This is a genomic window from Photorhabdus asymbiotica (genome assembly GCF_003634575.1).
Classification (GTDB): domain Bacteria; phylum Pseudomonadota; class Gammaproteobacteria; order Enterobacterales; family Enterobacteriaceae; genus Photorhabdus; species Photorhabdus asymbiotica.
The window spans coordinates 1-57,671 of the sequence record NZ_RBLJ01000004.1 but is presented as its reverse complement, the minus strand read 5'-3'; the positions used below and the strand labels follow the sequence as shown (position 1 = coordinate 57,671).

Sequence of the window (57,671 nt, the reverse complement as noted above, 5' to 3'; positions counted from 1 at the left end):
TCAACTGCTCTACCGACTGAGCTAACGACTCATCTAAGGAAATGTGTTTTCGACCGAAGCTTTAAGATGGTGGGTCTGCAGGATGACTCGGCCTGCGGCCTCTCCCTTCGGGCCAGCGCTCATGCGCTGTTGTCTCGCTTCGCTCGGCTCGAACCTGCGACCCATTGATTAAAAGTCAACTGCTCTACCGACTGAGCTAACGACCCATCTAAGGAAATGTGTTTTCGACCGAAGCTTTAAGATGGTGGGTCGTGCAGGATGACTCGGCCTGCGGCCTCTCCCTTCGGGCCAGCGCTCATGCGCTGTTGTCTCGCTTCGCTCGGCTCGAACCTGCGACCCATTGATTAAAAGTCAACTGTTCTACCGACTGAGCTAACGACTATCTTAAGAAAATGTGTTTTCGACCGAAGCTTTAAGATGGTGGGTCGTGCAGGATGACTCGGGCTAGGCCCTCGCCCTTCGGGCCAGCGCTAAAGCGATGTTGTCTCGCTTCGCTCGGCTCGAACCTGCGACCCATTGATTAAAAGTCAACTGTTCTACCGACTGAGCTAACGACTATCTTAAGAAAATGTGTTTTCGACCGAAGCTTTAAGATGGTGGGTCGTGCAGGATTCGAACCTGCGACCAATTGATTAAAAGTCAACTGCTCTACCGACTGAGCTAACGACCCATCTAAGGAAATGTGTTTTTGACCGAAGCTTCAAGATGGTGGGTCGTGCAGGATTCGAACCTGCGACCAATTGATTAAAAGTCAACTGCTCTACCGACTGAGCTAACGACCCATCTTGTGACTTCTCTCGGCAACGGCGGCATATATTACTGATTTCTCAGAACAGCGCAACGATTATTTTTTTAAATTACGTTTAAATGCTTACTAAGCACCCAATTAACCCCGAAAACGTGTTAATACGCCCTTCCGGGGCCAATAATTACAGCGTAGAAAGCTTTTTTTCAGCCAATTTAGCTACGTTCGAACCAGGATATTGTTTCATAACCTGCTGGTAAACAGATCTCGCTTTATCCTTCTGACCCTTGTCCTGCATGATCAAACCAACTTTGTAAAGCGATTCACCACTCTTCTGTGACTTCGGATACTCTTTTACTACCGTAGCAAAGTAGTAAGCAGCTTCGTCTTTCTTACCCTTGTTATAGTGAAGTTGTCCTAACCAGTAGTTGGCATTAGGTATATAACTCGACTTCGGATAATTCTTTACAAAGCTCTGAAAAGAAACAATCGCTTTATCATATTCTTTGCTATTCACTGCTAAGTGAACAGCGGCATCATAATCGCCTTTCTCGCTGCCAGTACCGACAGGTGAAGACACTTGATTACTACTATTACTTGCAGTTGAAGAAGGAGAAACCGCCGTAGGTTTACTGTCTGAGGAACCAGTAGCACCTTCCAGTTGCTGATAAATATCCTTCTGCCGCTCTATAATTTGATTAAGCTGATACTGATTCTCCTGAATCTGACCACGGAGCATGTCAATATCACGTTGAGAATCGGCGAGTTGCTGCTGAAGCTGAGTTAACAGCTGGCTGTGAGCGTTAGAAATACGCTCTAATTGGGTAAGGCGCTCATCGGTAGAACCTGAGCCGACATTACTGATTGGCGCTTGGGCAATAGCGGCCCAAGGAACCGCTACGCCAACCAGTAACGACAGACCCAAAAAATGATGTCTGAAGTTACTGTTCATGAACTACTCTTAGTATGCCAGTACTGCGCGACGGTTTTTAGCATAGGCCGCTTCGTCGTGACCCAGTACAGCAGGTTTCTCTTTACCGTAAGAGACGATAGAGATTTGCTCACCGGAAACACCTTTGCCTTGCAGGTACATTTTCACTGCATTAGCACGGCGTTCACCTAATGCGATGTTGTACTCAGGAGTACCACGTTCGTCAGCATGACCTTCTACAACAACTTTATAAGATGGGTTGCTGCGCAGGAATGCTGCGTGAGCATCTAACAGCTGAGAAAAATCTGAGCTGATGTCGTATTTGTCAAAACCAAAATATACGATGTTGTTGTTTTGTAGCTCTTGCATTTGCTGACGAGCTAATTCCTCTGCTGACAGACCCGCATTAGTTTCGTTAACAGTGCCTACACCAGTCTGATCGTTATCAGCATTCTTGTTAGAACTACACGCTGCTACGGCCATAACTGGTAAAGCTAACATCAGCCCTTTTAGCACTTTGTTCAGTTGCATCTCTTTGATCCTTTTAAAGTTTGCCATACATATTATTATGCATCACAGATACGGCGACCAGGCAGGAAATTTTACCTGTCCATCGGTTGCCGGAAGACGCGCTTTGAAACGCCCGTCAGTCGAAACTAGCTGCAATACAGTTCCCAACCCTTGGGTAGAGCTATAAATCACCATAGTGCCGTTAGGTGCGATACTCGGCGTTTCATCCAGGAACGTATCCGTCAAAGTTTGAACGGCTCCCGTTGCCAGATCTTGTTTAGCAATGTGCTGCTTACCACTCTCTGAGCTGACCATTACCACAAAATTACCATCTGCACTAACATCAGCATCTTGGTTTTGTGTGCCTTCCCAAGTGAGGCGTTGCGGAGCACCGCCATTAATATTGATTTTGTATAACTGTGGACGCCCCCCCTGATCAGAGGTATAAACCAATGTCTGGTTATCCGGCATCCAACTTGGCTCAGTATTGTTACTGCGACCATCCGTAACCTGACGGATCTGAGCTGAACTCAAATCCATCACGTAAAGATTCAAACTACCTGATTTAGACAGAGCAAATGCCAATTTACTGCCATCAGGCGAAAATGCAGGCGCACCATTATGACGCGGGAAAGAGGCAACTTGACGTACCTCACCACTCGCCAAGGTCTGAATCACCAAGGCAGAACGACCACTTTCAAAAGTCACATAAGCCAATTTGGCACCATCAGGAGACCACGCCGGTGACATCAGTGGCTCTGGTGAACGATGAACAGTGAACTGGTTGTAACCATCATAATCCGATACCCGCAGTTCATACGGATATTTGCCACCATTGGTCTTTACGATATAAGCCAGACGGGTACGGAATGCGCCTTTAATACCCGTTAGTTTTTCAAACACTTCATCACTGGCTGTATGCGCAGCATAACGTAACCACTGTTTAGTCACTTTAAACTGATTCTGAGCAAGCACTGTGCCCGGAGCCCCCGCAGTATCAACCAACTGATAAGAGATCAAGAAACTACCATCTGCACTTGGCTGAATCTGTCCGACAACAACAGCATCAATACCCAAGGCTGACCATGCAGCAGGCGTCACCTCAGATGCCGTCGTTGGTTGCTGTGGCATACGACTAGCATCAATAGGATTAAATTTGCCACTGTTGCGAAGATCGGCTCCAACGATAGTTCCTATCTCTTCAGGTGCATTGCTAGCCCCAGTCCATTTAAATGGCACAATGCCAATAGGACGAGCAGAATCAACCCCTTGGGTGATTTCAATACGAACTTCTGCGTGAGCCACAGTGACCCACAACATCAAAATACTTAGCATTACTTTAAAAGCCTGCTTCATCATGTCTCCCTTATCGCGATGGAATCGCCGCAATAATTCGCGGATATTAACAAACGTCAACAAACAAAACTAGATATACCCGTTATCTTTCAAGTTGCCTCTTTGTTGGCTGCACTCACTCACCCCGGTCACATAGTTATCTATGCTCCCGGGGATTCGCTCCCTGGCCGTCGCGATGCATCTTGAAATCCATTGGGTATATACCCGTTATCTTTCAAGTTGCCTCTTTGTTGGCTGCACTCACTCACCCCGGTCACATAGTTATCTATGCTCCCGGGGATTCGCTCCCTTGCCGTCGAGAAGCGTCTTGAAATCCATAGGGTATAGCTTAATAACATTGAATAGTTTTGTTTGTTATTAATAATCTCTAAATAACAACCTTATTGAGGTTTAAAATAAACCGGAGTATTTTTAAACACTTCGTAAACCTCTTTGCTTGGTGGTTTCGGAATTTTCGCTTGTTTAGCAGCCGCTACCGCTGCCTGACACAACGCCTGATCTCCCCCTTCTGGTTTTACATCAATTAATAAGCCATCAGGAGCAAGCTTAATCCGTAATGTACAAGTACGCCCACGATACATGTCCGCATCGTAAAACTTATTCTGTATCGCTATCTGGATCTGCCCCAGATAGTTATTAATGTCGGCATTTGAAGCACCACTTTTCTTGCCACTTCCTTTACCCGCAGCAGAAGCGCCTCCTTGTTGTTTCGGCGCATTGGAAGTTAAACCACCCAGTAAATCATCAACTTCACTTTCTTGTTTGGCAGCTTGTGCAGCGGCTTTTTTCTTGGCATCAGCTTCGGCCTTCGCTTTAGCCTTTGCATCTGCTTCCGCTTTGGCTTTAGCATCCGCTTCAGCTTTAGCCTTGGCTTTTGCTTCAGCCTCCGCTTTAGCTTTTGCTTCTTCTGCGGCTTTTTGTTGAGCCACAGCAGCTTCAGCCTCCTTTTTAGCTTCAGCTTCGGCTTTCTTCTGCATTTCAGCCTGCTCTTTAATCAGCCTTTCTTTTTCAGCTTTAGCTTTGGCCGCCGCTTCTTCTGCCAGTTTTTGCTCTTCACGGGCTTTTTTCGCTGCGTCCTCAGCTTGCTTTTTTTGCTCTTCCGCAACCTGTTGCGCTTTAATTCTCTCTTCTTCTACCGCTTTCAGACGTTCTTGCTCTTCAGCCTGTTTTTCTCTTAATTCAGTTGCCTGCTGCTCCGCTTTCTTTTTACGTAACTCTTCTGCACGCTTAGCGTCAGCCTGCTGCTGCTGTTGCTGATTGTACTGCTGTACTACCGCATTCGGATCGACCATAACAGCATCAATAATAGAACCATCCTGTCCGCCGCCACCCATTTCGGTTTTTTGCGTCAGGGAACCCCAAATAAGCAACCCTATCAAAATGATATGTAACACAACCGAAACGATAACGGCGCGATTTAGCTTATTGTTTTGTCCGCTTGTCTTTCCCACGCTCGATATCCAAGATCTTTAAATGACAGCAATTTTGGCCAAACTCAGATAGGCTGAGTCATTAAGCCAACGGATTTCACACCTGCCCGATGCAACATATTCAATGCCTTAATAATCTCATCGTAAGGCACCTCTTTTGAACCACCAATCAAAAAAACGGTCTTTGGGTTCTCTTTTATCCGCGCCTGAGCTTCAGCAATAATCTGCGGTTCAGGTAATAATTCCAGTCGTTCATGGTTAACCACCATGGTGTACTGACCAACACCAGAAACTTCCACGATTACCGGCGGGTTGTCCGAACTGGAAACCGTTTTGGAATCCACCGCATCGGGTAGATCAACTTCTACGCTTTGAGTGATAATCGGTGCTGTTGCCATAAAAATAAGCAACAGAACCAGCAACACGTCCAGTAAGGGAACGATATTGATTTCGGATTTCAGCTCACGCTTGCGACTACGAGTGCGTGCCATAGCCTCTCCCCTTACTATTTGTTCTCAGCTTTATTTTCAACAGCAAAAGCTTGACGATGCAAAATAGCCAGAAACTCTTCCATAAAGTTATCGTAATTTTGCTCCAGCTTATTAACACGCTGATTCAAGCGATTATATGCCATCACTGCGGGAATCGCCGCAAACAGACCAATCGCCGTTGCAATCAACGCCTCTGCAATACCCGGCGCTACCATCTGAAGAGTGGCCTGTTTTACCGCACCTAACGCGATAAATGCATGCATAATTCCCCAAACCGTACCAAACAAACCGATATATGGGCTTATTGAACCAACCGTACCCAAGAATGGAATATGGCTTTCCAATGTTTCTAATTCACGGTTCATAGAAATACGCATTGCACGTGAAGCCCCTGTAACCACTGCTTCCGGTGCATGATTATTGGCATGATGCAAACGGGCAAATTCTTTGAACCCAGAATAAAAAATTTGTTCCGTTCCACCCAATGAATCTCGACGCGACTGACTTTCCTTATACAAGCGTGATAATTCAATACCCGACCAGAATTTGTCTTCAAATGCTTCCGCTTCACGGGTTGCGGCATTGAGAATTTTGGTCCTTTGAATAATGATTGCCCATGAAGCAATGGAAAAGCAGATCAAAATAAGCATGATCAGCTGCACCAAAAGGCCCGCCTTCAGGAATAAATCAAGAATATTCATGTCAGCCACTACTTAAACTCCGCGACAATAGACTTTGGAAGCGCAATCGGCTTCATTTGAGATGTATTCACGCAGGCGACTAACACTTCTGCGCTGTTAAGAACTTTTCCGTTACCATCAACAATGCGTTGAATAAATGTCAAAGATGCTCTACGAATATCAGTAATTTCGCTCTGTACCTCCAACATATCATCAAGCCGGGCTGGGACATGGTAATCAACCACTATACGCCGAACAACAAATCCAATTTGTTCATCAAGTAAACGCTGTTGATGAATGCCACGGTGACGTAACATCTCTGTACGAGCTCTTTCATAAAAGGCGACATAACGGGCGTTATAAACTACCCCACCAGCATCTGTATCTTCGAAATAAACACGAACGGGCCAACGGAATAATGTATTACTCACTTTCAATCCTAATATAAGGCGAATTAACGCTGCCACTATACTCAAGACAATGCGGCTTTGGAATAATGTGCAAATAAAAAATTTATGGATTAAATAACCCACAATACGCAGAGTTAGCTAACAGAAGAATTGATATAAACCCCAAATCAAAATTAAAAATGCTGGCAAAGGATAGAAAAAGATACGCCAGACGATCCTTCTTGGATGAAACCCTATACCGAAAGTAACACCTGTGCATACAGACCAAATTAGCAAAACACCTTGCCATACGTGCAATGAACTAGTATTGGCCGCAAAACGCGCAGGCTCATAAAATACACAACCAGCAACTATCAATGCCAGAATAAGGATAAGGCCCCTTATAGGGCCTTTATCCATCAGCTGATAGCATTTATCTATCAACATTACTTTTCGCCATTTTCAGCAGCTTTTTCTGCTTCATGATGTTCAAGCGCTAAGGCAGCAATTATTGCAAAACTACAAGCCAAGAGCGTTCCAAGTATCCAGGCAAAATACCACATGCTTTATGCTCCTTAGTACAATGAATGTTTATTATCTTCAATAAAGCTTTTATCCAAACGTCCGAACATCTTGTAGTAACACCAAATGGTGTATCCCAAAATGATGGGAACAAAAATCAATGCAACCACAAACATGACGCGCAATGTCATCAAGCTTGAAGTCGCGTCCCACATTGTCAGGCTGACATTAGGATCAGTAATTGAAGGCATCACAAATGGGAACATCGTCACACCGCAAGTCAAAATAATGCAAGTAACTGTCAGTGAAGAGAACAAGAAAGCCCATCCAGCTTTGTTCATACGGGTCATCAGCATAGTCAGCAAAGGAGCAACAACACCCAATGCTGGTAGAGTCCACAGCCACGAATAATTATTGAAGTTAGTCAACCAGGCACCAGCTTGATGGGAAACTTCTTTATGTAATGGATTAGACTGAGCCATAGTATCCAGACCACCCGTCACAATATAACCATCAATACCATAAATCAGCCATACACCTGCTAGCAAGAAAGCCACCATAGTCACCAGTGCACATATATAAGTTGCCACACGAGAACGTAGACGCAGCTCACCGGTAGTACGCATTTGCAGATAAGTTGCGCCCTGAGTCACAATCATCATCAAGCTGATCACCCCAGCCAATAGGCCATATGGGTTTAGCAATCCAAAAAAGGAGCCGGCATAGGACAAACGTAATTGGGAATCAACGTTAAACGGCACGCCTTGCAAAAGGTTCCCGAACGCAACACCGATAACCAATGGCGGCACAAAACTGCCGACAACTATTGCCCAATCCCACATATTACGCCACTTGCGATTTTCCAATTTTGAACGGTAATCAAAACCAACCGGGCGAAAGAATAATGCGGATAACACCAGAATCATGGCAACATAAAAGCCTGAAAATGCCGCGGCATAAACCATCGGCCAGGCGGCGAACAGTGCGCCACCGGCAGTAATCAGCCAAACCTGATTGCCATCCCAGTGCGGAGCCACTGAGTTAATCATGATGCGGCGCTCAGTATCATTTTTACCAATGATTCGTAACAGGATACCTACCCCCATGTCGAAACCATCAGTTACTGCAAAGCCGATTAGCAATACACCAATCAGCAGCCACCATATAAATCGTAGTACTTCATAATCAAACATAAGTGGGCTCCCGTTTACTGAGCATCATGCGCTGAAGTTGTTTTCTGTTCAAAGTGGTAACGACCCGTATTCAGGCTGCTTGGGCCACGACGTGCGAATTTGAACATCAAAAACATTTCTGCGATCAGGAACAAGGTGTAAAGACCACAAATCAGTGCCATCGAGAATAGGATATCGCTGGCTGCCAGGTTGGAACTCGCTACAGCGGTTGGCAAAACCTCGCCAATTGCCCAAGGCTGACGGCCATATTCAGCAACAAACCAACCTGCCTCTATGGCGATCCATGGTAATGGAATACTGTACAACGCAGCGCGCAGTAACCATTTTTGTTTACCAATACGGCCACGGATAACACTCCAAAATGCCAGACCAATCAACAGTAACATCAGGAAACCGGCTGCAACCATAATACGGAACGCAAAATACAGTGGAGCAACACGAGGAATAGAATCCTTCGCCGCTGCCTTAATTTGCTCCTCGCTGGCATCAGTCACTTTGCTGGTATAGCGTTTCAGCAACATGCCGTAACCAAGGTCTTGTTTGCTTTCATTGAATGCAGTACGAACCGTCGGGTCTGTATTACCTGCCCGCAATTCTTCTAACAATGCATAAGCTTTTATACCATTACGAATACGCAGCTCATGCTGATCCATCAGATCACGCAAACCAATTACCGGGGTATCAACAGAACGGGTCGCAATCAGCCCCATAAGATAAGGGATCTGGATGGCATATTTATTTTCCATTTTGTCCTGATCCGGGATACTTATCAGTGTAAAGGCAGCTGGAGGGGGCTGAGTTTCCCATTCAGCTTCAATTGCCGCTAGCTTAGTTTTTTGTACGTCACCCATTTCGTAACCGGATTCGTCTCCCAGCACGATAACAGACAATACCGCGGCAATACCAAAACTTGAGGCAATCGCAAATGAACGTTTAGCGAATGGAATATCACGGCCTTTCAGCAAGTAGTAAGAGCTGACACCAAGAACGAAGATCGCCCCCGTCACATAACCTGCTGCAACAGTATGAACAAATTTCACCTGAGCAACCGGGTTCAGTACCAGTTCAGCGAAACTCACCATTTCCATACGCATGGTTTCAAAGTTGAAGTCAGAAGCAATCGGGTTTTGCATCCAACCATTAGCAACCAGAATCCACAGTGCAGAGAAGTTAGATCCTAGAGCAACCAACCAGGTTACTGCTAAATGTTGCTTTTTACTGAGACGATCCCAACCGAAGAAGAATAGACCGACGAATGTAGATTCCAGGAAGAACGCCATCAAACCTTCGATCGCCAGAGGGGCACCAAAAATGTCACCAACGTAGTGAGAGAAGTATGACCAGTTAGTTCCGAACTGGAACTCCATGGTCAACCCTGTTGCGACACCCAGAGCAAAGTTAATACCAAATAACTTACCCCAGAATTTTGTCATATCTTTGTAAATTTGTTTACCGGAAAGCACATACACCGTTTCCATAATCGCCAGCAAAAACGCCATACCGAGCGTTAGTGGAACGAACAGGAAGTGATACATTGCAGTTAAGGCAAACTGTAATCGTGACAGTTCGACAATATCAAACATCTTGACTCCTTGCTCCTAGCAGGAAGGCATCGACTTGCAGCAACCTGGCTTTGTCATAAGAACCTGTTTCAAGGCACTAAAACAAAAGCCTTATATACCCTTCATCCTTCAAGTTGCTGCTTTGTTGGCTGCGTTCACGCACCCCAGTCACATAGTTATCTATGCTCCTGGGGATGCATTCACTTGCCGCCGCGCTGCAACTCGAAATCTATTGGGTATAACTACCAGCAATAAATGCCTCTAAAATAACAATTCATTACCAAGTGAATTAAAAACATAATTAGACTAATAGTATAGTACGCTTATATTCCCATACAATAAATAGGTTTTACGTGATTCAGATTAGAATTCCGAATATGGATCAACAATTTCGGTTATTGTTTAATGGAAACGAATTTGATCAAGATCAATCTAAGCAAATTAAAAAAATAATGCTATAGGTAATAACCTGATTTTGGTCACTTATTTCTGGTTAGTGTTAACTACTTTGTCTATTATTTCATTTTGGTTGATATATTGTTAAACATTTGTTTATTTAGATAATCATTGATTTCTATATTGCTGTGAAATGACTTTTAAAATTAACTTTTTATTTCCACTCTTAAGAAAATATTATTATTAACGTTGCATTAGCAGTGAGATCACCCCCGTTTGGCAGTCACTCAGATAGCATAATGACTCTCAGTTCGAGCATTAAACTTCCCTCTTGTGACAACCCTCACCAAACTTAGGATAATGACTTAGTATCTCGATTCCCGCAGACTGACACTTCCAAGTTCGCGCCAATCACCATCATAATATGCTGTTGAAACTGAGATGCAGCCGGAAACGGAAAAAACGTTGTTGCTGGGCTAGAAAAAATATCTGGTATTACTCCATTGCTCTAATGTTTCATTGTCACTAAACATTAACTGACCTAAATGGAATCTTTGAGAAACTTAAGGCTTGGTGTATATACACTCATTAAATGAATAATTATTTTTTCTGGTCATTTATTCCAAAATTAAATTTGCGTAAAATTTCATTTCATCAATCTTTTCACTATAAATTTATTATTAGGTAACACGAATATTATTGAGAGTGAATTAGCATAATACATGGAGAAAGAAAAATTGTTTTAAAATACTGATTTTTTATTTTCACCAATTAACTAAAAATAGTTAATCCTTTAAGTTATAAGAACATTTAATTATTAATCAACTGAACTAGACTGTAATTGATATGAATTATTGAAGTGTTTTTCAATAATTCAATATGTTGATTATAGAATGATGTTATTTTATTTAAGGAGTATTTATGAATCAAAAAAATGATTTTAAATCCTTTTCTTTTGGCAAGAGTGCTAATGTGTTGAGCCAAGGAGATTATGAAATTAATAAAGATTTGCAAGATGGAATTCCAACAGGTGACATCACCCTTTACATTCACTTGTTAAATAAAGTATTGCGTCAATCGTCAGCCATATCATCTGTAGTAGCTGATTTTATTGCAACACAATCTGGTGAGGATGTTCTGGATGATGGAAATAGAGATAAACTCATCATGCAGTTAAATAAAGCGTTAGAAAAAGTCACCACAGCAAAAATTCCCAATGCCTCATTAACCCAAAAGGGAATTGTTCAACTAACAAATGAAATTGGCGATAATGACACGCTGGCAGTGACACAGAAACTTGCTCAGGAAATAATAAATTCATTACGTGAAAATATTAATGAAAAAGTACCCAATACCCGAAAAATAAATGGGAAAGTATTAACCGGGGATATTACTATTAATGCTGAGGATGTGGGAGCGATATCAACTGATAATGTAATACATTCAATGGCACACGGTGATCTGGATAAATTAGAAAATCTGCGTAATGGTTGTTCCGGATTTAACCCTTCCGCGCCGTTCCTGACTCAATATGGGCTGCCCCGCGGCAATGGTGGCGTTCAGTTAAGAATTAGCAATATGAGTGGTGAATCAAGCGAGGGGGAAGACGATGTATGGAGCCACAGGCTGATTTTCACCCATTTTGGCGATACATATCGTACAGATCATATAAATGAATATTATAAACTGACACGTAAATTTTGGGACAATATCAATGCCAAACCAGATTTTAATGGCTACCTAAAAATATCCTCTCCGATAATAGAAATCTATCCTGATGGCACATTTTCAACTAACGAAGAATCAGAGGGTGCAGAAGTAAGGAAAGAAGAAACAGGCATATACCGTATATCAAATATCTCAGGCTATAACACTGATGGCGCCTGGGGTGTGCATGGCGGTATTTCTGTTCCCCAAAACAATAATAATCTTGAATTGATTTTCGTTGACGATCATATCCAACCTGATGGTTCTATTATCATTGAAGTCTGTCACCGCCAACATTCGCATTTACCTGAGAAATTTCAGAACTGGCGGCTCAAATCTGTTGATGATAATGGCAAACAGATGTTCTACCAAGATGGGGAACCCTGTGATATTCCTGAACATTGTCGTTTAGATGTTCGTGTCCAAATGCCAGAAGATTCACTCTGGAATTTGAAACGAAACAAGTTACAGGAAGAAATAGAGAGCACCCGCGTTTCTGACGATAAATTGTAGTAATACGGGGCCATATGGCCCTGTATTTTATTTTTATTCAAATTAAAAATCAGTAGCTAAAACCCAGCATCACGCCACATTCTTTTCATAATAGCGTAATATCCAGCTTATCGCGGTTTTTTGTGGAGAATGAAGTTAAAAAATCCGTAAGAAAAATATTGGGATCTTGTTAACCATTTAACATGATAAACTTGACAATTTTTTACAAATGACTATTAATTATAATACCATCTTTAATGTCCGTTTTTTCCTGTAATACCAGAATGTTACATATATATTCTTACAACCATTTATTTAATTGGAGGAATTATTATGCTACTTTATTATTATCCTGACCCATAACTTTCAAGATGAACTTACGGTATTATCACGCTATCTATTTAATATTCAGTGGATAGTGAAGCTTCAATATTATGTACCCAATAGGTTTCAAATTGCAGCGCGGCGGCAAGTGAGCACAGCCAACAAAGCAGCAGTTTGAAAGATGAAGGGTATATTGATATACCATGGACATCATACAAAACATGTATTATTCATGGCTTACAAAGCCTCTATTATTTCATGGAATAAAATTATGACTCTATATAACAGAATATTGATTTTTTTCATCCTGATGTTTGCCCCGATAATATCCAGCTTTGCGGATACCGAAATTAAGTTATCTGACGAGGAAAGTCAGGCTATATCTCAGCTATTAGAGAAGATTGAACCTAATAAACCGACAGTGATCGATTTAACTAAATCAGAAAATGAGAAAGGATATATTGCATTATTACATTCCCACGGTATTACAAAACAGAAACATCCTGATATCTTTGAAGATATCGAGCTTATGAAAGCAAATCAAAAGACAATGTTTAGACGTGGAGAACTACTTGAAATAAAAAGCTCAAATGCAGAGCCAGAAGATTATTTTGGTCAGCCTACAATATTAATTTCCGATGGCTCCAAATCAATTTCAGCTGAAGTTCTTGGTTCCCTATATTTTCCTGGTTCTAATATTTTAAACAGTAATACAATTAAAACTGACGTTAGCACTATATCATTACAGGGTGGCGTCACAATTTATGGCACAGACCAAAACAGTGGAAAACTTAAAAACTTAGCCAACTCCCCATTCAAACAGGAAAAAAATAAGGAAACAAGAGACTTTTTAGCACAAACCAAAGAATATGATATTGTTAAATTAGAAAAATTTGGTAATATTAAACCTGTTGCTGTTTTTCAAGGAAAAAGAAATGGGATACCTATTACTCCCGGACCAGTAGTCATTCAGTCAAATACACTGACAGACCCTGGAGATATTGCTCAATACTTTCAGCCCCACAAGATGAATAACACAGCACCAACTCACGTAAAGAATCTATCAACGAAACCGGTAATCGTTTGCTTAAATAGAGCAAACCCTGAACCAGGAGCTCCTAGTGAATGCGATTACGGTCCTACGTCGCCAGGTAAGCCAAATGATCAGTCCACAATCAAGCTGGAAATAATAGGTGATGTTACATTCAAGAACCCTATCGCGATTGATGAAAAGGGAAAACCTACAGAATTTCAAGGTATGAAACCACATGCAAATCTGACACTGATCGGTCTTGATACTGGCGGCGCATGTAAATTAGCAAAAAATATAAATGAAGATACATTTTGGAAACATACAGAAGTCAGTAATGATCCTGCCAAAGGTAATAATACAAAGTTATCATGGGATTTTTCTAAAAACACAGGTTACGCTGATTTTGGACCAATATGCTGGAAAAATAACGAAAGATATGTACTAGACCTACAAGTTACTGTTCCAACAATTCAAGGTGATACTCCATTTTCTAGCCAATTTACTTATACCAATAACCCCGGTCATGTGAAGAACGAGTCACAATTCATTTATCCACCCATTCAAATCCAATATGGTTGCATTGCAGAAGGCACATTAATAGATATGGCTGATGGTTCAAAGTGGAAAGTTGAAAATATCCGCCCAGGCGATAAAGTTTTAACAAAACAAGGAGGTATCTTACAAGTAAAAAGCCGTATTGTAGGTCACGATACTGAATTTATTGATTTAATTTACAATAATGGTGAGCAGATTTCACTGACGCCAACTCATCCTGTCTCAACATCACAGGGAATAGTCAAAGCCGAAGACCTTAAGGTCGGCGATACAATACATACACTTGATGGCCAAATTACCCTTACCTCAGTTAAACAGAGAAAATCAGAACCATCAAACGTGTATAATTTTGTCTTAGAAAAGACAGATAGCCAAAGTGAATTATTACCTGAAGATGCAGTGCTTTCTGCCGGCGGCATTTTGGTTGGTGATAATAATCTGCAAAGAAAAGTGTCGATATCAAATTAATCTCTCAGATTAATAACAAAGTGCTGGCTTTTTTAGTCAGCACTAATTTCTAAGTAACGCATTTGTATTATTTTTATGGTTGAGAATAAAATCCAGCCAACGAAAAACAGCCATAAGACTCTGTTCTATCGTCTCCTTTACCGAGCGCACTTCTTTTTGCCCTACAACGTCAACCCGTTTTCTCCAAAATGAAAGCTAGAAGAATATTGCAATAGCACTTAATAAAGTGAAATAAAGAGTCCCACGAGAAAAATAGTGGTATTTGTTAACAATCTGACATGAGAAACTTGACAATCTTTTACAAAGAACTATTAATTATATAAACGATTATAGCGCCACCTTTAGTATCTATTCCTCCTATACTGTAAAAACATAATATATATGGCGGATTCGACTAATAAGTGTAATTTTTCAGAAAGGCGGTCAGTTGATATAGTAGGCATCTTTACTACTCATCTTACTCATAATTTCCAAAATAAATTAAAAAAATTAATAAATTATCAGTTTAAGATAGTAATGCATTAATATTATATTGACTAGGAAATAAAGTATATACCCAATAGATTTCGAGTTGCAGCGCGGCGGCAAGTGAACGAATCCCCAGGAGCATAGATAACTCTGTGACTGGGGTGAGTGAAAGTAGCAACTTGAAGGATGAAGGGTATATGTAATTAATTGCTTACAAAACCTATATTATTTCACAGGATAAGATTATGACTCTATTCAACAAAGCACTTGTTTTTTTCATCATGCTATTTTCCCCTATAATGTCATGCCTTGCTGATACCCAAATTAAGTTATCTGCCGAAGAAAGCCAGGCTATGTCGCAGTTCTTAAATAGTCTTGAATCTAATAAACCCACATTGATCGATTTAACTCAACCGCAAAACGAGAAAGGATATATCGCATTATTAAAATCCCATCATATTACAGAACAGACACATCCTGATATTTTTGAAGATATCGAAACTATGAAAGTACACCAAAATGCATTACTTAAGAATGGACAACGACTTGAAATACAAGATTCGTTTACAAAGCCAAAAAATTATATTAGTCATCCTAGAATAGTGTTTTCCGAACATAATAAATCAATTTCAGCTACTGTTTTTGCTTCCCTATATTTTCCTGGTTCTAATATTTCAAACAGCAATACAATTGAAACTAACTCGGGAAAGGCAAAATTACAGGGCGGCCTCTCAATTATTAGCTCTGATAACCAGAATGTTAAAACACTACATGTATCCGTACAAGAAAATACAAAGAATAATGGGGTTCGGAACTTTGTACTATCCACCCCCGAATATAATTTTGCTACCTCTGGACAACATGGTAATACGTATCAAGCTATTTCCTTTTTCCAAGGGGAAATAAATGGGATACCACTCAATAACGCGCCAATAGTAGAGAAGTCACTGCCGCTGCAAGACCTTGAAGATTCTTTTAGCAACTTTTTCCCTCAAAGTATGGAAAACAATGCGCCAGTTTATGTAAATAATTCACCAGAGAACGAGAAACCGATAATCGTTTGCTTAAATAGAGCAAACCCTGAACCAGGAGCTCCTAGTGAATGTGATTACGGTCCTACGTCGCCAGGTAAGCCAAATGATCAGTCAACCATCAAGCTGGAAATAATAGGTAATGTTACATTCAAGAACCCCATCGCCATTGATAAAAATAGGAAACCTATAGCAGCTCAAGGGATTTCACCAGCGATAGATCTGACACTGGTCGGTCTCGATACTGGCGGCGCATGTAAATTAGCAAGAGATATAAATGAAGATATATTTTGGAAACATAAAAAAGTCAATAATGATCGTATTAAAGGCAATAATACAAATTTATCATGGGAATTTTCTAAAAACACAGGTTACGCTGATTTTGGACCAATATGCTGGAAAAATAACGAAAGATATATACTAGACCTACAGGCTACTATTATAACAGTGCAAGGTGATAACGTATTTCCTGTCCTGTTTTCTTATACCAATAACCCCGGTAGTGAGAAGAGCGCGTCACAACTCATTTATCCACCCCTTCAAATCCAATATGGTTGTATTGCTGAAGGCACATTAATAGATATGGCTGACGGCTCAAAATGGAAAGTTGAAAATATACGCCCAGGCGATAAAGTTTTAACTAAACAAGGAGGTATCTTACAAGTAAAAAGCCGTATTGTAGGTCACGATACTGAATTTATTGATTTAATTTACAATAATGGTGAACAGGTTTCACTGACGCCAACTCATCCCGTCTCAACATTACGAGGAATAGTCAAAGCCGAAGACCTTAAGGACGGGGATACAATACATACACGTGATGGTCAAACTACCCTTACTTCAGTTAAACAGAGAAAATCGAAACCATCAAACGTGTATAATTTTGTCTTAGAAAAGACAGATAGCCAAAGTGAATTATTACCTGAAGATGCTGTGCTTTTTGCCGGTGGCATTTTGGTCGGTGATAATAATCTGCAAAGAAAAGTGTCGATATCAAATTAACCCGCTTTTTTAACGATCTGAGGCCACTTTACAGTGGCCTCATAGATAAGCATTTATTATCAATTATTACTTGCCAGCGAGTAAATCCTTCACTGCATCACCGATGTCTGCCAGACTGCGAACCGTCTTCACGCCAGCCGCTTCCAGAGCAGCAAATTTTTCATCTGCGGTTCCTTTACCACCCGCAATAATAGCACCCGCATGACCCATACGTTTACCTTTTGGTGCAGTCACACCCGCAATATAGGCAACAACCGGTTTAGTGACTTGCTGCTTAATATAAGCTGCCGCTTCTTCTTCCGCAGTACCACCGATTTCACCAATCATTACGATGGCTTCGGTTTGCGGATCTTCCTGGAACAATTTCAGAATATCGATGAAGTTAGAACCTGGAATTGGGTCACCACCAATACCAACACAGGTAGATTGCCCTAAACCTGCATCAGTTGTCTGTTTTACCGCTTCATAAGTCAGTGTACCAGAACGGGAAACGATACCGACTTTACCCGCCTGGTGAATGTGGCCCGGCATAATACCGATCTTACATTCATCCGGCGTGATTACCCCCGGACAGTTAGGGCCGATCATACGCACACCTGCTTCATCCAGCTTCACTTTAACCGCCAACATATCCAGCGTCGGGATACCTTCAGTAATCGTGATGATCAGTTTGATGCCTGCATCAATGGCTTCCAGAATAGAATCTTTACAGAAAGGAGCAGGAACATAGATAACAGAAGCCGTTGCCCCTGTTGCTTCTACTGCTTCACGAACAGTATTGAAAACAGGTAATCCCAGATGCTCAGTACCGCCCTTACCCGGCGTTACGCCACCAACCATTTGCGTGCCATAGGCAATCGCTTGTTCTGAATGGAAAGTACCCTGACTACCCGTAAAACCTTGACAGATAACTTTGGTGTTTTTATCAATTAAAATAGACATTATTTTGCCCCCACTGCTGCTACTGCTTGCTTAGCTGCGTCTGTCAGGCTGGTTGCCGCAATGATATTCAAACCACTGTCAGCCAGTTTTTTCGCTCCCAGCTCAGCATTATTCCCTTCCAAACGAACAACAACCGGTACGTGAACTCCAACTTCTTCCACTGCACCAATAATACCGTCAGCAATCAGGTCACAACGGACAATACCACCAAAGATGTTAACCAATACCGCTTTCACATTTTCATCTGACAGAATGATTTTAAACGCTTCTGTAACACGTTCTTTGGTTGCGCCACCACCTACATCAAGGAAGTTTGCCGGTGCACCACCATGCAACTTAACGATATCCATCGTTCCCATTGCCAGACCAGCGCCGTTAACCATACAGCCAATGTTGCCATCCAGTGCGACATAGTTTAGTTCCCACTGTGCCGCCTGAGCTTCACGCGGATCTTCCTGAGATGGGTCATGCATTTCACGCAGTTCAGCCTGACGGAACAGTGCGTTGCCATCAGCGCCTAGTTTGCCATCCAGACAAATCAGATCACCTTGAGTCGTGATAACCAATGGGTTAATTTCAACCAGAGCCAGATCACGCTCCAGGAATAGGTTTGCCAATCCTAAGAAAATTTTGGTGAACTGACTGATTTGTTTACCGGTTAAACCCAGTTTAAATGCCAGTTCACGCCCTTGATAAGGCATAGGGCCAGCCAGTGGGTCAATAATAGCTTTATGAATCAGTTCCGGAGTTTCTTCCGCAACTTTTTCAATTTCAACGCCACCCTCAGTAGAGGCCATGAACACTACACGACGCGTACCACGGTCAACCACCGCACCAAGATACAGCTCCTTCGCAATATCAGTCGCCCCTTCTACCAGAATCTGGTGAACAGGCTGTCCTTGCGCATCTGTTTGGTAAGTGACCAGACGTTTGCCCAGCCATTGTTCAGCGAAAGCGCGAATTTCTTCTTTACTGTTAACCACTTTCACGCCGCCCGCTTTACCGCGACCGCCAGCGTGAACCTGACACTTAACCACCCAAGGGCCAGCGCCGATTTTAGATGCAGCTTCTTCTGCTTCACGCGGTGTCGTACAGGCATAACCAGCCGGAGCGGGCAAACCATACCGTGCAAAAAGCTGTTTTGCCTGATACTCGTGTAAATTCATGATGTTCTATCCATAGTTAGTCTGAGAAGAGCAAATTAGCAAATTGCTCCCTTATTTTTTTGGTGCTCTGGATATAGCCAATCTCTAAAGACTGGCTGTTCATATACATTTGTTTACTTCAGACCGGGCAGATATTAGCGCGTATCTGCCCTATTATGTTGCTATACGTCCAACAGCAAACGTGCGGGATCTTCCAGCATTTCTTTGATGGTCACCAGGAAGCCTACAGACTCACGTCCATCGATCAGACGGTGGTCATAAGACAGTGCCAGATACATCATAGGAAGGATCACTACCTGACCATCAACCGCCATTGGCCGATCTTTAATGGCATGCATACCAAGAATCGCACTCTGTGGTGGGTTAATGATTGGTGTAGACATTAAGGAGCCGAATACACCGCCATTGGTAATCGTGAAATTACCGCCAGTCAGCTCTTCCACGGTCAATTTACCGTCGCGGCCTTTGATAGCCAGCTCTTTAATACGTTTTTCAAGATCAGCCATGCTCAGCGCATCCGCATCACGCAATACCGGCGTTACCAGACCGCGAGGTGTAGAGACGGCAATACTGATATCGAAGTAATTGTGATAAACCACATCAGTACCATCAATAGAAGCATTCACTTCCGGATAGCGTTTCAGTGCTTCAACCACAGCTTTCACATAGAAAGACATAAAGCCCAGACGTACGCCATGACGTTTTTCAAATGCATCACCGTACTGCTTACGCATCTCCTGAATTGGCTTCATGTTAACTTCGTTGAACGTTGTCAACATCGCAGTGTTATTTTTTGCTTCTAACAGGCGTTCAGCCACGCGCTTACGCAGGCGAGTCATTGGAACCCGTTTTTCGCTACGATGTGGCAACAAAGAATCCTGAGCAGCAAGAGAGAGTGGAATTGCTGATGATTGACTATCTGCTTTTTCGTTATTAGCCATGTATTTTTCCACGTCTTCACGGACGATACGTCCACCAACGCCACTACCTTTAATTGCGTTGGCATCAAGATCGTGTTCTGCAATCAGGCGACGAACCGCCGGGCTAAGCGCATCATTGCGCTCTTCTTCTAAACTCGCCGTCTGACGTTTTGCTGAAGTTGCTTCAGTTTTTTCTTTAACTTCTGCCGGCTTACCTGTGCTATCACCCAAGCGGATACGACCAAGCAGCTGACGAGACAGAACTGTTGCATCTTTAACTTCTAAAATGGCTTCCAAAATTCCTGCTTCACTGGCAGGGACTTCTAGTACAACTTTATCCGTTTCGATTTCAACTAGTACTTCATCACGCTCAACATAGTCACCCTCTTTTTTGTGCCAGACCGCAACCGTGGCATCTGCAACAGATTCAGGCAAATCAGGAACCAGAATATCTACGCTACTCATTTTCTATCCTTTATTTATTCGACGTTCAGTGCGTCATTAACCAGCTCTTGCTGTTGCTGCTGGTGAACTGACGTATATCCAACTGCCGGAGAAGCAGACGCAGGACGACCTGCATAACGTAAAGAAGCCCCGAACGGGATCACTTCACGGAAGTTGTGCTGACTGCAATACCAGGCCCCTTGGTTTAACGGCTCTTCCTGGCACCAGACAAAATCATGCACATGGGCGTACTGTTCCAGTGCTGACTGAACATCCTGATGAGGGAATGGATACAGTTGCTCAACACGTACAATAGCAACATCTGTTTGTTCATTTTTACGGCGTTGTTCCAGTAGGTCGTAGTAAACTTTACCTGAACAAAGCACAACCCGTTTAACATCTTTAGGATCTAACTCATCAGCTTCACCGATCACCGTCTGGAATTTACCGTTAGCCAGTTCATCCAAGCTGGATACGGCCAATGGATGACGCAACAGTGATTTCGGTGACATAACGATCAACGGACGGCGCATACCGCGTAGAGCCTGACGGCGAAGCATGTGGTAGACCTGAGCCGGCGTTGACGGCACACAAACCTGCATGTTCTGCTCCGCACACAGCTGCAAATAACGTTCCAGGCGAGCGGAAGAGTGTTCAGGCCCCTGACCTTCATAACCATGAGGTAGCAGCATAACCAGACCACACATACGGCCCCATTTCTGCTCACCAGAGCTGATGAACTGGTCAATAACAACCTGTGCCCCGTTAGCAAAATCACCAAACTGTGCTTCCCAGATTGTCAGAGCGCGAGGTTCCGTTGTGGCATAGCCATACTCAAACGCCAACACCGCTTCTTCAGACAGAACAGAATCCCAAACATTGAATGCACCCTGGCCGTTATGAACGTTCGCCAGAGGAACATAAACCGAACCGTTAGCTTGATTATGGATAACCGCATGGCGATGGAAGAAAGTACCACGGCCCGCATCTTCACCAGACAACCGCACCGGAATCCCTTCATCAACCAAAGTCGCATAAGCCAACGTTTCTGCCGCGCCCCAGTCAAATAGTTTATCGCCGTTCGCCATCTCTGCGCGGTCATGATAAATTTTCGCGACCCGCGAATGCATTTCCACTTTTTCCGGGACAGAACTGATACGTCTGCCGAGATCTTGCAAACGTTTAATATCGACCTTATGTAGATATGCTTCGTCCCATTCATGATTGAGATAGGGCTCCCATGTAAAGGAGTGCAGCCCCATTGAACGCCACTCTTCAACGACACAGTCACCACGGTCTAAGGCATCACGATACAGATTAACCATCTCAATTACATCATCGACGGCTATTAGGTTCTCAGCGACCAGCTTATCCGCGTAGATTTTACGTGGAGTTGGGTGTTTCTTAATTTTCTGATACATCATTGGCTGAGTTGCGCTTGGCTCATCAGCTTCGTTATGGCCATGACGACGGTAACATACCAGATCGATCATCACGTCACGTTTAAAAGCATTACGAAAATCTAAAGCCAGACGGGTAACAAATGCCACCGCTTCTGGATCGTCTGCATTAACGTGGAAAATGGGTGCCTGTACCATTTTGATGATATCGGTACAGTATTGTGTTGAACGGGCATCTTTCGGGTTAGACGTTGTAAAACCAATCTGGTTGTTGATTACGATACGAATTGTACCGCCAACTTCATAACCTCGAGCCTGAGACATATTCAGGGTTTCCTGCACAACCCCCTGACCAGTAACCGCAGCATCACCGTGGATAGTGATTGGCAGTACCATATTGCTACGGCCTTCATCCAGACGGTCACGGCGGGCGCGCACGGAACCAATAACCACCGGGCTAACAATCTCAAGGTGAGATGGGTTAAATGCCAGTGCCAAATGAACCTTTTCACCTTCGGTTGCAAAGTCAGACGAGAAGCCTTGATGGTATTTCACGTCACCAGTTCCAAGGTGCTCTTTATGTTTACCCGCAAACTCATCAAACAAATCAGCAGGTTTTTTACCTAAGATATTAACCAGAACGTTTAGGCGACCACGATGAGCCATCCCCAGCACAACTTCCCGTGTGTCATGTTTACCCGCATGACGGATAAGATCCTTCAACATTGGGATCAGGGCATCACCACCCTCAAGAGAGAAACGTTTCGCACCCGGAAACTTCGCGCCCAGATAACGTTCCAAACCTTCGGCTGCCGTCAGTTCTGCCAAAAAGCGCTGCTTTTCCTCTGCGCTAAACTGAGAGCTGACAGTAACAGATTCCAAACGTTGCTGAATCCAACGCTTTTCTTCCGTATTGGTGATATGCATGTATTCAGCACCAATAGAACCGCAATAAGTGCGTTTCAGTGCTTCATACAAATCAGCCAATTTCATCGTTTCTTTGCCGATAGCAAAAGAACCTACGTTAAATGTTTCTGCAAAATCAGCCTCCGTCAGATTATGGAAAGCAGGATCTAAATCAGGAACATTATCCTGTTTCCATAATCCTAACGGGTCAAGATTCGCGTTTTGATGGCCGCGGAAGCGGAATGCGTTAATGAGCTGCAAAACTTTAACTTGTTTTGCATCCATTGCCGGATCGCTGACAGAGGAGTGATAACGCGTAGTATCTTTCGCAAGGCGGCGGAAGTAATCACGCGTCTGCGAGTGGAGTTGTTCACCGTGTAGTCCCGCATTCGGCAATTGTTGAAAAATTTCTCTCCAACTTGCATCAACGGAGTTTGGATCGGTTATATAGTCTTCATAGACTTGCTCTATGTAAGACTGGTTTGAACCAGCTAAGAAGCTCGAATCTAGCCAGTCCTTCATTGCGCCGTTCTGCATTGTGATCCCTTAAGCTTTAAAAGCTTTAGTTTTCGCCGTGGTTAACTAACCGCTTAAGTGCGGTATCGATAAAAGGTTCATTTGGACGTGCTTTATGCATGTTCTATTTTGGGTTTCGGAACCCTTCAAGGAACCTTTAAAAACCGTTAAATGGTTTTTAAAGGTTCCTTCCCTCAAAACTTTAGTCATCATTCGCAGTTGGCAACTCACAATTCTTAATTCTTTGTGCCCTCCGCAGATAAAACTTCACGGAGGGCGAACCAATTATGCACTATGTTTTAACAACATAGACTTAATATGGCCGATAGCTTTTGTCGGATTCAGTCCTTTAGGGCACACACTGACACAATTCATGATGCTATGGCAGCGGAAGACACTGAAAGCATCATTCAGATTATCTAATCGTGAATCCGTTTCAGTATCACGGCTGTCGATCAGGAAGCGATACGCTGCCAGCAAGCCCGCAGGTCCAATAAACTTATCCGGATTCCACCAAAATGACGGACAAGACGTTGAACAACATGCACACAGAATACACTCGTACAGACCATCCAGTTTTTCCCTTTGTGCAGGTGACTGTAAATGCTCACGAGCCGGCGGGTTTTTACCATCATTCAGCAAATATGGACGAATCTTCTCATATTGTGCATAAAATTGTCCCATATCTACAACCAGGTCACGGATAACCGGCAAACCGGGCAGAGGACGGATAACAATTTTCTTGCGACCACGCCGCAAAGCCGAAACAGGCGTAATACAGGCCAGGCCATTTTTACCATTCATATTAAGGCCATCAGAACCACAAACACCTTCACGACAAGAACGACGAAAAGAGAGTGTCGGGTCTTGCTCTTTAAGCTGGATTAACGCATCCAGCAGCATCATGTCACGCCCTTCTTCTGCTTCCAGCGTGTAATCCTGCATACGAGGAGCGCTGTCAACATCCGGGTTGTAACGATAAATCGAAAATTCAAGTTTCATAATCTATTCCTCCGCAACTGGATTATTCAGCAACTCATTAGTAAGTACGCGCCTTCGGTGGGAATGCTTCACGCAGTTTTGGCTGCATGTTGACATTACGACGAGTCATCGTTTCAGTTTGCGGTAGATAGAGGGTATGACATAACCAGTTCGCATCATCACGATCCGGATAGTCGAAACGGCTGTGAGCACCACGACTCTCAGTACGGAAATTAGCGGCAACAGCTGTAGAAAATGCCGTTTCCATCAGGTTATCAAGCTCTAAGCACTCAATACGTTGGGTATTAAACTCTGACGAGGTATCATCCAAACGTGCACTTTTCAGACGTTCACGGATAACTTTCAGCTCTTCCAGCCCCTTGGCCATTGCATCACCTTCACGGAATACCGAGAAGTTGTTCTGCATACAAGCCTGCAAATCTTTACGAATTTTAACTGGATCTTCACCAGTACGGCTGTTATTCCAACGGTTCAGACGTTGCATTGATGCCTCAATATCAGATTCGCTGGCTTCACGGCTGGTACCCTGCTCCATCAGAGACTCTTTCAGGTGCAAACCGGCAGAACGGCCAAACACCACTAAGTCCAACAGCGAGTTACCACCCAAACGGTTTGCGCCGTGAACCGATACACAGGCAATTTCACCCACAGCGAACAAGCCTGGAATAACCACATCTTCGCCTTTCTCGTTAATAGTCAGTGCCTGACCGGTAACTTTAGTCGGGATGCCTCCCATCATATAGTGACAAGTTGGAATAACCGGAATAGGTTCTTTTACCGGATCAACGTGAGCAAAAGTACGGGACAGTTCGAGAATACCCGGCAGACGAGATTCCAACACCTCTTTGCCCAAATGATCCAGTTTTAACTTAGCATGAGGCCCCCAAGGACCGTCACAACCACGGCCTTCGCGGATTTCGATCATAATGGAACGTGCAACCACATCACGACCTGCCAGATCTTTGGCGTTTGGCGCGTAACGCTCCATAAAGCGCTCGCCATCCTTATTGAGCAAATAACCACCTTCACCACGGCAACCTTCTGTTACCAAAACCCCCGCTCCTGCAATACCAGTTGGGTGGAATTGCCACATTTCCATATCCTGCACAGGTACACCGGCACGCAGCGCCATACCTACACCATCGCCGGTATTAATGTGAGCATTAGTTGTAGATTGATAAATACGGCCTGCACCGCCTGTTGCTAAGATAGTCGCCTTCGCTTTGAAATAAACAACTTCGCCAGTTTCAATGCTAATAGCAGTGCAACCAACAATACTGCCATCCTGATTTTTAACCAGATCCAACGAATACCATTCAGAAAAAATAGTGGTGTGATTTTTTAAGTTTTGCTGATACAGGGTGTGCAACAGTGCATGACCGGTACGGTCTGCGGCGGCGGCTGTACGTGCCGCCTGTTCACCACCAAAGTTTTTTGACTGGCCACCAAATGGACGCTGATAAATACGACCATCATCCAGACGAGAAAATGGCAATCCCATGTGTTCCAGTTCCAGAATTGCCTCTGGACCGGTTTTACACATGTATTCAATCGCATCCTGGTCACCAATATAGTCAGAACCTTTCACCGTGTCATACATGTGCCATTCCCAGTTATCTTCATGGGAATTGCCCAACGCAACGGTGATACCACCTTGCGCGGATACCGTATGAGAACGGGTTGGGAATACTTTGGAAATCAAAGCACAGGATAATCCCATTTGCGAAATTTGCAGCGCGGCGCGCATACCCGCCCCACCCGCACCAATAACAACTGCGTCAAACTCTCTTACTGGCAGTTTCATCTATATACCCCACACCACTATTGTTCCATAAATCAAATAAGCCATCAGTGCAACGACAATCGCCAATTGCAACACCAAACGCAGCGCCAGAGGCTTTACATAGTCAGTCAGTACTTGCCACATCCCAATCCAGGCGTGAGCCAGAATGGAAAACAGTGCCAGCACAGTGAAGACTTTAGTGATGGATGAGGAAAAGAAACCCCGCCAGACTTCATAAGTGATATCCGACGTTATAGCCACAAAACCCAAAATATAGATAACATATAAAACAATAATGATTGCGGACGCGCGCAATAATAACCAATCATGGATACCCGTGCGACCCAATGCAGATGCATTACTTACCATACCAGTACTCCAGCCAAAATCGACAAAATAACAGCAAGCACGATCGCCACTTTGGCAGAAGCACTACCGACCGCTAAGTTTTCTTCCAGATAGCCGAAATCCATCAGCAGATGGCGGATACCCCCACAAATATGGTAAGCCAGTGCGGTCAGAATACCCCACACAATAAACTTAGCGAAAAAGCTCGTCATAATATCGGCGGCTTGCTGAAAACCTTCTTGCGAGGAAAGAGACATCCCTAACAACCAGAGGAGAATTCCTACTGCTATGAAAGTGATGACGCCAGAGACACGGTGCAAGATCGAGGCTACTGCAGAGACTGGGAAATGTATCGTCTGCAAATCAAGGTTGACAGGTCTTTGTTTTTTCACAATTTTGCCCACACAGCTCTTTTATTATTTTCCTTCCTCCGGACCTGGGCGGAAATCAGACAGCGATAAGGGGATACAAAGACACAACATTTAACCAAGCGTTAGATCCTTCATGTTAAAAAATGCTGTGATTTGGTTACGCTGGGTGCTCCTACATCAGGGTAATCCGGAGACCTGGCGGCAGTATATGTGCTTCACATTATTATTACAATTCCAACACAATATGATTAGCTACATTTCCACTGAACAGTGATTAAGATCACGATTCAAACATATTGCACAAAATTAATTATCTTGTTTGACAAACTTTAAACATTTATCTTACATATATGGTTGAAAATGCTTTTGAGATTGATTTCCGATAAGAGGAAAGACTTCCCGAAAAGCTAAAGTTATGTAACTGTGTAGTCCGCACAAATCATAATCGTTTTTGTAGTCAATGCATAAAACATAACCTCAAAAACTCGCTAACAACCTAAAAACATTGTTGCCCGGGGTGAAATCTCAGCCTTAAATGTGATATTGGCCTGATTTCAAATTTTCTCCGGTAGCACAATGCCAGGGAGGCACAGTATAAGACTCTATTCCAATAGGCATCATTGGCGTAGGCCATTCTGGTCAATAAATTAAGGGCTTTGCTGCATGCAGAACCAGAATATGCACGGCAGCATGTGAACCGTGATTTTCTGATAAATCGCTCACTTGCGCAGGCCACACTAAGGTGCATTCAAAAGTTACCGCTTTTGGCAGAGCACTGCTTAGTGCTCGCTCTTGACTACAAAGAATGGCAAATAGAATAGCCTGATGAGATAGACTTTACATCGTGTCTTTCCGCCGCGGTTGTTAATAGTTATAAAAATGAAAGCGCTAAGGAGACTGTAATGGCAGATAACAAAGCAACTCTAACCCCAGATGGTACAGTTGCTATTGAATTGGACGTGCTAACACCTACCCTGGGGTCTAAAGTCATCGATGTTCGTACTCTTGGCTCCGAAGGTTTTTATACCTACGACCCCGGTTTTACTTCCACAGCATCTTGCGAATCCAAGATCACCTACATTGATGGCAACGAAGGCGTACTACTTCACCGTGGTTTTCCTATCGACCAACTGGCGACAAAATCCAATTATTTGGAAGTCTGCTATATCCTGTTGTATGGCGAAACACCAACACAAGAACAGTTTGATAAATTCAGAAAAACCATTACCCGCCATACCATGATCCATGAACAGATCAATCGCCTGTTCAATGGCTTCCGTCGTGATTCTCATCCAATGGCAGTATTGTGTGGTGTTACAGGGGCTTTGGCGGCTTTCTATCACGATGCTCTGGATGTGAACAATCCGCGCCACCGTGACATTACTGCATATCGTCTGCTGTCCAAAATGCCAACAGTGGCGGCAATGTGCTACAAATACTCTATTGGTCAGCCATTTGTTTATCCACGCAATGATCTTTCCTATGCAGGCAACTTCCTGCACATGATGTTCGCCACACCATGCGAAGAATATAAGGTAAATCCAGTACTAGAGCGTGCTATGGATCGTATCTTTATTCTGCATGCCGACCATGAACAGAACGCATCTACTTCTACAGTACGCACTGCGGGTTCTTCCGGTGCTAATCCATTTGCCTGCATTGCTGCGGGTATCGCTTCACTTTGGGGACCGGCTCATGGTGGAGCAAACGAAGCTTGCTTACGTATGTTGGAAGAAATTCAGTCGGTTGAACACATTCCTGAATTTATTGCACGCGCTAAAGACAAAAACGACTCTTTCCGCCTGATGGGATTTGGTCATCGCGTTTACAAAAACTATGACCCACGCGCAACAGTCATGCGTGAAACCTGCCACGAAGTATTAGATGAACTTGGGCTGAATGACAGTCTGCTGGAAGTTGCTATGGAACTTGAGCGGATTGCTCTGCACGACCCGTATTTTATTGAGAAGAAACTGTATCCGAACGTGGATTTCTACTCTGGCATCATCCTGAAAGCAATGGGTATTCCATCCACTATGTTCACTGTCATTTTTGCCATTGCCCGTACCGTCGGTTGGATCGCCCATTGGAGCGAAATGCATGATGACGGTGTAAAAATCGCCCGTCCTCGTCAACTCTACACTGGCTATACACAGCGCGATTTCAAAAGCCAGTTGGAAAAATAATAATTAAATCCGATTACGATAAGGGCAAAGCTCTAACCTGAGAGTTAGAGCTTTTGTTTAATTGGACAAACTATTCGGTAAAATTTGCTGGCAATACAATCACTACTGAAATCATCATAAAAATTGATCTCACTATCTTCCTTGTGTATGCTCGTTTTAAGAGCAGGTACTAAACCACCTTGTTCTCTAAATTATCAAACGTAGCCCCCGCTTGCGTGTGTAGCTAGATCACTGAGATCAAAATTCACAATTCTATGAAGCGGATAGAACAATGCTAGTTTTAAAAAGTTTGTAAAAACTTTGAAGCCCGCCTTCGGTGGGCTTCGCTTATTTCTGGCTAACGTATAATGAATCAAACTGGGTTTGGAATATCGATAAAAGTGACATCTAACCCATAATTATCCGCCAACCACTCACCTAAGGCCTTAATACCATAGCGTTCAGTGGCATGATGACCCGCAGCATAAAAATGCAATCCCATTTCACGGGCGATATGAACCGTCTGTTCCGAAGCTTCACCGGTAATAAAAGCATCAACACCAAATTCAGCCGCCTGCTGAATAAAACTCTGACCACCGCCGGTACACCAGGCAAGAGTGCGAATCTCTGCGGGTGCATTATCACCTACATGTAACGCTTTGCGACCAAACACCTGCTCAATACGTGCAGCTAACTCCGCTGGCGTCATTAGCTGCTCTAATTCCCCATATGGTACAAATGTATCAATCAATCCAACAACTTTTACACCAATCTGATGAGCCAGCTGTACGTTATTTCCCAGTGATGGATGAGCATCAAGCGGTAAATGATAGCCATATAAATTTATATCATTACAGAGTAGCGTTTTCAGACGATGACGTTTCATATTACGAATCACCACCGGCTCATTTTTCCAAAAATAGCCATGATGAACGATAACCGCATCAGCCTGATAGCGAACTGCTTCATCCAATAAGGCCTGGCAAGCTGTGACACCCGTAACGACCCGCTGAATATGAGCACGCCCTTCAACCTGTAGGCCATTGGGCGCATAATCCTGAAACTCTCTGATATGCAATTCTTCATTAATTACGCTTTCCAGTTCAATATTATGCATCATATCCGTCCTATATTTTAATTGCGTGGAAGTAACATACTCATCCACACCCGCTATAGTAAATAGGCTTTATTGATTTTTCTGATCCCTGATAAAACAAAACGCCCTGCCAGAATTAACGGACAAGGCGTCAAACTTTTATCAACCGCGGAAAACCAAGTTAACCTGATTTCCTGCTAACCAAACATTAATTATTTCTGACTGTAATAACCAACTCTGATTGTGCTAACCATACTGGCTTATCACTGGTTTTTATCCATACACGGTACAAATAACTGTAAAAACGTGTGCGATCACGGCGGAACAACATAACCGGTAACGCCAACACACCTAACGTCACAGCACTGATACGACGTAAGAGAACCTGATGCCAAGGGTATTTACGATATACAGACATATAGACCCTCCTTTAAAAAGACCCCGCTTGTTTGCAGACTCTAAAAAACAACAATCTGTAAATTGTCTAAAATTTTATCGGATAAAATGAAAATTTACCACTTTTTATACCCCTTTTTAGGGTTATTTATCATTATTTTTTCTCGCTATTATGTAATTTAATTACAAAAAACATGATAAGAACGTATATTAAAAACAAATTATAAACATTTTATTAACACCAGGTAAAAATATTAGTAATATACCCAATAGATTTCAAGTTGCAGTGCGGCAGCAAGTGAACGCATCCCCAGGAGCATAGATAACTATGTGACTGGGGTAAGTGAACGCAGCCAACAAAACAGCAGCTTGAAAGATGAAGGGTATAAACAATACCAAAGTCCGATGTTTTGATACCTGACTGTCTAATAGTCATCGTCAAAATCACTTTTTTATGAAAGAAAATAATCAGATTATTTTACTGATGAAAAATTTCATAAAAGGTAAAATCCCGTTTTATCCTTCGCTTATTTTACATTTATCTAACCTGATATAACCATTTAAAAACGCGAATAAAGAGAGATTAAAGTTTTATATAAAAAGTGGATTTAACTCAGTAAATATTCTTTTTAGCGGGACATACTTAGGTGCTTTATTGCCGTAATTTTACAAATTAATTCATAAAAATAACGGCAATAAAAGGGATACGGAGTTCAGATCGGGCTGCTCCTTAAAATCCCGGATAAACGCCTTTTCAGGCAATCATTGGATCAACAAGGAATTTTTTTCCAGCATAGGTATAATCTGTGTAGCGTTTCAAATCTGAGTAATTTTCATATTCTTATCCTTAAACTCTAGTGGCAGAGATGCTACAATACTAATGCCTGATAGTGGTTTAAGCACCTCTCTTAAAATAATTAATTTTTGCTCAAGCTCCTGTGAACGGATATTATTAGCTCTGTGGGGGACATTACACGAATTATTTACAGGGTCGATATCAATGAATAAGCTATTTTTTCCAATCATTCCACTCATTCTTTCATTGCAAGGAGTACCTTATGCCTCTGCGGCACAAAATTATGTTCATCCAATTATTAACATAAACACTATTATGGGAAAAAGCCAGTTGGTGTTTTATGAAGCCTCAAAAAATGAAGGCTATGAATATTGTGGGGGAGAAGGAACAGGCATTATAGCTAAAGTAATAACGCCTAAAAAAGAGATCATAATCGACTGTTATGACTTCTATAAAGAAATGCCCAAAGTTCTTACTGTTGTACTAAAAAAGATTCCCAATAGCAAATATCCACAAATATTCGTACTTACATCAACATTTGATTCAAATGCTGCTATTGATGGTACATTATATCAAACTCATGCTTATAATACTTCAAAAGTAAACATACCAGAAATCAAGTTAAATAGTGAATTTTCATGCATAGATGGATATTCATACGAAGAAAATAAAAAACTGACCTGCGATTTGAAGAATGCAAACGCACTTAATAAACTATTTTAGAGATTAAACAATACGGGTTATAAATAATATAATCCGTATCTTATTTTTCACTTAAACGCATCATCAAAAATATGTTGAATGATTATCCTATTAAATTGTTTTCTCCTCTCTTCATAACTATCAGTATGAAAATTAATTTTTGCTGTTATCTTATCTACTGTAGAATCATCATTTCCTTGATCCGCAATTTTAAATAGATTTTCTCTGAGCCAGAAATATACAGCAGAGCGTATGCAATATACAGCCTCTTCAAGTTTTGAAGGCTCATCAAGAAAATCTATTGAATCCATCCAATGGGCCTTATAAAAATCGTTAAATCCACTATAATTATCTTTCCCTGTCAATTGGATACCTCCACGGCCTTTATATTTCATACCATCACCAGATTCCATATCTCCATTCCCTAACCTATTAGCATATACCCAATAGATTTCGAGTTGCAGCGCGGCGGCAAGTGAATGCATCCCCAGGAGCATAGATAACTATGTGACTGGGGTGCGTGAACGCAGCCAACAAAGCAGCAACTTGAAGGATGAAGGGTATAGATTCTTTTTGCAATTGCATTCTCATCAGCATGCTTAACTATTTTCTTACCTTCTTTTTTATAAGCATAAAGCGCGGCCTCATTAGGATGATTTCGAAAATAACTAAACTTAGAAATTAGTGCGTCTTTACTGTAATTCAATCCCTCACATGGATTAGCTATAGCTCCCATTTCTACTCTGACTTGAGCAAAAAAGTGACTTAACCGTTGTAAAGAGTTTAGCTTATAAGTCTCAGCATGCTCATTAATTTCATTTGCAATTCCTTGTAGAAATAACTCCTTAGCGGGTTTATGCAACCCATTAAATAATGAATAGAGCATATCTATTGTGATATTGATGCATCTTTTATCATCAAGATAATTTAAGAATACCACAGGATGCATATGCCATACCGGTTTCCCACTGCTAAACGGTGCCACCTCTTTCATCCATACCTGACTGTCCAGATACTGCCGCCAGAACCGATTCACTGTGCGGTTCTTTACCACATTCGTAAAAAAGTTCTCCCATGGTCCACTATGACTGTCTTCATACCATTCACTGCTGCGCTTCACGATAAACCGCGTCACCACATTTATCATTTCCGGGTTATACAATCCAAGCCGCACCTCCTGCGCATTCAACTGTCCATCGCCATCTTTATCCAGCTTCCGCAAAATACGTTCATAACGGGCCGGGACCAGCGCATGGTCTATCCGCCTGTCCTGCTTTGCCACCGCCAGTAAATGACGCAACCATCCTTTCACGCATTCCTCGCCTGTCAACTTGCTGAAATCCGTGGTCGCCTCCTCTTCCAATAAACGAAACCCCAGCTTATTCAGGTCATGTTGATCGACCTCCGCCACCTGTTCACCGTTCTGTTTTACCCAGCTGGTCTGTGTCACTTTGTACCAGTTCACCCCCTTTTTATCCTTAATCGGGCAGGTCAATCCTTTCGCCAACACGATTTCCTGCTGGGTCGTGACCCCTAAAGGGGTAAAAATCTTGTGGGTCGCATCATAGCTGTGCAACATCTGGTCAAAACCGCAGATAACATATTTTCGGCCATCGGCCAGATGCTTCGTGTTATTCACAAAATCCGGCAGCTTATCGTCAGCACTCAGCACTTCAATATGCGTAAAATAGTAAGACATTCGGTCCGGTAACTGCACCGCCGGCGATTCAAATAATCCCAGATGCCCTATCGGGTCTCCGGCAGCCATTTTAATCACCGCCTCACCCGTCAATGTTTGTACACAGTCAAAGGCCCCTTTTTTCACTGCCGCCTGCATCCAAACCGGCATATGAGGGCAGGCTTCTCCTGCCTGCTCAGCAAACTGCGGCTGTAACGCCACCCAAAATTTCTTCTCATCTTTGACTATACCCCCCTCCAATTTCTGCGCCAGACCAAAACGCATTTTTTCATAACGGGCCGTGAGCGGGATCGGCGAAAAGAAATCCGCGGTCTGATACACCAAAAACTCATCACCGTGTTTCAAGGTGCCATTTTCCGGCAGAATATCATAATCACGCCCTTCACCCCGTTCGGTCACCCCGGCAGGTATCCCATACTCTCCCTCATTATTTGCCTAAAACCGGTGAGTATGCAGGGTGTGCTGAACAATCGCTTTATAACGCGGGTAGACCGGGTAATCACTCACCGGCGCCAGATGCATATACAGGCTGTAGAATGTCAACAACGTTTCATCCTGTGCCTGGTACTCTGATTTCACCAGCACAAACGTACTGGAGTATTTCAGCTGTTCATCACGAAAATATGGCGCCTGTAAATACGCATTATTCAGCCGGTAAGCCACCACCTCCCCCTCAGCCATACAACGCAGCGGCATCACTTTGTTCTGGTGCAACAAATCCGGTGTCAGTTTGGCATACGGCGCACTGGCCCGGTCACTGAGATGCACCCCGCCGTGCCATTGACCATTCGCCCCGACCTTCATCAAAGTAAAAAACAACTCTCATTGCAGTAAACCATTTAACCTTTTTATAGAGCAAAATGTAGGAAAAAAACTATCTGCTTTCTTTAACAATAAACCAATATTGAAAAATACTACTATAGTTACTCCAATTTATGTCGAAAATGGCTTCTATCAGGCAATAGACTCGAATACAACATTCGAAGAAATAGTTAACTATTTAAATTGATGAAAATCTATGGCTTATTTTTCTGCCAGAAAGAAGCCATAGATTAATTAAGTATTTTCTTAAAACAATTCATATATAGAGTATTTTTTGTTAAATCCTAATAACCTTATTAATACTCAACAGTGATTATTTATCCTTGTGAATGACTTTTGAAACAAATAATCCAAGCAGCCTTTGACGAAGGTTCTTTTTAACTTCTCTAATACTTTATTATCATTTTTACACTTTTTTTACACATCCACTCACTCTTTTATCAGCTTCTTTGCATCTGCTTGCCTAACCTTTACCTATCCAAATTCTAAGGAGATAAGCAATGAGTATATTCCTCATTTCCGGCGTATTAATGGTAGCCCTGTTACTAGCTTACCTAATTTATGCGTTACTTCATGCGGAGGATTTTTAAATGGCTGCATCCGCTTTTTTACTGATTACCAGTTTCCTACTCATTTTAATGGTACTGGCAAAACCGCTCGGAAATATTATTGCCAATATGATCGAAGGTGATATTCCACACTGGCTGACGAAAACAGAGTCTGGCCTTTGGCGTTGTTGCGGTTTACAGAAGCCTGGCGGCGCTGTTAAAGAGATGAACTGGTGGCAATACGCATTAGCTATCATCATTTTTAATCTGACTGGGCTATTACTGCTATTTATCCTTTTAATCACACAAGGAGGTCTCCCACTTAATCCTCAACATTTCCCCGGGCTTAAATGGGATCTGGCACTCAATACAGCGGTCAGTTTTATTACCAATACCGACTGGCAAGCATACAGTGGAGAAAATACTCTCAGCTACCTCAGTCAGATGACTGGCCTGACAGTTCAGAACTTTCTTTCGGCAGCGACCGGTATCGCGGTAGCATTTGCCCTGATTCGCGCGTTTTCCCGTCATGGCGTGGAAACCGTGGGAAACGCCTGGGTTGATATCACACGTATTACGCTGTATCTGCTGTTACCGCTGTCTATGATTATCGCGCTGGTTTTTGTCAGTCAGGGCGTGATACAGAATTTCGAGCCTTATCAGCTAATTCATACCATTGAAGACCAACAGCAATTCATTCCGATGGGACCTGTTGCCTCACAGGAAGCTATTAAGTTGTTGGGAACCAATGGCGGTGGATTTTTTGCTGCTAATTCATCCCACCCTTTTGAAAATCCAACTGCTATCAGCAACTTTATTCAGATCTTATCAATCCTGCTGATCCCCAGTGCACTCTGCTTTGCCTTTGGTCAGGTCATTGGCGATAACCGTCAGGGACACGCTTTATTATGGGCGATGTGTATCATCTTCGTTGTTGCTACTGTGGTGGTCATGTACGCCGAATTGAAAGGCAATCCACATCTCAGCTTGTTAGGTGCTGACAGCAATATCAATATGGAAGGTAAGGAGAGCCGCTTCGGTATTCTGGCTACCTCAATTTACGCCGTAGTAACAACCGCCGCTTCCTGTGGTGCCGTTAACGCCATGCATGATTCCTTCACCGCACTTGGCGGTATGATCCCAATGTGGCTGATACAGATTGGCGAGGTCGTATTCGGTGGCGTGGGTTCCGGTTTATACGGCATGTTGCTGTTTGTTCTGCTAACCGTTTTTATCGCCGGTTTAATGATAGGCCGTGCCCCTGAATATCTCGGGAAAAAAATCGAAGTATTCGAGATGAAAATGGTTGCACTGGCGATTCTGGTGACGCCTACGCTGGTGCTTTTAGGAACTGCGCTTGTCATATCAACAGAAAATGGACGCGCGGGAATTCTGAACCCTGGCGCTCATGGTTTCAGTGAAGTGCTCTATGCCCTTTCCTCTGCGGCCAACAATAACGGCAGTGCTTTCTCTGGCCTCAGTACCAACAACATGTTCTACAACCTACTGCTGGCAACAGTGATATTTCTTGGCCGTTTTGGTGTCATTCTGCCGGTACTGGCTATTGCCGGCTCTTTGGTAACAAAAAAACGTCAGCCTGCCAGCAATGGCACACTACCAACCTATAGCCCGCTGTTTATCGGCTTATTGATCCTGACCATTATGTTAATCGGTGCATTGACCTTTATTCCGGCTCTGATCCTTGGCCCGGTCATTGAACATTTACAAATTTGGCTGATGGCCCGGTAAATGCCAAAGTGAGGAATACCATGACAAACAAACAACAGGCATTATTCGAACCGTCTTTAATTCGTAATGCGCTTATTGATGCAATAAAAAAATGCCACCCGGCAGCGCAATGGCGTAATCCAGTGATGTTTGTGGTCTATCTGGGTAGCGGGTTAACCACCATTTTATGGATTGCTATGCTGGCTGGTCAGCTTAAAGAAAATACGCTGTTTACTGGCAACATTGCCTTATGGCTATGGTTTACCGTGCTGTTCGCTAACTTTGCCGAAGCATTGGCAGAAGGCAGAAGCAAAGCACAAGCCGCGAGTCTTAAAGGTGTGAGAAAAACCAGCTGGGCGACTAAACTCACCTCAGCCAGTCGTGATGCAAGCCAAGAGAAAGTCCCTTCTGATAGCCTGCGCAAAGGGGACATTGTCATTATTGAAGCCGGTGAAACCATCCCTTGTGATGGTGAAGTTATCGAAGGTGGCGCTTCCGTTGATGAAAGTGCTATCACCGGAGAATCTGCCCCGGTTATCCGCGAATCTGGCGGTGACTTCTCTTCTGTCACTGGCGGTACACGCGTGCTGTCTGACTGGCTTATGGTTGAATGTTCGGTCAATCCCGGTGAAACTTTTCTTGACCGCATGATTTTCATGGTGGAAGGCGCTAAACGTCGCAAGACGCCCAATGAGATTGCCCTGACCATTCTGCTCACCGCGCTGACGATTATCTTCCTGTTGGTGTGTGTCACTCTGCTGCCATTCTCAATATTTAGTGTGGAAGCGAACCAGTCTGGTCAACCTATCACTATCACCGTATTAATCGCGTTATTAGTCTGTCTTATTCCTACAACTATTGGCGGTCTACTTTCTGCGATTGGTGTCGCAGGTATGAGCCGCATGCTGGGTGCTAATGTCATCGCCACCAGCGGACGTGCCGTTGAAGCGGCGGGTGATGTGGATGTCCTACTGCTGGATAAAACCGGCACAATCACATTAGGGAACCGTCAGGCATCTCAGTTTCTACCTGTACCCGGAGTGACGGAGCAACAGCTGGCAGATGCGGCTCAGCTCTCTTCTCTGGCAGATGAAACACCGGAAGGACGCAGCATCGTCATTCTGGCAAAACAGCGATTCAATCTGCGCGAACGTGATTTGCATTCACTGAATGCGACTTTTGTTCCTTTCTCCGCCATGACCCGCATGAGCGGCGTTAATGTGGAAAATCGCCTGATCCGCAAAGGCGCTGTAGACGCAATCCGCCGTCATATTGAAATCAATCACGGAAAATTCCCTGAAGCAGTAGAAATTTTGGTGCAAACAGTGGCACGTAAAGGAGGTACACCGCTGGTTGTAGCAGAAAATCAACGAGTATTGGGTGTTGTGGCGCTGAAAGATATTGTTAAAGGCGGCATCAAAGAACGATTTAGTGAAATGCGCCGCATGGGAATCAAAACCGTCATGATTACTGGCGATAACCGCCTAACCGCGGCGGCTATTGCCGCTGAAGCCGGCGTAGATGATTTTCTGGCTGAGGCGACACCCGAAGCCAAACTGGCCCTTATCCGCCAATATCAATCCGAAGGCCGTCTGGTCGCCATGACTGGCGATGGAACTAATGATGCCCCTGCACTTGCTCAGGCTGATGTTGCCGTTGCCATGAATTCAGGCACTCAGGCAGCCAAAGAAGCCGGCAACATGGTGGATTTAGATTCCAACCCAACCAAACTGATTGAGGTGGTTCATATTGGTAAACAGATGCTAATGACACGCGGTTCTCTGACCACATTCAGTATCGCCAATGATATTGCAAAATATTTTGCTATTATCCCGGCGGCGTTTGCCGTCACGTATCCACAATTAAATGTCTTGAATATCATGCACCTGTATTCACCCACTTCAGCGGTTTTATCCACCGTTATCTTTAATGCACTCATTATTGTGTTTCTGATCCCACTGGCTCTGAAAGGTGTCAGCTATCGGCCAATGCATGCATTGTCACTTTTACGCCGCAATCTGTGGATTTATGGCCTGGGTGGTCTGATAGCGCCTTTCATCGGCATCAAACTGATAGATATGTTATTGACTTTGCTGATATTTAAATAAAGGTGATGAAAATGATTTGGTTACGTTCTTCTGTTGTATTGTTGATATTTCTGACTCTGATTACTGGCGTAGCTTATCCATTGCTGGCAACGGGTTTGTCAGAACTGATGTTTCCTTATCAGGCACAAGGCTCCATGGTGGAACAAGATGGTCAAGTGATTGGCTCTGAATTGATTGGTCAACCCTTCACTAAAGATATCTATTTTCAAGGGCGCCCTTCCGCTACCGCAGACCACCCTTATAACCCCCAGTTATCCGGTGGCAGCAATTTGTCTGTCTCCAATCCAATACTGGCTGATGAAATCAAACATAGAGTTGAGCAACTGCGCAAATTTAACCGCCAACCAGACATTCCAGTGCCGGTTGATCTGGTGACAGCATCCGGGAGTGGCCTTGATCCCCACATCTCACCCGCAGCCGCTAACTTTCAAGCCCAACGTGTCGCTGATGCACGCCGTTTACCCGTTAAAGTGATAAACCAGCTAATCAGAGATAATACGGAAACACCGCCATCAGAATTTCTCGGTGAACCGGTAATTAATGTGTTAAAACTCAATCTTGCTCTGGATAATTTACAAAAGAAACAACAGTAAGGCTGGAACATGGATCAACACGAACCACAACGTCCTGACCCTGATGAATTACTGACACTGGTTAATGAGAAACAGCGCGGTAAATTAAAAATATTTTTCGGTGCCTGCGCTGGCGTGGGAAAAACCTATGCCATGTTACAAGAAGCTCATAGATTACGTACTCAAGGGCTGGATGTGGTTATCGGCGTAGTAGAAACTCATGAGCGGCAGGGAACTGCCGCTTTGCTTGATGGTCTACCGCAACTGTCATCTAAACAGATGCACTACCAAAGACGGAAAATCACCGTCTTTGATCTTGATGCCGCCATTGCCCGTCACCCGGCAATCATTCTGATGGATGAACTAGCCTTCAGTAATCCTCACGGCAGCCGCCATCCCAAACGCTGGCAGGATGTTGAAGAATTACTTGAGGCTGGAATAGATGTACTAACGACCATTAACGTTCAGCATCTGGAAAGCCTTAATGATGTCGTTGGTGATATTACCGGCATCCGAGTCAGAGAAACCATTCCTGATCATATCTTTGATCAAGCGAATGAAATCGTGTTGGTTGATCTGCCGCCCGATGATCTGCGCCAGCGACTTAATGAAGGCAAGGTATATATTCCCAGCCAGGCAGAACGCGCCATTGAAAACTTTTTCCGTAAGGGAAATTTGATTGCATTGCGGGAGTTGGCTTTACGTCGTACTGCCGATCGCGTTGATGATCAGATGCGCGCCTTCCGCGATACACAAGGACGTGAACCTGTCTGGCATACCCGCGATAATCTTCTGCTATGCATCGGTCACAGTTCTGGTAATGAAAAACTGATCCGTACCGCAGCCCGCCTTGCCGCTCGGCTAGGTTGTATCTGGCATGCAATTTATGTTGAAACGCCAAAACTGCACCAATTGCCTGAAGGCAAACGGCGCACCATCTTAAAAGCGCTCAGATTAGCGCATGAATTGGGTGCAGAAACCGCGACACTCTCCGATCCAAACAAAGAAAAAGCGGTATTACGTTATGCAAGAGAACATAACCTTGGCAAAATTCTGATCGGTCGTCGTTGTAAATCCCGCCTGAAGTTGTTTGACTGGAAATGGCTGCCCGGTTTTGCTGACCGATTAGGAAAACTGGGGCCAGATTTGGATTTAGTCATTGTCGCTCTGGAAGATCGCGGTCAATGGGATAAAGAGCTGGACAACCGCCCTGTCAGTGAAAAATGGCAAGGACAAATTCAAGGTTGCCTGGCTGCTATCACTCTCTGCACTCTGATTACCTTGTTCTCCCGTACTCTTCTGCTGACTCTTGATAAAGCTAATCTTGTCACTCTTTACCTGCTTGGCGTCGTTATTATCGCGCTGTTTTATGGACGCTGGCCGTCAGTATTTGCCGCTTTTATTAATGTCATCAGTTTCGATATTTTCTTTGTCCAACCGCACTGGTCTCTTGCTGTCACGGATATGCAGTATCTATTGACCTTTACCGTCATGCTAATCGTGGGGGTCGTGGTAGGAAACCTAACAGCTGGAATGAGATATCAGGCGCGCATTGCTCGTTACCGCGAGCAGCGCACCCGACATCTGTATGAAATGACCCGTGAACTTAGCCGAACCCTGAATGAAAAGGATATTGCCCAAACCAGTTACCATTTCCTTGCCAATGGTTTTCAGGCTAAAACCGGCCTATTTTTACCCAATGATGATGGTGAATTGCGCCAGCTCACGTCAAATAATGGCGGTAATATGTTGATTGATGATGCCATTGCGAAATGGAGTTTTGATAAGAACCAACCAGCGGGCGCGGGAACCGATACCTTGCCCAGCGTACCTTATCAATTACTACCAGTGGCAACCCCCTCGCAGACTTTTGGTGTACTGGCTATTGAACCCGCCTATTTACGCCAGCTACTTATCCCTGAGCAACAGCGATTACTGCAAACTTTTACCCGATTAATTGCCAACGCACTAGAAAGATTACAACTCTCCCGTCAGGCAGAATTGGCTAAATTGGATACAGAACGGGAACAATTACGTAACTCACTTCTGGCAGCACTTTCACACGATTTACGTACCCCTCTGACGGTGCTTTTCGGCCAAGCAGAAATCCTGATGCTAGACTTATCCGCTGAAGGCTCTCCACACACTAAGCAAGTGAATCAAATCCGTCAGCAAATTCTCAGTACTTCCCGTCTGGTCAACAATTTGCTGGATATGGCACGTATCCAATCCGGGGGAATTCAACTCAATCTGGAATGGCAATCACTGGAAGAGATCGTCGGCAGTACCTTGCGTTCACTGGAATATGCGCTCAATCGTCACCCGGTCACCGTTTCCCTACCATCGGGCTTATTACTGCATTGTGATGGCAGTTTACTGGAACGTGTCTTTATCAATCTATTAGAAAACGCCATCAAATATACAGCTGAGCAAACCCCATTGGGCATTAAGGCAACAACAGAAAAAAATCAGATTCACATTGAAGTTTGGGATGCAGGCAAAGGCATTCCACCACAACAGGAACAATTAATTTTCGATAAATTTTCCCGCGCCCTCAAAGAATCTGCCATTCCTGGAGTCGGCCTTGGATTAGCCATCTGTCGCGCAATTATTGAAATCCATCGTGGGAATATTTGGGCTGCCAACAACGAAAAAGGTGGAGCAAGCTTTCACTTTGTTCTACCGTTAGAGAAGCCACCTGAAATTGAAGAGCTCACTGAGGAAATGTGACTATTACCAGCAACAGTACCATCTTAATTATTGAGGACGAAAAAGAGATCCGACGCTTTGTTCGGCTAGCGTTGGAAGGTGAAGGCTGTCGCGTATTTGAAAGTGATACGCTGAAACGAGGTCTGATTGAAGCAGGAACTCGTAAGCCTGATCTGATTATTCTTGATTTAGGGCTACCCGATGGTGACGGCATTAATTTGATCCGTGATCTGCGCCAGTGGAGTTCAATTCCGGTTATTGTTCTTTCTGCCCGTGATACAGAAACCGTTAAAGTGGCAGCACTGGATGCCGGCGCGGATGATTATCTCAGTAAACCCTTTGGTATTAGTGAACTGTTAGCAAGAGTCCGGGTTGCCTTGCGCCGTTTTGCCAGAACCCATCAGGAAGAACCTATCGTTCATTTTTCTGATGTCACCGTCGATCTCATTAATCGCCGGATAACTAAAAGCGATAAAGAATTACATCTAACTCCCATTGAGTTCCGTTTGCTAGGAGAATTATTAGCAAATAGCGGTAAAGTACTCACTCAACGCCAACTACTAAATCAGGTTTGGGGTCCTAACTATGTCGAACATAACCATTATCTACGGATTTATATGGGACATCTGCGCCAAAAACTAGAAACCGACCCAACCAGACCAAAACATTTGCTAACTGAAACCGGCGTTGGCTATCGTTTTATGCCGTGACTCACTCCCACTGCTAATTCACTGGTGCTCAAATTCACAATAACTGCAAAGTTTGAACAAATCCGTAAATTCATTATGAAGATATAGTGAGATAATGGGGTGAGAATATTTTAAATTAATAAAGGGGAAATAATTCCCCCCAAAGATAACGCTGTTTTCAGCAATTTCCAGATGGCTAAAACTCACCTATTCAGATTTTCCAGTTCCACCCAGCGCTATAAATAAGATAATGAACATCTGCATCCTCAGTAGCGTTAGCTCTCTCACCTCTTTCATCCAAAACATCGTTATATCCATAAGGAAGTATCATGCTGGAGCCACAACTGCTACATAGCAATTGAATGTCCTTTATCGCTTTTTCAGCAGAATATTTTGCTGGTAAGTAACATAAATATAAATATTGATCGGATGAGCTATAAATATTTTGAGGGATCTTAACCCAATCTCCCTCCGGATTTTTGTCTTTTACAGTGATGAACTTTAACTCAGTGATACAATCCTTATTATCGATATTGGGATCATATTTTGCTTTATGCATAAACAGACAAATATTACCCTTATTATTCAGATTTTCATCTTTAGTGGATTTTAATCCAATATACCCTTCAGGAGGAATGTTAGTATTATTTATCCCAATAATAATCTCATCAATATAATCCACATGTATACGTCGTTTAGCAGATTCCGCCGGAGCCCAGACAGTTTCAAAATGCTTTTTAAGCTTGGCCTTTTGTGTTCTGTCTGAACACAGTTCCCAAATCCCCGTCAAGGGGTTGGAGTCTGTAAAGTTAACTAATTCAGGGGCATTGGGAACACTGGCTTTCCAGTCTTCAAATGCTTTTTTCGCTGCGGCTATTTCTTCTGCGGAAGGTTGCTCTGCACTTGTCGCGCCACCAAAAGGATCAAACCGAGATAAGTCACCGCCAATGGCGTGGGTTTTTATGTTAGATGTTGACCGAAATTTCTTTATATCCTCCTGAAATGAATTTGCTGTACGAGCAGAGAGACCGATAAATCCCGCAAATGAGGCGGCGGCAACCACGTCAAAAGAGTTTGTTAGATTCGATGTATATTTGTTTGTAGATGATGCATATTGTGCGCAGCCACCCATGATCACGCCACTCAGAAAGTGAGAGCCCCAGGTATTAAATAGGTCATTCATATCCTCCTCAGTATCCGCCTTATCAAGGGCCGTTTTAACACTCTCTTTAAGAAACTCTTTTAATGCTTCTGCTGAACTTTTCAGTATATAGAGGTCATAAGTATACTGAATGCGGGAAAACGCATTTTCAAAAGCCGTCAGGCTGTCTGTATCAAAATCGACTCTCAGTGATGCGCTAAAGAATACATAGTTGCCTTTAATACGGCTTTTACTGGAAATACTGCTTTGATATGACTCAATAGATTCGCCTGACGCGTTGGTATATTTTAAATCCCCGACACTATAACAATCGACATAATAGGGAACTTTTAGAGTTTTGCCGAGGATAGTGATTTTCTTGAAATTATCTTCACTGGCATTAATTTTTCGCTCATCGAAAAGCGAATGCATACAACTTCCCACGTTGCAATATTTACCAAAAACATCATAACTTGTGCCGATCATTTCAGCACCGGCCACAACAGTATCATCGAATAGGGACAGTTTTCGAAAATAATTTCGATCACGAATTTCGACGTCTCTTTCACTATTTACCTGTTTTAATGGTCTTCCTATTTTATCGTTAGACATACTGGAACCTCATATTAATAGGGAATAAATTGACAATAGATATCGCCGCATTCTTGATGAGAGTTTAGAATTTAATACCTACAAAAAAGAATAGAATAGAAGTGAGAAATATCAACAAAGTGATGATGAAAATAATGGCATACGCATTCTAAAATAGATGCTATTCGGCAATAAAAATTGCCATCAAAAGTAATAATTTGTCATATTATGTATTTACAAACCTAATTCACCAGCGCCATTCAGTTTATTTAAAATGTCAATCACTGTCAACAATCTCATATTTTTTCTTTAAATTCATAGCATAAAATCAGCATAACATTTCTTTATTCATTATTATTCCATTAAATATCCATAACTATTAATTTGCAAATTAAAACAATAGGAATAATATTGCAAAATAATTAATAGACGGGATGTATACCCTATGGATTTCACAGGGCGCCATGACCTGAATCCTGACGCCTCAAGTTTACCTAACACATATTTTCAGATAAATAATGAGCCACAGATTCTTCGTGGCAAGAACCGATAACATCAGCGTGAGGAAGCGCTTGTTTCACCCGATCATGCGCAGTTCCCATTACCACGCCCTTAGCCACCGTTGAAAGCATTTCCACATCATTCATTCCATCGCCAAATGCAATAGTTTGACTGATTGGAATACCAAGAAACTCAACTAACTGAGTTAAAGCCCATCCCTTTGAAACAACGCTATCCATGACTTCCAGACACCAAGGGAATGAGAAAGCGATATTGGTACTATCAGAAAATAGATTACTTAAATGATGCTCTAATTTAACCAACGCATCATGATCTCTGCTCTTATGAATGAAAAAAATTTTCTCAACCATCTCACAAGGCATTTCATCAACCGATCTGACCGTTGGACTAAAATTATCATTCTGATTAAAGTCACTGAAACTATGGTGTATTTCACTGGTTAACCATTGAGAACCACAATACATATTAATCACCAAATCATTATCCGCCTGCGTCTCTTCAATCAGTTTTTTTACGATGTGGCCCGGTAGATATTGTCTGATATCTAAGTTCCTACAAGCAGTTGTTAATCTGGCTCCGTTAGAGGTAATCAAGTGTACCGGTATATCAAAGCCATCAATAAGAGAATTTACATCAGTATGATGCCTGCCGGTAGCAAACACTATTTGCTTTCCCATATTTGATAAATCAGTTAACACCTGGCGGGTAAACTTACCAATCGTATCCCCTTGAAGTAAAAGCGTTCCATCGAGATCTGTAGCAATAAGATTATACATTAGCGTATTCCGGTATATACCCTTCATCTTTCAAGTTGCTGCTTTGTTAGCTGCTTTCACTTACCTCAGTCACATCGTTATCTATGCTCCTGGAGATGCGTTCACTTGCCACCGCGCTACAACTGGAAATTTATTGGTTATAGTAAAAACAGTTATTATCTAAACTTTATTAATAAATTCAAGAAATACTTGATTATCAATATCATGTTTTCTTCCAGACAATAATTAATGTTTTTACAACAAATATTTTTTCTCATCTGATATATTTGATTTTTCTATAAATTTAAAAATAGAAAACGGAATCTGATTCACAATTGGATACGGGTAATGATTATTTACTAATTAGAGGGAACATCGGCGATAAAAACTGGAAACTATCCAACTAAATTAAAATATCTACTAACCGAAATAACTTATCAATTTAAATAAAAATCCGCAAAAAACGATTACAGTCAATTGCGGATTTTTTAATTGAATAACCTATTAACCAGCAGCAAAAACCTGATTAACAATATTCAATGCTTCCTGCTCAATCTTTTCCCTATGCTCAGGGCCAAGGAAACTTTCGCAGTAAATTTTATAAGCTTCTTCTGTCCCTGATGGGCGGGCCGCAAACCAACCATTCTCTGTCATCACTTTCAAACCGCCGATTGATGCTCCATTACCGGAAGCTTTCGTCAACCGAGCGGTGATTGGATCACCCGCAAGTTTGTCCGCTTTCACCATTTCTGGCGATAGCTTAGCCAATAATGCTTTCTGCTGATGACTTGCCGGCGCCTGAATACGGCTGTAGCTTGGTGTTCCAAAACGGGCAGCTAACTTATTGTAACGCTGCTGTGGATTTTCCCCTGTTACTGCGGTCATTTCTGCCGCCAGCAAGCACAAGATAATGCCATCTTTATCTGTGGACCATGGCGTACCATCGAAACGCAGGAAAGCAGCGCCGGCACTCTCTTCACCACCAAAGCCCAATTCACCTTTGTGTAGGCCGTCAACAAACCACTTGAAACCAACCGGAACTTCTACCAATTCACGCCCCAGATCGGCCACGACGCGATCAACCATGGCACTGGAAACCAACGTCTTACCGACTGCGACATTTGCTGACCACTGCGGACGATGGCGAAACAGGTAATCTATCGCGGTTGCCAGATAGTGATTTGGGTTCATTAACCCCGCAGGAGTCACAATACCGTGGCGGTCATAATCAGGATCGTTTGCAAACGCCAGATCAAACTTATCACGCATTGCCAGCAAACCGCTCATTGCCCAAGGGGACGAGCAATCCATGCGAATGACACCATCGTGATCCAGATGCATAAAACGAAATGTTTGATCTACCTGATCATTAACCAACGTCAAATCTAAATTGTAGTACTCACCAATACGCTGCCAGAATGCAATACCGGAACCACCCAAAGGATCAATGCCGATTTTTAATCCTGCCTTCTGGATAGCGGCCATATCAACCACATCCCCAAGCGCAGCAACATACGGCTCAACTAAATCTTGCGGGTGCAGATATTCACTACTCAATACTTGAGCAAATGGCAGACGTTTAACGCTTTTCAGACCTTCTGTAAGCAACTCATTAGCACGACGTTCAATAATCGAGGTCAGATCAGTATCTGCGGGGCCACCATTAGGCGGATTATATTTAATACCGCCATCTTCTGGTGGATTATGGGATGGCGTAATAATAATCCCATCAGCCAGCTCTCCCCTCTGGCGGTTATAGCAGAGGATGGCATGAGAAATCGCAGGCGTTGGGGTAAACCCGTTATTTTCCTGCACAATCACATCCACATGGTTGGCGGTTAACACTTCCAACACAGAAATAAAAGCCGCTTCCGACAAAGCATGAGTATCTTTACCCACGTAGCAAGGACCGTTTATCCCCTGTTGCTTGCGAACTTCTGCTATTGCCTGAGCAATTGCCAGAATATGGGCTTCATTAAAGCTACTACGCTGAGAACTGCCACGATGGCCGGATGTACCGAATTTAACCTTATGCAGCGGATTTTCTGGCTGAGGATGTAAGGTGTAATACTGTGATGTAAGTTGCGCTATGTTTATCAGATCACTTTGGCGGGTAAGCTGCCCCGCGCGGGAATGAATTGCCACTTTAATTTCTCCTGGATAGCTGCACCGCTTTGTCTATTTCACAGCGCAGCTTTAATCAGTTAAATCGTGCCACACACCTTTTCAATAAGATTGGCTGAGAATTTCATATCATGCATAATTTGCTCAACCATATTACGCTTACGGTCAGTATTGGTGTTAGTAATTACCCAAAAAGGTGTACCTGGAATGTGACGTGGTTTAGTTTGTTTGCCACTAGCAAGTAATGTCTGTTGATCACCGGCAAAATAAACCCGGGTGCGACCATGCATTGCATCGGTAGTCTGAGAAAAACTTTCGCTGTTCAAGCTATATAACGTGGATAAGATCAACATAAAGCGATCAACTGATTTTTTCTTCTCAGCATAATCATCTGAAAGTAGCAATTCACGTATCACACGAACAGAATCACGCGGGCGGGCTATTGGCGCTTTCTCCACAGCGCAGGCAGGCTGTGCACTTTGTACTGGCTGTTCGGCGTTAAAATTCAGCATTCGCCGTAAAATATCAGATGCACTTTCACCAATATGCTGTGTATGGCTGGCAATATAGCGGTAAAGGTCTTCATCAACTTCTATTGTTTTCATTTCTATCCAGTACTGTTCTAAATAAAAAATTTAGCCGGATTATAGAGTATAAATAGGGAAAACAAAACAAGTAAAATTTCAATAACTTAAAAGTATTTCCGTGTGAAAAACAACGTAACAAAACAGACACTTTTCATCTAAAATAAATCAATTAGTTACATAGATATTGTCAATAAAAACCTCGCCATAAAACAGAAAATTGCTCATAAAAAGTGCAAACAATCCACTGCCATATTTCGGGAAGATTTAGTGGAGTAATGGAAGTAAAATCCCAACTTTTAAACTGGGATTTTATCGTTTAAAGAAACTGAACAAACAAGGGACTCACCTCAATTGTATTTTCAGTAATTATTACTTACTTGCATCATTAACGTAGCTTGATATAGAAAATTATTTTGATCAAATTGTAGATGCAATGCATATTTTTCATTTTCATACTTTATCCAACGATTGATATATCCCAATAATATATCTATTTTTCCTCCCCCATTTGTTGACGGCTCACCTAATGCCTGTATAATTTCTATCTCACTCCATTCTGAATTTATTCCAAACATTAAGTTTCCTTTAAATATGGAGTACCCTTCATTCTCATTGAAGTAAAAATGAATATGATTTAATACATCTTTTCTAAAACCAATTTCTAAACCTGAATGTGGATATTTATAATATTTTGTATGTCCTATAGGATCATTGTATTCACTTGGATCTTCATATAGTTGAGCATTTTCCTCTATAGCTAAATTAAGATCATAAAATTTCTTCGATACCTCAGTAGTACCGAGGGCATTGATAAACTGCATCCAATCAACCATTATTTGATTACTCCGTTTGTCGATTTCGTTCTATGATTTCTTCAACTGCCTTATCAACATCAACTGATTTTTGATCATAACTTAATTTTGACATATTAATTCTCAATGCACCAACATCACGATTGACTGCAGCATTGAGATCCATTGCATCCTGCTCAATCTGTTTTTGTGTGTTCCTACCTTTATAAGTTGGGCCAGCAGCATGAACACTTTTAGGAACTTCAATTGCTGTAGCATTTTGATAAAGATTCTTGGCCTCTTCATCTGTCAGAGGGCGTCCTAACTCACTTTCTTTTGCTTTTTTTAGGGCAGCAAATGATGGAATATGATCGTGCTCAAGTTCATCACCTGGAACTTCTCTATCTTTTAACTCCTTATAAGATCCAATATCAAGCACCTTGACTGGCACTTTGATAACATTCCCAATTTGTTTATTCCCACCTGATGACGGCACATAAGACTCTTTCTTTTCTACCCTAGCCGGGGCAATCCCCCTCGGAGGATCAATAACAACGATATCTTTTATTTCATTAACTGGTCCAACATAGGAAGAAGTTAGCCTAATCCATATCGGACCAATCCATCCAAATTCTGTATTTGAACTACCCCTACATTTTAAAAGCCGGGAAGAACGTGGAGTAGAAGACAGAACAACTGGTAAAGTACTAGAAAACGGGGGTCGATATAAAGTAGAAGACCAAACAGCTGGTAAAGTAGAAGACCGAACAACTAATGCTGGTAAGGTACTGGAAAACCGGGTTAGATATGGCGGGCTAACAGATTTAATAAGGCACAACCCCAAAGGATCTACCCAGGTCAACGGATTATGCACATACCCATAGGGATTTTCTCCTCCAAGCAGCCCGATTGGGTCTTCGGCACTATCCCGACGCCATCATACGGTTTAGCCGACTTTTCCCCCTGATTTAGCAGCCTTTTTTCTGGCCACCTTTTCCCACCCTGTTAAAGAGCATGCCAACTCGCCCCGACGGGCACTTTGCCGATTGTAGCTCACTTTTTCCCCGACGTCAGCGCCGGGTTTCAGCCCCCTTTTCCTGCCGGAACCGGGTTTTATCGGGAACTCGCGACGGCGGGGCAGCTTGCCTGCGCCGCTGACGCGGGTTGGCCGGGGGCGGGCCGGCGAGGCCCGCAGGTGAAGCCGTTAAGCGGGGAGCCCCTGCCTGCGGGGGCGGACGGGGCGGAGATGGCGAGGACGGGAACGAGCGAGGAGCCTGCGACTGCGAGCCGGACGCAGCCAGTGCAGCGGGGTTGGGCGGGGGCCATAAACCGCGCCAGCTTGCTGGCCTGCCTTCAGGGCCGTTGACCTTAACGGGCTGACCGGCAACGATTTAAGGCAGGTTTGGGCGCCGGAGCCGCCACGGACGGCGGCGACTGCGGCGGTGGATTTTAGCACTGATAGTGACAGCAGCGGGTGAGCGAGCGAACCCGGTGCGCCGCTGGGGCTGAGAGGCTGAACCCGGCGGCCAGCCGCGCACCGGAGGTTAGGTGACCGCGCAGCGCCCTTGGGTGGGCGGCGCCGACATAATGTTTTGTTAAGCGTGGCGGGCCGTTCAGGCCCATTGCGCTTAATGCCACATTATGTTGAATGGCGGCTGACCGGCAACGATTGTCACCGAGAACGCCGGGGTTCAGCGCCGGGCGGCCGGCATTTACTGCCGGGCACGCCGAAGGTAGGGAGGCAGTCTGTGCGCAGGGACGCGCACAGTCTGCCTTTCACTGCACCCCACTCGCTTACAGGGAACCGGCTAACCTTCGGACTGTCCAGCCGCACTGAGGTTTCAGACCGGCTTCGGGCTGTCCGGCTGGTCGCTATTTGCCTGCTTATCGTCTGGCGGTGTTGCCTGCTTTGACTGCCGTTCTGCCGGGTGCGTCTGCTCATGCACTTCCTTTAAGTGGCCGATTGCCACCCGCGTATAGATTTGGGTGGTTTCCAGCTTTTCATGCCCCAGTATCGCCTGGATGTGACGGGTGTCCGCGCCGTTCTCCAGCATCTGGGTTGCCATTGAGTGGCGGAACAGATGGCAGGCCCCCGGTTTAGCCAGTTGCGCCTGTTTACGGATGCTGTCGGCGGCTATCTGGGTTAACGTGCCTCTGGCCAGTCCCCGGCCTTTCTTAGTGATAAACAGGTGACCGCTGTCCCCCCGCCGCGTTAACTCGGGCCGGACGCTGAGCCAGCGGCTTAACCAGTGCAGCGCCTGTTCGCCGATGGGCACCACCCGGTCTTTACCGCCTTTACCCTGTCTGACCAGCACTACGCCGCGCCCGAAGTCCACCTCGCTTAACAGCAGGTTCGCCACTTCCATCCGCCGGATACCGGTACTCCACAGTACTTCAAGGATAGCGCGATTTCTCAGCCCGGTTGGGGTGTTGATATCCGTTGCGGCTAATACCGTGTGGGTTTCGTCTTCATTCATCACCTGCGCCGGCAGCCGTTTTTCTTCTCTTGGCAATACCATGTTATCCGTCGGGTTATACAGGATATGGTGACGTTGCAGCAGCCAGCGGAACCACTGACGTAAGACACTCAGGCGGTCCCGCTGACTGCCCGGGCTGTAGGGTTGACCGTTCGCTTTACGGGAGCTTCTCAGCCAGCGCTGGTAACTTTCCAGCAACGGCAGGCTGACCTGCGGCGCCGTCATCACGCCACGCGCTTCGCACCAGCTGATGAACGGCAACAGCCGCTCTTCATAGGACTCCTGAGTCCGTTCGCTTAAGCCCTGTCCCCGCACGGCTTCCAGCCAGGCGGCCAGATGCTGGCGTAAGGTGGCGAAGCGGGCCGGTATGGCGTCGGGTTGACCGTGGGTCTCCGTCACTGAGGGGCGTTTTTTTCTGTCTGGCGCGGCCAGTGTTGCCGCCGGGCTGGTCGGGATAGCGTGCTGTTGCTGCAACCAGTCGAACCACAGGCGTAAGGCGCGCAGGCGTCGGCGCTGACTGTCCGGCGTATAAGGCTGACCGTTGGTTTTGCGGTACCGGGCCAGATATTGCTGCCAGTTTTCCAGTAACGGCCCGGTCACCTGTGAAGCTGACAGGATGCCCTGTTCCTCACACCAGTTGACGAACGGTGACAGCCGTTCATGACGGGCGGACTGGCTCTTTTGACTCGCCCCCTGCAACAGCAGGGTATCCAGATACGCGTCCAGATGCTGGCGCAGGGTCAGCGGGCGGGGGGTGGATTGATGTTTAACGGGTGATGACATGATGGGATTTCCTGTAGGGAACAGCGGTTATTGTTATCGGTGTGTGATACGTCACTCCGGTACGATGGCTTGATTTTTAAGTGGCCGGAACAGTCCTTTTCTGTCTGCCCCAACTTGCGGACCGCTCCACCCAGTATTGCTGCGGTCTGGCGTCCATTTTCCGGCCTCCAACTTGGACCCAACTTGACCCCAGCTTGAGGGCAACTTGCGGTTCAGTCAGTCCAACTTGCGTCGGTCGTATTCCGGGTTTTCGGGTTCGATGATGAGCTGGCAGTACGATACGACGACTTTTTCTTATTATTGCCGGAACAGTGTTTTTCAGCCTTCCCCAACTTGCGAACCGTTACATCCAGTATTGCTGCGGCCTGAAGCCGGTTTTACGACCTCCAACTTGGACCCAACTTGACCCCAACTTAGGGGCAACTTGCGGTTCAGTCAGTCCAACTTGCGTGAGTCATATTCAGGGTTTTTCCGGCGCTGTCAGGTCAATCAGGCCGCACAGGTGGGCTTCTTCTGCGCTGTCGCCGTTCCACAGCAGTTCATACTGCAACAGATGGCCCCGGCTGCCGCCGTGGACTAACAGGTATTCCATGTCGGCCAGTCGCTGACAATGGACTTTTAACTGGTTATCGCTCCATTGGGTGTAACTGCGGATATCCCGGCGGGTAAAACGGACAGCATTCACCGGGCGTTGCTGCGTTGCCGCCGTCTCTTTCACCATTTGCTGTATCAGCAGCAACAGTTTCCTTGTCTGGGGCGGCATCTCATCCAGCGTGCGGCCTAATATCTCGTGGGCCAGTCGGTTGGCTAAGCTAATATCGTCTTTGGTCACCTCGATATATTCAAGCCGTTTGCCCCGGTGTTCCGCGGTTTTCACCTCCCGCTGGTGCTGATGCAGCAGGGCGATACTTTGTATCAGGGTGAGATATTTCATGTGGTCGCGTCGGGTGCGGGTTTTATCGCTCATGAACGTTAACTGTGAAGCATAAGGGTTAACGACATTCAGCGGGCGTAACAGCCGCTGGGCGTTTTGATGCAGTTCGGTGATATACGTCTTTTCATTCTCCGCCAGTAAGCCTTCGAGGGTCTGCTTATGGCGCTGCAACGCGTGGATAGCTTCGGTCTGTTCCCGCGATTCGTTCACCGTCAGCACCAGACAGCGGTTTAACAGCTCTTCATCGACATCTATTGCCGTGGTGGTGAGCATCAGCATCACCGGGCCTTTTACCGTGTACTGTTTAGTCACCAGATTGCCGCTGGCGTCATCTTTACCGGTACTGGCAATGGTCAGTTCGCCGTCGCTTTGTAACAGCTTAAGCGCATAGGCGGCCTGCCGCACCCCTTCCTCTTCGGCAATGGCTAAGATTTTATGCTGGAGATTGGTTTCGCCCAGATAGAACAGGCTCTGGCCGGTCATGGCGCTGTATTGCAATCGTTCTTCTTCCGGTATCAGATTGAGTACCGCATCCATCAGTGAACTTTTCCCGGCGGCGCTACTGCTCTGTATCAGCACGGCCAGCGGACGGTCCAGCTTGCGACTGACGGCAGCTAAGTAACCGGCCAGCAGGTTGGTGCTTTCCCCTACCACACCACAGGCGGCTAAGTCAGCGGTGATACGCTCGCTCAGTTTCGGGTCTTGCAGCAGCGCCAGCGCCGCTGCACGCTGGTCCTCGCTCAGTTCGGGAACCGGTGGGGTTTCGGTTTGTTCACTGACACCGGCCTGTTGACACTGTTCCAGTACCAGCAACACCTGCCCCAGCGCCCGGCGCAGGTCGCCTTCGGCCAGCCCGAGTTCGGTGGCGGCCAGTCGCGCATACCCGCCCCGGCTGCGGGCGCTCATCATGTCCACGCTGTCCGCGAACATCACGCCGCTGTCGGTATCAACGACCTGGACATTCACTTTCATCACCGCCGCCCCGGTTTTCACCTGTGACAGGCCCCGGATACCCCACTGTTGTGTGCCGAGGGTGAGGGATATCTCACCATTAGCGCCGGTTTCCCAGACCACATTCGGCATTGACGGCAACGCGGCTATACCGGCGGCTAAGGTGCTGACCGTTTCCGGCACCGGAACCGGCTGATGTTCAGCCAGTGCGGCCCGCTCTGTTGCGGTGGTGGCCTGTACCTCTGCCGCTTCCTGCATCGGCACGGCACTGTCGAGCAACAACCCGAAGGCCCGTTCCGGCTCGGCGACCTGACACAGATAGCCGTTGGCATCCATGCCCTCGGGGAACACCACCCGGAACACGGTGATACCGACGGCGGTTAGTTCGGCGGCCAGTTTTACCGCCGCTTCATTGCCTGCCGGATCATTGTCGTAGGCGATCAAGACCTGCTTAACACCATACCGCTGAAACGCCTGCCGCATCTCATCGGTGAAGCCGTTCACCCCATAGGCGGCGGTGACATGGCGGTGACCGGCTACCCAGAACGACAGGGCGTCGATCAAGGATTCACAGAGGATAACCGCCCCTGAACTGATCAGCGCCGGCTCATTCCATATCCCGTCATGTGCGCCGGGAAGGTACAGATGCAGCGGCGTTCCGCTGCGTAAGCGGTCGGTGATTTTGCGCCCGTAGATCTCACGGATCTGGCCGTTCGGGTCGATAACCGGTATGACCAGCGAACCGGTAAAGTGCTCGTGCCCGCTGTCGCGCATCAGCCCCACGGCCCGAAGACGGGCGCGGATCTGTGCGCCGGCCTGCACCGCCTTGATGGGCAGGCGATAGGCTAACGTGCGGTTGGCAAAGCCCAGTTTAAACTGGGCGACTAATTCCGGGTGGTTGAGCCGCCGTTTTTCCAGATAAGCCAGGGCTTCGGGGGCATTCAACAGCGTATGATGGTAGAACCCGACGACCCGACTGAGCAGCGCCTGCCGTCCGGCGTCATCATCGGCCAGCATGGCGGGTTCATCCGGTTGCACCAGCGGCACCACCGAGGGGTTATCTCCCAGTATCCCGCGCAACTGTTCCACGGCCCGGCGCAGACTTAAGCCTTTGGTTTTCATTACCCAGTCCAGCACGGAGCCGCCGGCATCACAGCCAAAACAGTGATAAAGATTTTTTGCCGGTGAGATAACCATTGACGGGGTTTTCTCCTGATGGAACGGGCACAGCAGCACGTAATCTTTGCCGCGTTTAAAGAGCTGTCGCCCCTGTTGCTCCACCACGGCGACTAAGGAGACGGCGGCTTTCAGGTGCTGTAATTCGGTTTCGGGAATGCGGGCCATAAAAATGTTCCTTTTAAACCCTTGTCAATAGACATATATGTAGATTATATTATCTATACATTGTGGGATTTGCAACAGGCAGCTAAAAAAGGAGACGGTACAATGAACCCTATTGATTCATTGTGTGCAGGGTTGGATATGTCAGCATTTGCAGAGCGTCTTCGTTTGTTGCGTGAGGCACGTAATTTAAGTCAGGTTCGGCTGGCTGAGCTGCTGGGAGTTGATCCACGCGCTTATAATCGTTGGGAGAAAGGCGCGAGTGCGCCCCATCTGGAAACGGTTATTAAGATCGCTGATGTACTCCAGGTCACGATAGATGAACTGGTTGGCCGCAAGGCTATATCGGATGAAGTGAAGATCCGCAACCACACATTACATTCCTTGTGGCAAAAAGCGGACCTGTTGCCAGATACCGATCAACAAGCGTTGATCGTGGTACTTGACAGCTTTGTCAAGAAAGCGATGGTTGAACAGGCAATGGGATTTAACGGTACTAAGCGTTGAGATAGCGCGGCAGACAGTGAGTTCGCACCTCACCCCTGCCGCTTACCACAAGCAACTAAAAGGGTAGTTACTATGGCTAAGGCGCATTCTAAGGCAGAAGCGGCGATAAATAAAGCCGTGAAAACAGAACGTTATTACACGGTGGGGTATGTGCCGAACGGGAATAAGGTCAACAATGTCACCCCGGCAATACATCTTAAGGGCCAGTGGCTTAAACAGGCGGGGTTTAATACCGGCGGCCAGATTACGGTGAAGGTGATGGATGGCTGTCTGGTACTGATACCGGACAGCGAAGCCACCCAACAACAGCATCAGCAATACCAGCGGCAACAGAACCAGCTTAATGAGATTAAGCTGCGGATGCGTGAGATGCTGGCTGAGTACAACGCGGGCTAAGGGAGGGGATAAAATGAAAATGGTGATTGAACATTTACAGGACATTCAGTTAACCCACATTGAAGCGCTGGCCTTGGCCCAACTGGTTAAGCGGCTGAACTGGGCGGAGATACGGGCTTGCGCGGTGAATGACGAGGAAGCGTATCAGATTAAGGATGCGATCTCTAAGCTTCGATCTGCTCTGGCTTACCGAGGGTATGCGCCAAGATAGATCATAAGAAGGCCGGAAGATCACGCGGATCTTTCCGACCTTAACATCATTTAATTTGCTATTTCTTCCCAAAACTCATTTGTCTGAGAGCCAACATATTTGATAATTTCTGTGAATGTTTCTTTACCTAAGAAAATAGTTCCAGCACCTCTGATAAATAATTCAAAATTAGCTGAAACTTGTTCAAAGTCATCCATTGATGATTCACTGGTCATAACAAAAAACCTCACCAGTAATAGTGTTTAGTAATATGGTATAAGGATCAGATATTGCTATAACGATAAACTCTTTAGGTCTATTTTCACCAATCCACCAATGATTAAAAGTACCCTCACTATTAATATTTACTATCATTTTCGAGATAATCAGAACTATTACCAAATGATATGTTTCCTAATGAAAAATTATCTAAATCATAGTCTTTCATGAATGATAGAAATTCTTTAG

Annotated in this window: 46 protein-coding genes, 4 tRNA genes, 2 other RNA genes and 1 pseudogene (1 of these 53 running past the window's edge); 14 read left to right on the top strand and 39 right to left on the bottom strand. The window is 44.5% G+C overall.

Annotated elements, in window-relative coordinates; all coding sequences use genetic code 11:
• From BDD30_RS23665 to cydA, 17 genes are all read right to left on the bottom strand, one after another.
• Positions 1–31: transfer RNA gene (locus BDD30_RS23665), tRNA-Lys, on the bottom strand; it reaches 109 nt to the left of the window's first position.
• Between the two features lie 36 nt (positions 32–67).
• Positions 68–206 (bottom strand) — tRNA-Lys (locus BDD30_RS23660).
• A gap of 36 nt (positions 207–242) precedes the next feature.
• A non-coding RNA gene (locus BDD30_RS16075) (RtT sRNA) lies at positions 243–375 on the bottom strand.
• 43 nt (positions 376–418) lie between these two features.
• Positions 419–551: non-coding RNA, RtT sRNA (locus BDD30_RS16070), on the bottom strand.
• A 43-nt stretch (positions 552–594) separates the two neighbouring features.
• Positions 595–670, bottom strand: a tRNA-Lys gene (locus BDD30_RS16065).
• Positions 671–706: 36 nt separating this feature from the next.
• Positions 707–782 (bottom strand) — tRNA-Lys (locus BDD30_RS16060).
• A 147-nt stretch (positions 783–929) separates the two neighbouring features.
• On the bottom strand, positions 930–1,697 hold the full coding sequence (cpoB, locus tag BDD30_RS16055) for a cell division protein CpoB (protein WP_015835085.1): 768 nt from the start codon (positions 1,695–1,697) through the stop codon (positions 930–932).
• Positions 1,698–1,706: 9 nt separating this feature from the next.
• Complete coding sequence (pal, locus tag BDD30_RS16050) at positions 1,707–2,207, bottom strand: peptidoglycan-associated lipoprotein Pal (RefSeq protein WP_036774414.1); 501 nt, start codon at positions 2,205–2,207, stop codon at positions 1,707–1,709.
• Positions 2,208–2,249: 42 nt separating this feature from the next.
• Positions 2,250–3,542 carry a Tol-Pal system beta propeller repeat protein TolB gene (tolB, locus tag BDD30_RS16045; protein WP_041382160.1) on the bottom strand — a complete coding sequence of 431 codons (1,293 nt, stop codon included), beginning with the start codon at positions 3,540–3,542 and terminating at the stop codon, positions 2,250–2,252.
• Positions 3,543–3,922: 380 nt separating this feature from the next.
• On the bottom strand, positions 3,923–4,993 hold the full coding sequence (gene tolA, locus BDD30_RS16040; RefSeq protein WP_015835088.1) for a cell envelope integrity protein TolA: 1,071 nt from the start codon (positions 4,991–4,993) through the stop codon (positions 3,923–3,925).
• Between the two features lie 44 nt (positions 4,994–5,037).
• Positions 5,038–5,463 (bottom strand): colicin uptake protein TolR, encoded by a 426-nt coding sequence (gene tolR / locus BDD30_RS16035; protein ID WP_015835089.1) that lies wholly within the window; start codon positions 5,461–5,463, stop codon positions 5,038–5,040.
• A 14-nt stretch (positions 5,464–5,477) separates the two neighbouring features.
• Positions 5,478–6,173 carry a Tol-Pal system protein TolQ gene (gene tolQ, locus BDD30_RS16030; protein ID WP_015835090.1) on the bottom strand — a complete coding sequence of 232 codons (696 nt, stop codon included), beginning with the start codon at positions 6,171–6,173 and terminating at the stop codon, positions 5,478–5,480.
• On the bottom strand, positions 6,173–6,574 hold the full coding sequence (gene ybgC, locus BDD30_RS16025) for a tol-pal system-associated acyl-CoA thioesterase (RefSeq protein WP_041382162.1): 402 nt from the start codon (positions 6,572–6,574) through the stop codon (positions 6,173–6,175). The genes tolQ and ybgC overlap by 1 nt, the downstream gene beginning before the upstream one ends.
• A gap of 117 nt (positions 6,575–6,691) precedes the next feature.
• Complete coding sequence (ybgE, locus tag BDD30_RS16020; protein WP_015835092.1) at positions 6,692–6,979, bottom strand: cyd operon protein YbgE; 288 nt, start codon at positions 6,977–6,979, stop codon at positions 6,692–6,694.
• Positions 6,979–7,095 carry a cytochrome bd-I oxidase subunit CydX gene (cydX, locus tag BDD30_RS16015; protein ID WP_015835093.1) on the bottom strand — a complete coding sequence of 39 codons (117 nt, stop codon included), beginning with the start codon at positions 7,093–7,095 and terminating at the stop codon, positions 6,979–6,981. The genes ybgE and cydX overlap by 1 nt, the downstream gene beginning before the upstream one ends.
• Before the next feature lie 12 nt (positions 7,096–7,107).
• Positions 7,108–8,247 carry a cytochrome d ubiquinol oxidase subunit II gene (cydB, locus tag BDD30_RS16010; protein WP_015835094.1) on the bottom strand — a complete coding sequence of 380 codons (1,140 nt, stop codon included), beginning with the start codon at positions 8,245–8,247 and terminating at the stop codon, positions 7,108–7,110.
• A 14-nt stretch (positions 8,248–8,261) separates the two neighbouring features.
• Positions 8,262–9,830 carry a cytochrome ubiquinol oxidase subunit I gene (cydA, locus tag BDD30_RS16005; RefSeq protein WP_015835095.1) on the bottom strand — a complete coding sequence of 523 codons (1,569 nt, stop codon included), beginning with the start codon at positions 9,828–9,830 and terminating at the stop codon, positions 8,262–8,264.
• A 1,296-nt stretch (positions 9,831–11,126) separates the two neighbouring features.
• Between cydA and BDD30_RS15995 the strand changes: the two genes are divergently transcribed.
• The 3 genes from BDD30_RS15995 to BDD30_RS15985 all read left to right on the top strand — a co-directional run bounded on the left by BDD30_RS15995 (position 11,127) and on the right by BDD30_RS15985 (position 17,285).
• Positions 11,127–12,425, top strand: coding sequence for a phage tail fiber protein (locus BDD30_RS15995; RefSeq protein ID WP_015835096.1), 1,299 nt, complete (start codon positions 11,127–11,129; stop codon positions 12,423–12,425).
• Between the two features lie 535 nt (positions 12,426–12,960).
• Positions 12,961–14,784, top strand: coding sequence for a Hint domain-containing protein (locus tag BDD30_RS15990; RefSeq protein ID WP_231849141.1), 1,824 nt, complete (start codon positions 12,961–12,963; stop codon positions 14,782–14,784).
• 713 nt (positions 14,785–15,497) lie between these two features.
• A complete protein-coding gene (locus BDD30_RS15985; RefSeq protein WP_015835098.1) occupies positions 15,498–17,285 on the top strand; it encodes a Hint domain-containing protein in 1,788 nt (595 codons plus the stop codon).
• Positions 17,286–17,351: 66 nt separating this feature from the next.
• On the opposite strand, the gene sucD is transcribed toward BDD30_RS15985, so the two are convergent.
• The 8 genes from sucD to sdhC form a co-directional block, all read right to left on the bottom strand.
• The gene (gene sucD, locus BDD30_RS15980) at positions 17,352–18,227 is read right to left on the bottom strand and encodes a succinate--CoA ligase subunit alpha (protein ID WP_015835099.1); all 876 of its coding nucleotides are present in this window, start codon (positions 18,225–18,227) and stop codon (positions 17,352–17,354) included.
• Positions 18,227–19,393 carry an ADP-forming succinate--CoA ligase subunit beta gene (gene sucC, locus BDD30_RS15975; protein ID WP_015835100.1) on the bottom strand — a complete coding sequence of 389 codons (1,167 nt, stop codon included), beginning with the start codon at positions 19,391–19,393 and terminating at the stop codon, positions 18,227–18,229. Before sucC ends, sucD begins: the two co-directional genes overlap by 1 nt.
• 161 nt (positions 19,394–19,554) lie before the next feature.
• Complete coding sequence (gene odhB, locus BDD30_RS15970; protein WP_015835101.1) at positions 19,555–20,778, bottom strand: 2-oxoglutarate dehydrogenase complex dihydrolipoyllysine-residue succinyltransferase; 1,224 nt, start codon at positions 20,776–20,778, stop codon at positions 19,555–19,557.
• Positions 20,779–20,792: 14 nt separating this feature from the next.
• Complete coding sequence (gene sucA / locus BDD30_RS15965) at positions 20,793–23,600, bottom strand: 2-oxoglutarate dehydrogenase E1 component (protein ID WP_015835102.1); 2,808 nt, start codon at positions 23,598–23,600, stop codon at positions 20,793–20,795.
• A gap of 264 nt (positions 23,601–23,864) precedes the next feature.
• A complete protein-coding gene (locus BDD30_RS15960) occupies positions 23,865–24,581 on the bottom strand; it encodes a succinate dehydrogenase iron-sulfur subunit (protein ID WP_015835103.1) in 717 nt (238 codons plus the stop codon).
• A gap of 37 nt (positions 24,582–24,618) precedes the next feature.
• On the bottom strand, positions 24,619–26,385 hold the full coding sequence (sdhA, locus tag BDD30_RS15955; RefSeq protein WP_015835104.1) for a succinate dehydrogenase flavoprotein subunit: 1,767 nt from the start codon (positions 26,383–26,385) through the stop codon (positions 24,619–24,621).
• A complete protein-coding gene (sdhD, locus tag BDD30_RS15950) occupies positions 26,386–26,733 on the bottom strand; it encodes a succinate dehydrogenase membrane anchor subunit (RefSeq protein WP_015835105.1) in 348 nt (115 codons plus the stop codon).
• Positions 26,727–27,116 carry a succinate dehydrogenase cytochrome b556 subunit gene (sdhC, locus tag BDD30_RS15945; protein ID WP_015835106.1) on the bottom strand — a complete coding sequence of 130 codons (390 nt, stop codon included), beginning with the start codon at positions 27,114–27,116 and terminating at the stop codon, positions 26,727–26,729. The genes sdhD and sdhC overlap by 7 nt, the downstream gene beginning before the upstream one ends.
• Before the next feature lie 869 nt (positions 27,117–27,985).
• On the opposite strand from sdhC, the gene BDD30_RS15940 reads away from it, so the two are divergent.
• Positions 27,986–29,269 (top strand): citrate synthase, encoded by a 1,284-nt coding sequence (locus BDD30_RS15940; RefSeq protein ID WP_015835107.1) that lies wholly within the window; start codon positions 27,986–27,988, stop codon positions 29,267–29,269.
• Positions 29,270–29,621: 352 nt separating this feature from the next.
• On the opposite strand, the gene BDD30_RS15935 is transcribed toward BDD30_RS15940, so the two are convergent.
• Together BDD30_RS15935 and BDD30_RS15930 are read right to left on the bottom strand one after the other, a co-directional pair.
• Positions 29,622–30,368 (bottom strand): type 2 GTP cyclohydrolase I, encoded by a 747-nt coding sequence (locus BDD30_RS15935; protein WP_269450426.1) that lies wholly within the window; start codon positions 30,366–30,368, stop codon positions 29,622–29,624.
• Between the two features lie 184 nt (positions 30,369–30,552).
• On the bottom strand, positions 30,553–30,762 hold the full coding sequence (locus BDD30_RS15930; RefSeq protein ID WP_015835109.1) for a YbfA family protein: 210 nt from the start codon (positions 30,760–30,762) through the stop codon (positions 30,553–30,555).
• A 978-nt stretch (positions 30,763–31,740) separates the two neighbouring features.
• On the opposite strand from BDD30_RS15930, the gene BDD30_RS15920 reads away from it, so the two are divergent.
• Positions 31,741–32,259 carry a hypothetical protein gene (locus BDD30_RS15920; protein WP_015835110.1) on the top strand — a complete coding sequence of 173 codons (519 nt, stop codon included), beginning with the start codon at positions 31,741–31,743 and terminating at the stop codon, positions 32,257–32,259.
• 47 nt (positions 32,260–32,306) lie between these two features.
• Here the strand turns inward: BDD30_RS15920 and BDD30_RS15915 are convergent, their stop codons facing one another.
• From BDD30_RS15915 to BDD30_RS15910, 3 genes are read right to left on the bottom strand one after another with little or no spacing between them, the layout of a single operon-like run.
• Entirely contained in the window at positions 32,307–32,651 is a 345-nt protein-coding gene (locus BDD30_RS15915; RefSeq protein ID WP_041382167.1) for a hypothetical protein, read from the bottom strand.
• An 11-nt stretch (positions 32,652–32,662) separates the two neighbouring features.
• A complete protein-coding gene (locus BDD30_RS23220) occupies positions 32,663–34,336 on the bottom strand; it encodes a hypothetical protein (RefSeq protein WP_015835112.1) in 1,674 nt (557 codons plus the stop codon).
• Positions 34,337–34,372: 36 nt separating this feature from the next.
• A complete protein-coding gene (locus BDD30_RS15910; protein WP_147408139.1) occupies positions 34,373–34,744 on the bottom strand; it encodes a hypothetical protein in 372 nt (123 codons plus the stop codon).
• A 515-nt stretch (positions 34,745–35,259) separates the two neighbouring features.
• Between BDD30_RS15910 and kdpF the strand changes: the two genes are divergently transcribed.
• Genes kdpF through kdpE form a run of 6 tightly spaced genes read left to right on the top strand, consistent with a single transcriptional unit; the run spans position 35,260 to position 43,134 of the window.
• The gene (kdpF, locus tag BDD30_RS15900; protein ID WP_041382171.1) at positions 35,260–35,349 is read left to right on the top strand and encodes a K(+)-transporting ATPase subunit F; all 90 of its coding nucleotides are present in this window, start codon (positions 35,260–35,262) and stop codon (positions 35,347–35,349) included.
• Entirely contained in the window at positions 35,350–37,056 is a 1,707-nt protein-coding gene (kdpA, locus tag BDD30_RS15895; protein ID WP_015835114.1) for a potassium-transporting ATPase subunit KdpA, read from the top strand.
• A 20-nt stretch (positions 37,057–37,076) separates the two neighbouring features.
• A complete protein-coding gene (kdpB, locus tag BDD30_RS15890) occupies positions 37,077–39,143 on the top strand; it encodes a potassium-transporting ATPase subunit KdpB (protein ID WP_015835115.1) in 2,067 nt (688 codons plus the stop codon).
• 11 nt (positions 39,144–39,154) lie between these two features.
• On the top strand, positions 39,155–39,736 hold the full coding sequence (gene kdpC / locus BDD30_RS15885; RefSeq protein WP_015835116.1) for a potassium-transporting ATPase subunit KdpC: 582 nt from the start codon (positions 39,155–39,157) through the stop codon (positions 39,734–39,736).
• A 9-nt stretch (positions 39,737–39,745) separates the two neighbouring features.
• Positions 39,746–42,445 carry a two-component system sensor histidine kinase KdpD gene (gene kdpD, locus BDD30_RS15880; protein WP_015835117.1) on the top strand — a complete coding sequence of 900 codons (2,700 nt, stop codon included), beginning with the start codon at positions 39,746–39,748 and terminating at the stop codon, positions 42,443–42,445.
• A complete protein-coding gene (gene kdpE / locus BDD30_RS15875; RefSeq protein WP_015835118.1) occupies positions 42,442–43,134 on the top strand; it encodes a two-component system response regulator KdpE in 693 nt (230 codons plus the stop codon). Before kdpD ends, kdpE begins: the two co-directional genes overlap by 4 nt.
• Before the next feature lie 190 nt (positions 43,135–43,324).
• Here the strand turns inward: kdpE and BDD30_RS15870 are convergent, their stop codons facing one another.
• The 8 genes and pseudogenes from BDD30_RS15870 to BDD30_RS15830 all read right to left on the bottom strand — a co-directional run bounded on the left by BDD30_RS15870 (position 43,325) and on the right by BDD30_RS15830 (position 56,113).
• Entirely contained in the window at positions 43,325–44,866 is a 1,542-nt protein-coding gene (locus BDD30_RS15870; protein ID WP_015835119.1) for a multivesicular body subunit 12, read from the bottom strand.
• 473 nt (positions 44,867–45,339) lie between these two features.
• Complete coding sequence (locus BDD30_RS15865) at positions 45,340–46,143, bottom strand: Cof-type HAD-IIB family hydrolase (RefSeq protein WP_015835120.1); 804 nt, start codon at positions 46,141–46,143, stop codon at positions 45,340–45,342.
• Positions 46,144–46,626: 483 nt separating this feature from the next.
• Positions 46,627–48,267, bottom strand: coding sequence for a phosphoglucomutase (alpha-D-glucose-1,6-bisphosphate-dependent) (gene pgm, locus BDD30_RS15860; RefSeq protein ID WP_015835122.1), 1,641 nt, complete (start codon positions 48,265–48,267; stop codon positions 46,627–46,629).
• Between the two features lie 59 nt (positions 48,268–48,326).
• Entirely contained in the window at positions 48,327–48,851 is a 525-nt protein-coding gene (gene seqA / locus BDD30_RS15855) for a replication initiation negative regulator SeqA (protein WP_015835123.1), read from the bottom strand.
• 341 nt (positions 48,852–49,192) lie between these two features.
• Entirely contained in the window at positions 49,193–49,666 is a 474-nt protein-coding gene (locus BDD30_RS15850) for a DUF6392 family protein (protein WP_015835124.1), read from the bottom strand.
• Between the two features lie 772 nt (positions 49,667–50,438).
• Positions 50,439–50,540, bottom strand: a pseudogene (locus BDD30_RS25090) (RHS repeat-associated core domain-containing protein); the annotation flags it as partial.
• 925 nt (positions 50,541–51,465) lie between these two features.
• Positions 51,466–52,500, bottom strand: a complete 1,035-nt coding sequence (gene xerC, locus BDD30_RS15835; protein WP_049795249.1) for a site-specific tyrosine recombinase XerC — start codon at positions 52,498–52,500, stop codon at positions 51,466–51,468.
• A gap of 844 nt (positions 52,501–53,344) precedes the next feature.
• Positions 53,345–56,113, bottom strand: coding sequence for a CHC2 zinc finger domain-containing protein (locus tag BDD30_RS15830; protein WP_012777136.1), 2,769 nt, complete (start codon positions 56,111–56,113; stop codon positions 53,345–53,347).
• Between the two features lie 102 nt (positions 56,114–56,215).
• Here BDD30_RS15830 and BDD30_RS15825 point away from each other — a divergent pair, with 102 nt between their 5' ends.
• The 3 genes from BDD30_RS15825 (at position 56,216) to BDD30_RS15815 (ending at position 57,224) form a co-directional block, all read left to right on the top strand.
• Positions 56,216–56,617, top strand: a complete 402-nt coding sequence (locus tag BDD30_RS15825) for a helix-turn-helix domain-containing protein (protein WP_012777137.1) — start codon at positions 56,216–56,218, stop codon at positions 56,615–56,617.
• A 72-nt stretch (positions 56,618–56,689) separates the two neighbouring features.
• A complete protein-coding gene (locus tag BDD30_RS15820; protein ID WP_012777138.1) occupies positions 56,690–57,013 on the top strand; it encodes a SymE family type I addiction module toxin in 324 nt (107 codons plus the stop codon).
• Between the two features lie 13 nt (positions 57,014–57,026).
• Positions 57,027–57,224 carry a DUF7706 family protein gene (locus BDD30_RS15815; protein WP_041381610.1) on the top strand — a complete coding sequence of 66 codons (198 nt, stop codon included), beginning with the start codon at positions 57,027–57,029 and terminating at the stop codon, positions 57,222–57,224.
• Positions 57,225–57,274: 50 nt separating this feature from the next.
• On the opposite strand, the gene BDD30_RS24300 is transcribed toward BDD30_RS15815, so the two are convergent.
• Positions 57,275–57,439, bottom strand: coding sequence for a hypothetical protein (locus BDD30_RS24300; protein ID WP_249039938.1), 165 nt, complete (start codon positions 57,437–57,439; stop codon positions 57,275–57,277).
• Positions 57,440–57,671: the final 232 nt, after the last annotated feature.

What these genes read in the sequence shown, in the direction of transcription:
- cpoB (WP_015835085.1), bottom strand. Translation starts at nt 1,697, where the DNA reads ATGAACAGTAACTTCAGACATCATTTTTTGGGTCTGTCGTTACTGGTT.
- pal (WP_036774414.1), bottom strand. Translation starts at nt 2,207, where the DNA reads ATGCAACTGAACAAAGTGCTAAAAGGGCTGATGTTAGCTTTACCAGTT.
- tolB (WP_041382160.1), bottom strand. Translation starts at nt 3,542, where the DNA reads ATGAAGCAGGCTTTTAAAGTAATGCTAAGTATTTTGATGTTGTGGGTC.
- tolR (WP_015835089.1), bottom strand. Translation starts at nt 5,463, where the DNA reads ATGGCACGCACTCGTAGTCGCAAGCGTGAGCTGAAATCCGAAATCAAT.
- ybgE (WP_015835092.1), bottom strand. Translation starts at nt 6,979, where the DNA reads ATGTTGATAGATAAATGCTATCAGCTGATGGATAAAGGCCCTATAAGG.
- cydX (WP_015835093.1), bottom strand. Translation starts at nt 7,095, where the DNA reads ATGTGGTATTTTGCCTGGATACTTGGAACGCTCTTGGCTTGTAGTTTT.
- cydB (WP_015835094.1), bottom strand. Translation starts at nt 8,247, where the DNA reads ATGTTTGATTATGAAGTACTACGATTTATATGGTGGCTGCTGATTGGT.
- cydA (WP_015835095.1), bottom strand. Translation starts at nt 9,830, where the DNA reads ATGTTTGATATTGTCGAACTGTCACGATTACAGTTTGCCTTAACTGCA.
- BDD30_RS15995 (WP_015835096.1), top strand. Translation starts at nt 11,127, where the DNA reads ATGAATCAAAAAAATGATTTTAAATCCTTTTCTTTTGGCAAGAGTGCT.
- BDD30_RS15990 (WP_231849141.1), top strand. Translation starts at nt 12,961, where the DNA reads ATGGCTTACAAAGCCTCTATTATTTCATGGAATAAAATTATGACTCTA.
- BDD30_RS15985 (WP_015835098.1), top strand. Translation starts at nt 15,498, where the DNA reads ATGACTCTATTCAACAAAGCACTTGTTTTTTTCATCATGCTATTTTCC.
- sucD (WP_015835099.1), bottom strand. Translation starts at nt 18,227, where the DNA reads ATGTCTATTTTAATTGATAAAAACACCAAAGTTATCTGTCAAGGTTTT.
- sucC (WP_015835100.1), bottom strand. Translation starts at nt 19,393, where the DNA reads ATGAATTTACACGAGTATCAGGCAAAACAGCTTTTTGCACGGTATGGT.
- odhB (WP_015835101.1), bottom strand. Translation starts at nt 20,778, where the DNA reads ATGAGTAGCGTAGATATTCTGGTTCCTGATTTGCCTGAATCTGTTGCA.
- sucA (WP_015835102.1), bottom strand. Translation starts at nt 23,600, where the DNA reads ATGCAGAACGGCGCAATGAAGGACTGGCTAGATTCGAGCTTCTTAGCT.
- BDD30_RS15960 (WP_015835103.1), bottom strand. Translation starts at nt 24,581, where the DNA reads ATGAAACTTGAATTTTCGATTTATCGTTACAACCCGGATGTTGACAGC.
- sdhA (WP_015835104.1), bottom strand. Translation starts at nt 26,385, where the DNA reads ATGAAACTGCCAGTAAGAGAGTTTGACGCAGTTGTTATTGGTGCGGGT.
- sdhD (WP_015835105.1), bottom strand. Translation starts at nt 26,733, where the DNA reads ATGGTAAGTAATGCATCTGCATTGGGTCGCACGGGTATCCATGATTGG.
- BDD30_RS15940 (WP_015835107.1), top strand. Translation starts at nt 27,986, where the DNA reads ATGGCAGATAACAAAGCAACTCTAACCCCAGATGGTACAGTTGCTATT.
- BDD30_RS15935 (WP_269450426.1), bottom strand. Translation starts at nt 30,368, where the DNA reads ATGATGCATAATATTGAACTGGAAAGCGTAATTAATGAAGAATTGCAT.
- BDD30_RS15930 (WP_015835109.1), bottom strand. Translation starts at nt 30,762, where the DNA reads ATGTCTGTATATCGTAAATACCCTTGGCATCAGGTTCTCTTACGTCGT.
- BDD30_RS15920 (WP_015835110.1), top strand. Translation starts at nt 31,741, where the DNA reads ATGAATAAGCTATTTTTTCCAATCATTCCACTCATTCTTTCATTGCAA.
- BDD30_RS15915 (WP_041382167.1), bottom strand. Translation starts at nt 32,651, where the DNA reads ATGGAATCTGGTGATGGTATGAAATATAAAGGCCGTGGAGGTATCCAA.
- kdpF (WP_041382171.1), top strand. Translation starts at nt 35,260, where the DNA reads ATGAGTATATTCCTCATTTCCGGCGTATTAATGGTAGCCCTGTTACTA.
- kdpA (WP_015835114.1), top strand. Translation starts at nt 35,350, where the DNA reads ATGGCTGCATCCGCTTTTTTACTGATTACCAGTTTCCTACTCATTTTA.
- kdpB (WP_015835115.1), top strand. Translation starts at nt 37,077, where the DNA reads ATGACAAACAAACAACAGGCATTATTCGAACCGTCTTTAATTCGTAAT.
- kdpC (WP_015835116.1), top strand. Translation starts at nt 39,155, where the DNA reads ATGATTTGGTTACGTTCTTCTGTTGTATTGTTGATATTTCTGACTCTG.
- kdpD (WP_015835117.1), top strand. Translation starts at nt 39,746, where the DNA reads ATGGATCAACACGAACCACAACGTCCTGACCCTGATGAATTACTGACA.
- BDD30_RS15870 (WP_015835119.1), bottom strand. Translation starts at nt 44,866, where the DNA reads ATGTCTAACGATAAAATAGGAAGACCATTAAAACAGGTAAATAGTGAA.
- BDD30_RS15865 (WP_015835120.1), bottom strand. Translation starts at nt 46,143, where the DNA reads ATGTATAATCTTATTGCTACAGATCTCGATGGAACGCTTTTACTTCAA.
- seqA (WP_015835123.1), bottom strand. Translation starts at nt 48,851, where the DNA reads ATGAAAACAATAGAAGTTGATGAAGACCTTTACCGCTATATTGCCAGC.
- BDD30_RS15850 (WP_015835124.1), bottom strand. Translation starts at nt 49,666, where the DNA reads ATGGTTGATTGGATGCAGTTTATCAATGCCCTCGGTACTACTGAGGTA.
- BDD30_RS15830 (WP_012777136.1), bottom strand. Translation starts at nt 56,113, where the DNA reads ATGGCCCGCATTCCCGAAACCGAATTACAGCACCTGAAAGCCGCCGTC.
- BDD30_RS15825 (WP_012777137.1), top strand. Translation starts at nt 56,216, where the DNA reads ATGAACCCTATTGATTCATTGTGTGCAGGGTTGGATATGTCAGCATTT.
- BDD30_RS15820 (WP_012777138.1), top strand. Translation starts at nt 56,690, where the DNA reads ATGGCTAAGGCGCATTCTAAGGCAGAAGCGGCGATAAATAAAGCCGTG.
- BDD30_RS15815 (WP_041381610.1), top strand. Translation starts at nt 57,027, where the DNA reads ATGAAAATGGTGATTGAACATTTACAGGACATTCAGTTAACCCACATT.
- BDD30_RS24300 (WP_249039938.1), bottom strand. Translation starts at nt 57,439, where the DNA reads ATGACCAGTGAATCATCAATGGATGACTTTGAACAAGTTTCAGCTAAT.